The organism is Cognatiyoonia koreensis, assembly GCF_900109295.1.
In the GTDB taxonomy this organism is placed as follows: Bacteria; Pseudomonadota; Alphaproteobacteria; order Rhodobacterales; family Rhodobacteraceae; genus Cognatiyoonia; species Cognatiyoonia koreensis.
In genome coordinates this window covers 1,866,023-1,923,693 of record NZ_FOIZ01000001.1, presented here as the reverse complement: position 1 = coordinate 1,923,693, position 57,671 = coordinate 1,866,023, and the positions used below count along the sequence as shown (strand labels likewise).

Here is a 57,671-nt window from a genome sequence, read left to right as displayed (position 1 = left end):
GTAAAGACACAGCACATGATGCTGCACTGCAAGAACGTCGAAGAACTGCAGCACATTCAGGCCGAGTTCATCCAGAAGGCAATGGACCAGTATCACGATGAGACCGGCAAGCTTGTAGAAATGAGCACGCGCGTCTTTTCGGGTAGCAAAGACAAGCCTGAGAATTAGCCAAACACATAGCTGCCTGGAGCCGGGGCAAGGGGCTTGAATTGGCTGGAGCGGCGATCAATCTGGTCGCCGCTTTTCGCGTGCAACCAGTGCGCCCAGTGGACCCACCAAGACCCGTCTTCGAGCGTATGTCGGGCATACCAGTCTCCGGACGCGATATGGGGCGCACCTTCGCGTTTCTCGCCAGCCCGAAATGGCCGTCCCTCGCGACCCGGTTCAGACAGGATGCCGCCATTGTGCCCCCCGTTGCAAAGCACAAAGCTGACGTCGGTGTCCGTCAAGAGCAGGAGGCGATAAACTGACGTCCAGGGGGACACATGGTCGGTTTCGGTTGCGACGCAATAAATCGGACAGCGGATGTCGGTCAGGGCGATTGTTTCGTCATCAACTGTGAACCGCCCCTTGGCCAGATCGTTGCCAAGAAACATGCGGCGCAAGTATTCGGAATGCATCCGGGCCGGCATCCGCGTGGCATCTGCGTTCCATGCCATCAATGGGTTGTCGGGTGTGCGTTCGCCCAAAAGGTAGTGCCTGACAACACGGCTCCAGATCAGATCGTTGGATCGCAGAAGCTGGAAAGCACCTGCCATCTGGTCCGCCTTGAGATAACCTTGTGTGGCCATCATGTCTTCAAGGAAGGCAACCTGACTTTCATTGATGAACAGCCCGAGTTCGCCCGGTTCTGAAAAATCGACCTGCGCGGCAAGCAACGTGAGCGAGCGCAGGACGTCATGTCCATCTCGCGCCATGGCCGCCGCGGCGATTGCCATCAGCGTTCCCCCCAGACAATAACCAACAGCATGGATCTGCTGTGCTCCGGCCTTCGTCAGATGATCGACCGCTGCCCGCACGCCAAGGTCAAGATAGTCTTGCATGGCGAGATCCGCATCCTCGGCTCTGGGGTTTTTCCACGAGATCACATAGACTTCGAAACCCTGATCGCGCAAAAACGCGACCAGCGACCGCGTTTCTGTCAGATCAAGCACATAGTATTTCATGATCCATGCCGGCACGATCAGGATCGGTTCGGGGTGCACCTTTGAGGTGGTTGGGTGATACCTGATCAATTCGATAAGCCGGTTGCGCAGGATGACGTCACCCGGTGTGATCGCAAGATCTTTTCCGACTTTGAACTGGCTTTCACGTCGCGGATGACCCGCCAACATACGGTTGAAATCATCGATCCAATACCGCGCCCCGCGCACCAGATTCGTTCCGTGTTCTTCGATCGTGCGACTGCGAACAACGGGATTGAGGAAGGCGGAATTGACGGGCGACCACATATCGAGCAATTGGCGTCCGGCGAAATTTACGATGGATGCATGTTTCGGATCGACACCGGGGATTTTGCAGGTCGCCGCATCCCACCAGCGGTGCGCCGAAAGAAAGTTCTGTGCCATGATATTGAATGGAAACTTCTGCCACTCGGGGGCTGCAAATCGCGGGTCCGCGATTTCCTCAGCCATCGGCTCTTCGAACCAGAAGCGTGCAAGTGCCGCCTGACGTTCGGGCGATGCCATCAGATGAAGTGACCAATCCAGATAGGCAGTCGCCAGTGCCGCAGGCGAAAGACCCGCTGTAAACTGTGCAAGCGCGGTATGCCATCTCGCGTCAATCTTGCCTGTCGTGTGCGGTGTTGCCGTCATAGTGCTGACCTTTCGATAAGCTGCGTGCCCTCTGTGATCGCATCGCTGGGATGGGTGACAGCCTTTTCGCCGGGGGAAAGACCACGCAACACTTCGCTCATGCGGCCATTGCGTTGGCCCAATTCCACGGTGCGCAGATGGGCGACACCATTCTCTGCAACAAACACGGCCCAGCCTTCGCCATCTCGAAAGACCGCGCTAAGCGGGATTTGGATGGCATCTTCGGTTTGCCATGCGACGATCCGCAGAAAGACTGAAAACCCGTCACCAAGATTTCGCCGTTCCTCGTAAGGGGTGAGCAAGGTAAAGTAAGCATCAACGCGCTGTTCTTCGATCCCCAACGCAGAAACCTTTGTGTGGGCTTTGGGGTCGATTCGATCCAGTCGCGCCAACAGCGGCATGGAACCACCCCAGCGCTCTACATGGGCATGGGCACCCGGCTCCAGGCCAACTGCATCGCTGGAAAGGATCTCAGCGACCAATTCCAGGTTTTCCGGATCGCCAATGCTCACCAGCAAGGTTCCAATCGCGACGGGCCGTTCGCTCATCGCCGCGACGGACAGGATCACGCCGTCTGCCGGGGCCTTGAGAGTAACGCAGCAGGTCTCCGGTTCGGCCGCCGGATCGCCGGGTTCAACGAGGCTCGCCTGCGCGCGTTCAATCGTACCTTGGGCCATCTCAAGCCGCGCCGTTGCGGCCTCGACAGAGGCATTCGCAATCGCCAGTTGCTGTGCGTTGTCTTCAAGGCGCGTAATAGACGCGACCCCGCTGTTCACGAGCGCGGTTGTTCTTTCGATCTGGCTCTGCGCGAATTTGCGTGTTTCTTCGGCTTGTGCAAGATCGGCTTCGGCGGCATGGCGCGCCGCAAGGGCTTCCTGCAAGGCCGCCTCGGCCTGCAATCGCGTGCGCTGGTCAAGCAATCCAGACGCCGCAGGCTGGACAATTGCGACGATGGTTTCCTGCGCTGTCACCTTGTCGCCGACCGAAACAGGCGAACGCAATGCAATGCCGGCAATAGGTGCGGACACTTCGTACAGGTCCCTGATCTGCGTGCGTCCCTCGGCGTCGATTGTGATTTCCATTGGGCCCTGCGCAACAGTCGCAAGATCGACCGGAACGACATCTTCTTTGAAGCTGACATAAGCAAGGCTCGCGACCACCGCGAGGCCGAGGCCAGAGAGGATCAGATTTCGGGGGGAGATATGCATCACTTCATTCCCTTGTCTTCATGACAGCAACAAGATCGAGATTGTTCAGACGGCGGCGAACAATCATGACCGAAAAGAACGCCGCAATAAGCACTACCAGACTGCCGGTCGTGAACGTGGCCGGATTCAGGACCAGCGGAATGGTGTAAAGATCACTTGAAAATGAGTTCGTCATTGCCTGTGCAATCCATGCGCCGATGAACCAGCCCAACGGCTGCGCCAACACTCCGATCAGCATCATCTCTCCGACCAGAATATAGGATACCTCGCCTCGTCCGAATCCGAGGATGCGCAGACTGGCAAGTTCACGGGCCCTTTCGGACAGTTGGATGCGCGCCGCGTTGTAAGTCACGCCTATCGTGATCAGCACCGCGATCCCGATGTAGATCGTGTTCATGACGACAACGTTCGTTTCGATCGTCTCCTGAAAGGAACGTCTGTTCTCGTCCATTTCCACAATACCTGAAACGCGCGGAAGTTCCTTGATTGCTTCATGGAGCGCATCCTTTGAGTGACTGTCGAGCGTAATATTGGCGACGCTGATCCGGTCGGACTGGCGCAGCAGCCTGTTCAGATACCCCAGATCGACATAGGCCCCGAGACCGAAGTGAACCTCCACCAGCCCCGTGACCACCAGATCATGCGTCTCTCGCTGGCCGCTCAGGAATTCGGCCTCGACGATATCTCCCGATTGCAGGTCAAGTGCGCCCGCCAGCCGCTCTGACAGGTAAATGCCGCCGGGTGGTGGGTTGACCTGTGCGCCAGCCGCATCCAGCACGCGGCTCAAATCCGATCCGGGCTGACGTGCTTCGAGCGCGACACGTTTGGTCAGGTGGCCATGTCGCAAAATGACCGGGCTGAATTGCTGACTTTCCACCTGAAGGACGCCGGGCAGCCGGCTGATTTCAGTGATGACTGTCTCTGGCACCTCTGTATCGAATAGCAGCATCGCGTCCTGTCGATTGGTCTGATAGAATGCCAGATCGACGATTTCATCCAATGCATCGTTCATGAAGAAAGAGGCGATTACAGAGGCGACTGCCAGCGACAGACCAAGCCCGGTCAAAAAGCTGCGAAATGGCCAGCGCAAGAGGCTGCGCAGGATCATGATCGTGGGTTGGGACAGGCGCATTGCCTCCATCGCGCGGTCAGCCAAGGACCGCTTGAAGCGGGGCGGTGCAGGTGGTTGCATCGCGATGGCCGGTGCAAGACGCGCGGCCTTCAACGCCGCCTGTGCTGCGCCCAGACTGGTCGTCATAATGCCCGCCAGTGCCGCGACCGCGTAAACCCAGAAGGGGACGCGAAAGATCACGAAGGGAAAGTTGAAGAATTGGGCGTACTGTCCCGCAAGCGCCCGAGCCAGATAGGTGCCAGCCGCCCAACCCAGCAATACACCCGCAACAGCAATCAGACCGGCCAGCATCAGATAATGCAGACAGACTCCGGTATTGGAATAGCCAATCGCCTTCAGCAGCCCGATTTCGCTGCGTTCCAGGGCCACGATCCGCCCCATCACCATGCTGACGAGAAATCCGGAAATGGCAAAGAAGATCGGCGGAAGGATTGCGGCCATTCCACGAAGCTGCGCGATTTCTGCATCCAGAAATGCGTTTGACGGATGCGTCGACCGATCATTCGCCCCCAGCCCGCCATAGGGTTCCAGAAGATCGTCGATGTCGTCGATTATCGATGCTGTCTGCACACCAGACGCGATTGCGACGGCCAGATCGTTGAACGCGCCATCCATGTCGAAGGCCGCCGCCGCTGCGCGTTCGGACATCCAGATGATCCCAAAAGATTCGTTGTCCGGCATCATGGCTCCAGGCCCGATGGTGTAGATAAATTCGGGCGAAAGTGCGGTGCCGACGATTGTCAGGTCTCGCTTTTGCCCGCGCAGGTTTGCACTGAATCCGTCGCCGGGATGAAAACCATTGGCCTCAGCAAAAGGCGCGTTCACGACGATTTCGTTAGGGCGGGTAGGGTCTGGAAAGCGCCCCGCGATCAACAGTGGTACATTCAGCAGCGGGTCTCCTCCGTCAGGATATGACAGAATCTTCCCGACCGCGGTTTCCGATCGTCCCGGTATGTCGAGTATTGCCTCGCCTGTGACGCGCGCCGATACGCTCAACACCCCGTCGATATCCGCAATTTCCGGCACCAGCGACAAGGGCGCGCGGATCGCACTGGCAAAGACGTGGGCAAAACGATTGCGCTCGTAATACGCGGCGCGGGTTTCGGACAGCGCCGAATACATGCCGATTGACGTCAGCAGGATCGCGACGCCGCAAGCAAGCACAAGTGCAATTGCGATGGCCTGCACCCAGAGACGGCGGAAGTCACGAAGCAGTTTCTGATCAATCGCCTGCATTGTCGTTCACCACACGATCTCGGACGGAGCAAGCTGTTGCGCGTTGATCTTGGTTTCGCTGATCTTGCCGTCCTGAAAAAAGATGACGCGATGCGCCATGCGCTGGATTTCGGCATTGTGTGTAATGACCACGGTCGTGGTGCCGAACCGCTCGTTGATGTCGCGCAGAACTTCGAGCACCTGCACCCCGGTTGTGCTGTCAAGCGCACCCGTCGGCTCATCGCAAAGCAATATCTGGGGACGTTTTGCAATTGCCCGGGCGATGGCGACGCGCTGTTGCTCTCCCCCTGACAGTTCAGACGGGAAGTGATTCATCCGTTTTTCAAGTCCGACAAGGGTCAATGCTTCTTGCGCGGGCATCGGGTCTGGGGCCACGTCGGTGACCAGTTGCACATTTTCCCGCGCCGTCAGGCTCGGCACAAGATTATAGAACTGAAAAACAAATCCGACATGATCCCGCCGGTATTTCGTCAGGCCGCTTTCCGACATATGCGTCAGCTCTGTGTCGCCAAACCAGACGCGCCCATCTGTTGCGTGATCCAACCCGCCCAGGATGTTCAGCAAGGTCGATTTTCCGCTGCCTGAAGGGCCAAGCAGAACGGTCAGCTCGCCTTCGTAAAGCGCAAGATCAACACCGGCGAGCGCGAACACTTTGACCTCTGCCGTCTGGTAGACCTTCGTGATCTGTTCGGTGCGAAAGATGACCTTCGGCGCGTCTTGCGCCCCCACATCGCCTTTGATCAATGCGCTATCCAACGAGAAGCGTCCCGCAGGCAGACAGTATGGTCTGACAGAAAGAGTCGATTTGCCGTGTCTCGCGGTCCGTGCCTTCATCATCGTTTGACAGAGAAGCCGTTGCGGTGAACGGACCGCCAAAATCCGCTTCTGCCGTATCGAAGGCCTTTTGCGCCGGGGAATGATCTGCGCAAGTCAGGAAAAGACCAACTGTCTTGGGCATCGGAATATCCGAGCGCAGCAAACCGCGCAGCGGTGTCGCAGGGTAGGATGTCCAGACGGGGCCGCAAATGATGACGGCGCGATAACGCGCCAGCGTATCAAATGCCTGTTCGGGCAAATCACACGTCTGGCGCAAACTGTGAAAGCCCGCGCGCAAGTATGCAAAAAGGCCCGACTGGTAACGCGGTGCGACCAAATGGATCAGCGTAGCGTTCAATCGCTCCGAAAGAATACGGGCCAGCCGTTCGGAATGACCGCTTCGGGAATAATAGACGATCGCAATGCCACCTTGCGCCATGATTCCTCCGATCAAGAACAGGAGGGATTATCGGCCAAGACGCTGCTGCTATCTTTGATTTTGATCAATCTTCGCCGTATCGGCGTGGCTAGCTTTGCAAACGCAGCCCCGATGTCGCATCGAAAATATGCGCCATCCCCGGTGTGACAGCGAACTGCAGCTCCTGGCCTGCACTTTTCAGCGTATGCACGCCCTGCAAACTGATCGTGAATTCCGCGCCCGTATCGGCCAGCTTTCCGTGGAACAGCGTATTCGCACCAAGCGGTTCCGTCAGTTGGACATGCACCCGAATGGGACCATTTTCCTGATGGATGAGATGCTCCGGGCGGACGCCGAATTTGACAGGTCCATCCGGTGCCGACACGTCAGCAACTTTTTGTTCACCGATCATTAACGCGCCGTTTTGCACCAAAGCATCAAGGATGTTCATCGCTGGGCTTCCGATGAATTGCGCGGCAAACAGTGTCCGCGGCGTCTCGTAAACCTCTAACGGGGTGCCGATCTGCTCGGCGATCCCGCCGTTCATGACGATCATGCGGTCCGCCATTGTCATCGCTTCGACCTGATCGTGTGTCACGTAAAGCGCTGTGATCCCCAGCGTGGACTGCAGTTCCTTGATTTCAAGTCGCATTTGCACCCGCAGCTTTGCATCAAGGTTCGACAGCGGTTCATCGAACAGGAACACTGCAGGTTCGCGCACGATGGCGCGCCCCATGGCGACCCTCTGGCGTTGCCCACCCGAAAGCTGGCGCGGCTTGCGATCAAGAAGTGGCGTCAGTTGAAGCAGCTTGGCGGCATCTTCGACCTTTGCGTTAATCTGATCCTTGGGCAGCCCCGCAATCCGCAGGCCATAGCCCATATTCTGGCGTACCGACATGTGCGGATACAGTGCGTAGTTCTGAAAGACCATCGCGATGTCGCGGTCCATCGGTTCCTTGTCATTGGCGCGTTCGCCGCCGATCAGGACATCTCCCTCGGTCACAGTTTCCAGCCCCGCAACCATGCGCAGCAACGTGGATTTGCCGCAGCCAGAGGGGCCAACGATCACGATGAATTCGCCGTCCGCGATATCGGCGTCTATTCCGTGGATCACATCCGTCGTGCCAAAGCTTTTTTTGACGTCGCGCAGAGTTACCGTTGCCATTTTCTATTTCTCGCTGTCGACAAGGCCACGTACAAATAGCCTTTGCATTGAAACAACGACAATCACCGGCGGGATCATCGCAAGAATGGAAGTCGCCATGATCGTCGGCCAGTGGGCAAAGTCATCGCCTGACGGGAACATCTGCTTGATGCCCATAACGATCGTATTCATCTCCGGATCGGTGGTGATAAGAAGGGGCCAAAGATACTGGTTCCAACCGTAGATAAACAGGATCACGAACAGCGCTGCGATGTTTGTCCGGCTCATCGGCACGACAATATCCCAGAAAAACCGCATTGGTTTCGCACCGTCGACTCGGGCGGCCTCTGCCAACTCGTCGGGAATGGTCATAAAGAACTGACGAAAAAGAAATGTCGCGGTTGCAGAGGCGATAAGCGGGAAAATCAGCCCGGAATAGCTGTTCAGCATCCCGAATCCTGCAACGACCTCGAACGTGGGAACGATCCGCACTTCGACTGGCAGCATGAGCGTGATGAAGATCATCCAGAAAAACGTCGAACGTCCGGGAAAACGGAAATAGACGATGGCAAAGGCCGACAGCAGCGAGATGACGATTTTCCCAACCGCGATCCCGACTGCCATGATCATACTGTTCATCAGCATCGTCCCAACCGGCACGTTGATGCCTGAAAACAACGCGTTCTTGTAGTTGATCAGGAACTGGTCGCCGGGCCAGACTGGCATCGGCGGACGGATAATTTCCGATTGCGTCACTGTGGACGCAACAAATGCCAGCCAGATCGGGAAAAAGATCACCAGCACGCCGAAGATCATGAACAGATGTGTCAGCCATAGCCCCGCACCGCGCTTTTCGACCATACCGCTCAATTGCCGTGCCATCAGTAATGCACCCGCTTTTCGATGTATTTGAACTGGACGACCGTCAGCAATCCGACCACGACAAGCAGGATCACCGACTGCGCCGAAGATGATCCCAGATCCTGTCCGACGAAACCGTCCGAAAATACTTTGTAGACAAGGATGGTCGTTGTCTGCTGCGGCCCGCCACCCGTAATTGTATGGATCACGCCGAACGTTTCGAAGAAGGCGTAGACGATGTTGACGACGAGCAGAAAGAACGTAGTCGGCGACAACAAGGGCAGCACGATGGTCCAGAACCGCCGCCAGAAGCGTGCGCCATCAATCGCGGCAGCTTCGATGACCGAGCGGGGAACAGCCTGAAGCGCTGCAAAGAAAAATAGGAAGTTATAACTGATCCGGCCCCAGGCCGAAGCGACGACAACAAGACCCATCGCCTCGTTTCCGTTCAGCACGTGATTCCAATCATAGCCTAGCTGTCCCAGATACCACGACACCACGCCCACGCGGGTGTTGAACATGAACAGCCAAAGGACGCCTGCGACCGCGGGCGCAACCGCGTAAGGCCAGATCAGCAACGTGCGGTACACGCCCGATCCCTTGATAAGCCGATCCGCCATAACGGCAAGAAATAACGCCGGGATCATCGAACACAGTGTCACAAGAAGCGAAAAGACTGCAGTCGTCACGAATGACGCACGATAGAATTTGTCCGAAAGCAGGAATTCAAAATTGCCGAGGCCGACGTATTGCATCGACAGACCGAAAGGGTCGGGGATGAACAGTGACTGCCAGATCGCTTGTCCTGCTGGATAGAAAAAGAAAACAGCCGAGACGAGCACCTGAGGTGCGATCAGGATAAGTGGCAAAAGCCATCCGCGAAACGTGACGCGCTTTTCCATATCAATTTCCCCCCGACAAAATGAACGGCGAACCCATGGGGCCCGCCGTTCCAATCACATCAGCCGTTTGCAGACTCGAACCGGCGCAGCAACGCGTCGCCACGCTCCTTTGCACTGTCCATGGCTTCCTGTGCTGTTTTGTCACCGGCCCAGATCGCCTCGAGCTCCTCGTCGATGATCCCACGGATCTGGTCGAAGGATCCCAGGCGCAGACCTTTGGAGTTGGCCGTCGGCTCGTTCGTGGTCATCTGGATAACAGCCACGTCAGTGCCGGGGTTTTCATCGTAGAAGCCGGCGGCGCGGGTTGCTTCGCCCGCTTCGGTCGTGATCGGAAGATAGCCGGTATCCTGGTGCCACTGTGCCTGCACGTCAGACGACGACAGGTAGGCAAGGAACTCTCCAACGCCCTTGTACTCTTCTGCCTCGTGACCGGTCATGACCCAAAGCGATGCACCACCGATGATGGTATTCTGCGGCGCATTGCCGACACCATCCCAATAGGGAAGTGGACGCACGTCAAAGTCGAATTCTGCTTCGGCCTTGATGCCCGCATATCCGGCAGAGCTTTCGGTAAATAGCGCGCATTCGCCAGCGCGGAAGTTCGCCCCACCTTCATTGCGCCGTCCGGTATAGATAAATTCCCCGTCCTTGGCCCATTCGCCCATCGCCGTCAGATGCGCGACTTGCGCTTCGCCGTTCAGCATCAGCTCGGTGTCCAGACCGGCAAAGCCGTTGTCTTGCGATGCGAATGGCACGTCGTGATAGGCTGACATGTTCTCAAGGTGGATCCAGCTTTGCCACGCAGTGACCAGCGGGCATTCTTCGCCACCGGCCTTCAGTTGCTCAAGCACGGCATCGACATTCTGCCAGGTAGAAAGGTCGGTGTCAGGATCGACGCCCGCAGCGGACATCGCATCCCGATTTACCCACAGAACCGGGGTGGAAGAGTTGAAGGGCAGTGACAACATATCGCCATCAGTGGTGGTATAGTAACCTTTGACCGCGCCGATATATGCGTCGGGATCAAACGTTGCGCCGCTTTCCGCCATGACCTCAAAGACGGGTTTCACCGCACCTTCGGCGGCCATCATCGTCGCGGTGCCGACCTCGAACACCATCAGGATGTGCGGTTGTTCTTGCGCGCGGAACGCAGCGATGCCGGCGTTAAGCGTCTCAGAGTAGTTGCCTTTGTGGCTCTCGACGACGACATAGTCGCTTTGGCTCGCGTTGAATTCCTCGACCTGCGCTTTCACAAGCTCACCAAGACGTCCGGTGAACGCGTGCCAGAACTGGACTTCAGTCTGCGCGGATGCCGCGATCGGTGTCATGCAGGTTGCAGACAGGATCAAAGCAGAGATGAAAGATTTATTCATGGTTCCCCCCAAGTTTGCGCCGTCGGGCGCGTAATAAATGCCAGAAGTCACGCAACCGATTGTGCGGATTAAATCATGGCGGATTAAAAAACGTTGCATGTAGCTGTTTGAAATTCAAGCAGTTCGACTCTTCTCCGCACGCCCAACAACATTCACGGATATTGAGTTGCAGTTTGATGTGTCAGCTGCATGACAACCATGGCGTCGCAATGCGGGCAGTACAAAGAAAACCCCTTGCACCGGTTCAGCCCGTTTTGACGCGGGACCCGAATCGCCGTTCGTAAAGCGCGCGATATGCTTCGGCCGAAGCTGGCAAATGCGCACGAACCGCGGCGACTAGCGCTTCATGGGACGTTCCCCGCATCGCTTCGATGATTGCAAAGTGTTCCTGCACCACCTTCTGCATGTGTGCGGCGTCGTCGTATTTGACGACACGGATCGGCTGCGCGGCGCGGGCGTGGTTCCCGATGAGTTCGGCCAGCCGTGAATTGCCGCAGCACGAATACTGCACCTCGTGGAATTCCTGGTTCAGCCAAAAGACGGCGCGATAATCCTGATCGGCGACGGCCTTTTCATGGCGGCGTGCGATGTCGTCAAGTTGCGCAGCAATACGTGGATCACTGGGCAAGGGCGTGCGTTCGGCGGCGGCAGTTTCCAGAACGATCCGGACATCATAAAGCGCATCGACCTCGTCCGGCGTGAAGTCGACAACCTCTGCGCCACGGTTCGGCTTGCGGACCAGCAAACCACGCGCTTCGAGTGCCGCGATAGCGTTGCGAACAGCGTGTCTTTTGGCCCCATAGCGTTCCATGACGCGATCTTCGATGATTCGGTTCCCCGGGGCGTAGACGCCGAAGATGACATCGTTCTCCAAGTCCGTAACTAGCGTATCGGGCATTTCCAGCGTTCCATTTTGACCGGTCGCATCAGCGTAGCATGCCATGCGTCGCCGGTCCAAGATAGATTATCAATAATATTATTGACGAAACTGGTCAGCCATGTGTAGCGTGAGGAAGATTTTGGGAGGAACCTATGAAAAATTTATCCAGTACGATCGCAATCGCGGCTTCGCTTTGGGGTGCGCAGGCGCTTGCATGGGAAGCCACGGAAGGGCGGCCATTCGAGGGGCAGACCGTCAATGTGCTCGCCGTGAAATCAAGCCAATTCGAAGCCCACGAAGCGCGGCTTGCAGAATTCGAAGAGGCGACGGGCATCGATGTCGTCTACGACTACGTACCATTCCCGAACATGAAAGAAGCGCTGACCACCGAAATGGTCGCGGGCGGGGATTATGATGTCGTGTCGGTCATGGATCAGTGGGTCGTCTCGCTTCAGAACCTGATGACACCCATCGGCCCCGGCATCGAAGCGCAAGGCACGGACCTGAGCGACTTTCCCGCCGCGCACCTCCGTCATGGGATGCTGGATGGCGAACTGATCGGCCTGCCTGTTCGTGGTCACGTCCAGTTGCTGTTCTATCGTCCCGATCTTCTTGAAGCAGCCGGCGTCAACCCGCCGCAAACCTGGGAAGAAATGGTCACTGTGGCAAAAGCAGTGCAGGACAACACGGACGCTGCCGGCATCGCATTGCCCTATGGCAAGCTGAATGGCCAGAACCTTATGGTCTGGATGAACCTTCTGTGGGGCAACGGCGGTGATCTGTTTGACGCGGATGGCAGCCCTGCATTCAATTCCGACGCAGGCGTTGCAGCAACACAGACCTATGTCGGCTATATCGGCGAAGAAATCGTCCCGGCAGGCTCGGCTGTTTTTGTCGAACAGGACGCGGTCAACAGTTTCAAGCAGGGCAATTCTGCAATGTTGCCAGTGTGGTGGTGGGTGCGCTCTCAATTGACTGATCCGGAACAATCGACCCTCACAGCCGATCAGGTGGCATTCACGTCGCTACCATCTGTCGATGGGGCCGACCGCACGACATACACGAACACCTGGATATTCGGTGTGACCCAGGAATCCGACGCAAAGGATGCGGCAACCGAATTCCTCGGCTGGCTGACAGACCCGGCGCTGGAGCGTGAAGTCCTGCTTGATCCGGACCTCTCCGAAGTCGTCGCGGTGCATATGTCAAACCTCACCGACCCGGAAGTTAACGAACGTTGGGGCGGCATGCATCAAGCGGCTGCGGATGCATTGGCAACTGCCGAGGGCGTCGAATTCGGTGACGACTGGCCGCGCATCGCGCTGATCCTTGAAACGGCGATTTCCAGCCTCGCATCCGGTGAAGAATCCGATGTGCAGGCGGCGCTCGACAAGGCCGCAGAAGAAATCGCTGCAATCCGCTAACCTCCCTCGGGTCGGGCGGCATCTGTCGTCCGGCCCGCCTTTTCCCTGTTTTCCCGCGACCTGATGAAAGGTGACCCCCGTGAAAGACCGGCTGCTTCCCTATTGGTTGCTGATCCCCGCCTTCATTATCGTGTTGGCGACAACCATTTATCCGCTTGCCTATTCGTTCATCACTTCTTTTCGCGAATGGGATCTGACCGAAAGCCGCAGGCCCGGCGGTTTCGTCGGTTTTGACAACTACGTCTACGCCGCTTCTGAAAGTGCGTTTCTGAATTCGCTTTGGGTGACATTCATCTTTGTCATCACGAGCGTGGTGATGACAGTCATCCTCGCCATGGCCCTAGCCCTGCTGCTGCGGCGTAAAGGGCCGATGCACACATTTACCCGGATCATTCTGATCCTGCCTTTCGCGATGAGCCCGGCACTGATCGGTGTCAGCTATCGCTTCATGTTCAATCCCGAATTCGGCGTGCTCGCGCAAGGGCTCGGCGCGGTCTTCCCTGCTTTGCAAGGCGTGCCATGGCTTGCAGATCCCGACCTTGCAATGGCCATCCTTGTGCTGACAGACGTTTGGCACTGGACCCCATACATGACGTTCATGTGTCTCGGTGGTCTTGCCTCGATCCCGCGTGAAACCGAAGAAGCAGCACGGATCGACGGGGCGTCGAATCTGCGGATTGTCTTCGGGATTATCCTGCCCCAGATGCGCGGTGTGATCCTCGTGATGGCCGTACTGAAGACGATCTTTGCATTGAAAATGTTCGATCAGGTCGTGACCCTGACCGGCGGCGGGCCCGGCACATCCACCGAAACACTTGCCTATTTTATCTTCAACGTCGGTTTCCGCTGGTTCGACATGGGCTATGCTTCGGCGCTGGCGTGGATCCTGACGGCGATCATGATGTTCATCTCGATCTGGTATGTTCGCATGCTGCTCAGCGAAAGAAAGATGGCAACCGCATGAGACGCACACTTTCCTACATCGCCGAGCGGGCGCTGCTCTTGCTCATTTCCATCGTGGTTCTTTTCCCGATTGCGTGGATGTTCCTGACAGCCTTTAAACAGCCGCGCGACGCCTATTCACTTTCGCTGAATTTCGAACCGACGCTGCAGAATTTCGTCACCGTCTTTTCGGACCCGTGGAACCTTGGCAGTATGGTGATGAATTCGGTCATCGTCGCAACCGTTACTGTTGCGATCGCCGTGCCTTGTGCCGCGCTTGCCGCCTATTCCTTCTCGCGGTTTCGCGTAAAAGGGCGCAAATTCCTCTTCTTCCTGATCCTGTCGACACAGTTCATACCGGCTGTTGTGATCGTACTCCCGTTCTTCCTGATGTTCCGCCAGCTTGATCTGCTCGACACACGGATTGCACTGATCATCGTAAACCTCGCCATCGTCACACCCTTCGTGATCTGGATGATCAAGGGCTTCATCGACGCAATCCCGACGGACAGCGAAGAGGCGGCAATGATCGACGGCGCCTCGCGCTTGCGGGTCATCAAGGACATCGTGATGCCGATGGCAGCACCGGGAATCCTGACCTCTTCGATCTTCTGTTTCATCCTGACATGGAACGAATTTCTATTTGCGCTGATCCTGTCGCGGCGTGATGCGGTGACGCTGCCCGTGGGTTTGGTCAGCTTCCGCACCGAACGCGGCGATCTGTGGGAACTGATGAGCGCGGCTGGCGTGATGATCACGGTGCCGATCTTCATCATGGCCTTGTTCATCCAGAAACACTTTACGCGCGGCATGACGGCCGGCGCGGTCAAATAAAAGGAACGATCAAATGGCCGACGTCCGTCTTGTCGATATCGAAAAGAAGTATGGCAACTTCCTTGCCGTCCCAAAACAAAGCCTGACAATTCACGACGGTGAATTCCTTGTTCTGCTTGGTCCATCCGGCTGCGGCAAGACGACAACGATGCGCATGATCGCAGGGCTTGAGGACATCACATCCGGCGACATCATGATTAAGGGCGAGCGGATCAATGACAAACCGCCCAAGGATCGTGACATCGCAATGGTGTTCCAGAACTATGGGCTTTATCCGCACATGACCGTGCGCCAGAACATCGAATATCCGCTGAAACTGCGCGGCGTCAGCAAGGCTGAACGCAAGACGCGTGTTCAGGAAACGGCCGACAAGGTCGAGTTGGGTGCATTGCTGGACAGGCGGCCTTCGGAACTTTCAGGTGGTCAGCGCCAGCGTGTCGCCTTGGCCCGCGCGATTGTGCGCACTCCGAAAATTTTCCTGATGGACGAACCCCTGTCTAACTTGGATGCAAAGCTGCGTGTCAGCATGCGTGCGGAACTGAAGCATCTGCACCACGAATTGGGCGTCACCACAGTTTATGTGACGCACGATCAGATGGAGGCGATGACACTTGCAACCCGTGTCGCCGTCATGCGCGAAGGCAGGATCGTGCAACTGGACACGCCCAAGAAAATCTATGCTGAACCTGCCGACCTGTTCGTCGCCGGTTTCATCGGATCCCCTTCGATGAATCTGATCGACGGCGCTGTGAAAGACGGGGTTTTTCACGCTGACGGTGTAACACTTCCCGTGAATATTTCAGATCGTGACGGCGTCGTTCTGGGGATTCGACCGGAAGAGCTTGATATCACGCAGGACACGGATGCCCCTATCGGCGGAAAGCTTTATGCACTTGAACTCACAGGCGAAAGCACGCTGGTCACTCTGCGAAACGGGCCCGTGACTGCTTGCGCCCGTGGCCACGCCGATTTTGAAGCAGAAATCAATTCATCCTGTTACCTTGCGCCGAAACCCGGCAGCCGATTTCATCTGTTTGACCGCGCCACTGGCGAACGGCTTGACGGATAAGAACCGCGAAGGACATGACACAAATGACACCGATGACCCAGGAAATCGCCGAAGCGCGCCACATCAAACGGGACGATTATGTCTCTTGCACTGTCGCTTTTATTGATTGCAAGAAACCGGGATCGGACAGAAAGGAAAACTATTCGATAATCGGACCCGGCGTCACATCATCAGATGATCAGGTCATCAACCTGCCAGAAGCGCACGGCTTCAATATCGGCGCAGCTGCCATGCCGCACGGAATTACAAACAACCTGCACATCCATTTTACGGCAGAGGTGTTTATCGTGCAGCAGGGTGAATGGACATTCCGCTGGGGATCCAATGGCGAAAACGAAGTGACCGGACGCAAAGGTGACATTGTTTCTGTTCCGACATGGATATTCCGGGGCTTTACCAATGCGGGGCCGGATAATGGCTGGCTCTTCACTATCCTTGGTGGCGACAATACGGGCGGCGTCATCTTTCATCCCGATATTATTCGCGAGGCCGCAGACTACGGACTTTTCATCTCGTCTGAAAATCGCCTCATCGACACGTCGCGCGGCGACGTCGTTCCGCCGGAGAGCGAACGCATCCCGCCGATGCCCGACGAAGATGTTGCCGCACTGCGCGACGTGCCACGCGAAGAAATGATGACCCGCGTTGTTGCGGCTGACCAACGTGATTTCCGCCCGGCCTTCATCGATCAAAAGCTGTCAGAAGGCGGTGCTGAAATGGCACCTGTCATTGGCTACGGCATGACGCAAAACCGCGACCATGCCGCACCGATCACCAATCCCCACGGCTTTTCTGCCGAATGGATCAGGATCGCACCGGGACAATCGGTCGGGCCATTCATGCTGGATGAAAAGATAATATTGATTGTGCATGAAGGCCAGCTTCGCATTGATTACGAGGATGGCGGCGGCGCGTCTGTCACCGTAAATGCATGGGATACCTATTCAATCCCCGCTGGTATGTTCCGCACTCTATCGGTCGCTGGCGACAAGCCGGTAGAGGCGCTTGTCGTACTCAGTGGGGATCACCGCAAACGCCCCACTTTCGCGCCAGAAATTCTGAACGCGGCGTACGACGCGGGGCTTGGCCTTGATGCGAGCGGTTTCGTTGCGAAGGCCTCGCTTTTGCCAACATACGGGCGGGCAGGATGATGCGGCCAAACTCAATCCGCACGCGCCTTGCTGCGTCTCAGATCGTTGTGAACGGTTGGCTTTCGATTGCATCCGCCTATTCCGCCGAAGGGGTCGGGCACAGCGGCGTGCACGCCGTCACGATTGATCTTCAACATGGCATGCTGGGCTTTCCAGACGCGTTGGCGATGATCCAGGCGATTTCGGCGACACCTGCGACGCCGATGGTGCGTGTGCCGGACCTCGATCCAGCGCAGATCATGCATATGCTGGATGCCGGGGCCTACGGGATCATTTGCCCGATGATTTCGACGCCCGAACAGACCAAAACGCTTGTGGCGGCCTGTCGCTATCCGCCTGTCGGAAACCGCAGTTTCGGCCCTTCGCGCGGGCTGCTGTTTGGCGGACCGGATTACGTCGCACATGCAAACGAAACAGTCATGGCTATCCCGATGATTGAAACCGCCGAAGCGGTTGAGCGCATCGAAGAAATCCTCGATGTCGAAGGCGTCGACATGATTTATCTCGGGCCGAACGATCTGGCCTTCGCACTTGATGGACACGCTGGGCATCCACGCCCGAAATCCGAAGCCGCTTTGCTTCACGTCCTGAATGCGGCGACCCGGCGCGGCATTCCCGTCGGCATCTTCTGCGGGTCTGGTAAAGAAGCCCGCGCAAGGGTCGAACAGGGCTTCCGCCTTGTGACTCCCGGAAATGATTTTGCTCATCTGACCCGCAGCATGCGCGACAGCGTGCGGGTTGCTCTTGAAGACATAAGCCCCGAAGTTACTGCGCAAAATGGATATTCCTGACATCGCGCAAAGACCTTGGCTGTTGTTGCCAGGCACACTTTGCACAGCTTTTGTCTTTGATGGATTTCTTGATGATTTAGGCGTTCCGACCGCACATCGCATGGCTGTCGCGCTCGACCGGCCTTCAGTCGCCGACTATCAATCCGATTTCAAGGACCTGCCAGCGGACAGCATTGTTTGCGGTTTCTCTCTTGGTGCAATTGTCGCGGCACAATATGCGGACAGGATAAAACCGCACCAGTTGATCCTGTTCGGACTCAACCCGCACGCGGATGATCCGCGCAAGGAACAGTCCCGGCGTGATCTTGAACGGGATGTCATCGAAATGGGCGGTGCTGCGGCCCTGAAGTTGCGCCCGATGCAAATCCACGGTCAGCAACCGGACAAAACGCGGGATGCGATCTACGCCATGGCTGAGGCCTCCAGTCAACTGATCACGGCACAGACCGCACTTGCACTGAACCGCCCAAGCGCCTTGCCGGCTTTGGCCAGATCAACAATGCCTGTGCTGTCACTGACAGGCACGCTGGATCAAAGCGCGCCGCCATCGCAAGGCATCGCCGCCGCAGAGGCCGCACCGCGCGGAACTTTTCGCGAACTTGACGGATTGGGACATTTCGCCTTGATCGAAGACCCGGCTGCATGTGCAATGGCGGTCAAGCAATTGATGGATGCGGCCTGACATGTTGCCACTTATGCGCGCAAGGATACCATCGCGCACTTGCGCAACATTACCAGACGCGACATTTCATTCAGCGAATGGCTTCACGGCGGCCGGGATAAGGGCAAACAAATGAGCGGCACTCTTTTCGGCGTAATTGCTGACGATTTCACCGGTGCAACTGATATTGCGGGGCTGTTATCGCGGGCGGGCGTCAAGGTATCTTTGCGGATCGGTGTGCCAAGCGAACAGCCGTCACAAACCAGTCCGTTCGAGGTGATCGCACTCAAATCGCGCACTGCTCCGGTGGCAGAAGCTGTCGCCGAAACCCGCGCAGCCCTTCGCTGGTTGCAAAGCGCGGGTGCTACACGTTTCTTCTGGAAATATTGTTCAACCTTCGACAGCACCGCCGAAGGCAACATCGGCCCGGTGGCAGAGGCGTTGATGGCTGACCTTAACACGGACCAAACAGTCTACTGCCCGGCATTTCCGGAAAATGGTCGCTCTGTGTTCATGGGAAATCTGTTTGTCGGGCAACAGCTTTTGTCCGAAAGCCCGATGAAGGACCATCCGCTGACCCCGATGCGGGACAGCAACCTGATGCGCCTCCTTGCGCCGCAAGTCACCAAACCTGTTGGATTGACCGACCGTTTGACGGTGGCGCAAGGCGTGAAGGCAGTGCAATCCAGTCTGGCAAGCCACCGCCAAGAAGGCATAGCCCATGTCATCGTTGATGCAGTCGCCAACGCTGACCTCGCCATCATTGCGGAGGCGTGTCGCGATATGCCGCTGATGACAGGCGGCTCTGCCCTCGCAATGCCGTTGCCAGCGATCTATTTGGCCGACGGGCTTCTAGCGGCTGATGCCCCGAAACGACATGATCGCAAGGTCGGCCCGCAGACGATAGTCCTTTCTGGGAGTTGTTCAGCAATGACCAACGCACAAGTCGATGCCTACCGCGAAACTGGTGCGCCGAATTTTCAACTCGATCCATTCGAACTCGCACAGACTGGGCCAGACCCTGTCCTGACATGGCTTGCAGATCAGGATCTTGCGCGCGCCCCGATGATTTATGCGACAGCAAAGCCCGAAAGCGTAAAGGCAGCGCAGCAGAAGTTGGGCGTGACGCAAGCCGGAGAGCTGATTGAAAGCACGCTCGCTGCCTGCGCAGTCGCGGCGCTGGATCAAGGGGCGGCACGGATCATCGTGGCGGGTGGCGAAACCTCTGGGGCAGTGACCAAGGCGCTCCAGGTGACACAACTTGATATCGCGACCGAAATTGCACCCGGCGTCCCGTGGAGTTTTTGCACCTCAGAGGGACGTGACATTGCACTGGCGTTGAAATCGGGCAATTTTGGTGCGGCTTCGTTCTTCAGCGACGCGCAAACCAAACTGGACACACTATGAGCACGGAAGCCACCCTGCGTGAGCACATCTGCCTTCTCGCAAAATCGATGTTCGACCGTGGGCTGACGGGCGGCAGCACAGGTAATATTTCTGCACGCACGCCGGATGGTGGCTTGCTGGTGTCGCCGACCGGGACAAGCTTCGGACGGCTTGATCCCGGGCGGCTAAGTAAGTTCGACGCCACGGGAACACTGATCGACGGCGATCCGCCGACAAAGGAAATGCCGTTGCATAGTGCGTTCTATGACACGCGCGCGACAGCGGGTGCGGTCGTGCATCTGCATTCCTGTCATTCGGTGGCCCTGTCCATGATGCCAGATGCAAACGCGGATGATTTCCTGCCGCGCCTCACACCTTATGCAATCATGAAGCTGGGCAAGGTCAAACTGCTGCCCTTCTTCTTGCCCGGTGACACAGCGATGGGCGAGGCGGTGCGCGGTTTGGCGGGTAAACGCTCTGCGGTCATGCTGGCCAATCACGGTCCGGTCGTGGCTGGCAGGGACGTTGAAGCCGCGTGCAATGCGATCGAAGAACTCGAAGATACGGCCCGGCTTGCAATGATGACGCGCGGCATGGACCCGCGTGGCCTGACGGAACAGGACGTGCAAAGAGTAGTCACAACCTTTGATGTGGAATGGGACTGATGCGATTTTCAGCGAACCTCGGGTTCTTATGGTCAGAGCTTGCATTGCCCGACGCGATCCGGGCCGCCAAGTCTGCAGGGTTCGACGCCGTGGAATGTCATTGGCCCTATGACACACCGTCAGAGAAGGTGGCCGCTGCACTTGCCGACACCGATCTCAAGATGCTTGGCCTGAACACGCGTCGCGGAGATGTTGCGGCGGGCGAAAACGGGCTGTCAGCCCTGACCGGCCGCGTAGAAGAGGCCCGTGCGGCAATCGACGAAGCGATCGCGTATGGTGCCGCGATCGGGGCAGGGGCCGTTCATGTCATGGCAGGCTTTGCTGGCGGTACGGGTGCGCATGACTGCTTCGTGAAAAACCTGAAGTATGCCGCAGATCAGGCAGCGCAGCATGGGATGACCATCCTGATCGAACCGCTGAACAAATATGACGCTCCGGGCTACTTCCTGACGACGACGGATCAGGCCGTTAACCTGATCGAAACGGTTGGAACAAACAATCTCAAGCTAATGTTTGATTGCTATCACGTGCAACTGATGGAAGGCGATCTAACGCACCGGTTGCAGAAGCTGCAGCCCCATATCGGGCACATCCAGTTTGCGTCTGTGCCCGACCGCGGTCCGCTTGATCAGGGAGAGATCAATTACGGCCACGTATTCGACGTCATCGCATCGCTTGATTACGACGCACCTCTCGGCGCGGAATACAAACCGAATGGTCCAACTGAGAAGACGCTTGGCTGGCTGGCAGATATCCGCCGTTAGACTGCCTAATCCGCAGCGCATCACTTTGACTGATAGAGATTTGCTGGTCAGGCGTGCCATAACAAGCCCGCGTACAGGCGCAAAACACGCTCATTTGCAGTTAAGACCACGCGATACTGCTTGATTCGTCCGCGATATCGGCCTGTTCCTTTCGCGCGTATCCAAAAGCCAACTGTCTATTAGACAGAATGTCGCATGTTATTTTTTCGCAACGCTCCTTTGCAGAATATGTATTAACAAAAACTTAACAGAAGAAACCCTTGAACCCGAATCCGTGCTCTGGTCCGTTTGCAAAAAACACATTTCGTGCAGTGGGGATCGCGCAGTCATGTCATTTAAAAAACTGGCCAATGCGGCTCGCGCCCTTTTGGCGTCTACTCCATCAACCAATATCCGGACGCAGCAGAAGTCCCTCATTAAATCTCGTCCCATTCGGCCACAAAGCGACACGTACGAGCGTAGAGTGAAGAAAAGTGCATTTGCGCCAAGCTTGCGATCACTCTGCGTTGGCCTGATCGGTCTGCTCCCGATTGCAGCACACGCGCAGCAATTGACCATTCAGACACCCTCCAGCCTTTCAACGCGCGGTTCTGGCCAAGGCGAACGCGCCATTTTCGCGAATGCTGCCACCGTTGCTGGTGTCGGGACCGTCGATCTTGTGCTCGAAGTCATTCAGGCGACGCGAGATCACCGGATACAGATCATCGGGGGGCGGCCCGCGATCCGGTCAAATGGTCAAGATGATGTGTGGCTGCGCTTGTCGATTTTCGCGGCAGGCACGTATGATTTCGATGACGCAACTGCCGGCGTGCCTGTCGTGGCGGATGCGTTCATTCAGATCAATGATGTTGATGGCCCCAATAACGAGGAGGTGTTCGCCCCGGTATGTGGTGGCGATGTTCAATTCGTGCGGATTGACTTAGATGCCACCACAGGACGTGATTTTGGAACGGTCGCGGGGCGCCCCGAGATTTTCTCGTTGCTGGGCGATAAAAACTACAACAGCCAGCCCGAGTCAGGGCTTGAAATCTCTTATGGTCCTGCATCGCAGTTCGAATTCGGCCGCACGGCCAATAGCGGCTTTTTCATTATCTTCAACAACCCGACTTACACCGCGTTCAATACGTTCGACTATGAATGCGCCGATTTTGTCCCACCTGTCGCTGTCGATGACTCTGAAACCGGGACAACAGACACACCGGTTGTGCTGAGCATTCTCGACAATGATTCAATCGCGACAGCCAACGACAATGGCCCGAACAACAACAGCCAACTGGCTTCCGAATTCGGACGACAGACCATCAGCCTCGTGCCCCCGGCGGGTGTCACTCCCACCTTGGATGCTGACGGCGATGTGATTGGCTTTACTATACCGGGCGAAGGCGAGTGGGCTGTCGATGACAACACTGGCAATGTGACCTTTACGCCTGTTCCCGGCTTCTTTGGCCCGGCGACAGAGATTGACTACACGTTCGAGAATGGCTTGGGCGTTTCGTCGAATGTGGCAACAATTTCAGTTGTTTATCCACCTGCGCCAATCTTGGCCCAAGACGACGTCCTTGCAGACCCGGTTGATGCCGGATCAACGCAAACGGGCGTCCTTGATCTGCTGGTCAGCAACGGCTCTGGCCCTGACACGCTCAACAGCGTGCCGGTCACATCCGCTAATGTCACCACTGTCGTCAATTCGGGTTCAAGCATTCCCCAAGGATTTACGCTGAACTCAGACGGCACTGTCGACGTTGCCGCAGGCACGGCCCCCGGAACATACAACTTCGACTATGACCTTTGCGAAATTGCGGTGCCGACAAATTGTGACACGGCAACTGCCACCATTACGGTTGGCGAACCGGGTATTGGTGTCGTCAAGACATCGGCATTTGCGGATGATGGCGATTCAGACGGATTTGCTGATGCCGGTGAAACGATAAATTACACGTTCACAGTTACGAACACCGGTGACTTCCCGCTAGAAACAGTTTCGGTTTCCGAAGTGAGTTTTTCTGGTGCTGGGACCCTGCCAGCGCCAACGTTCAGCGGAGGAGACACGAACGGGAACAGTCAGCTTGATCTGACCGAAACCTGGACATTTACCGCCGCCTACACATTGGCACCGGCTGATATCACATCCGGAACGATAACCAACCTTGCACGCGCCGATGGCGCGAGTCCCAATGGCACCCCTGCAACCGACCAATCGGACAGCGGTAACGCTGGCGATGGCAACGGAATAGGGACGCCGGGCACGGGCGTCGGCAATGACGACCCGACTACGACGCGAATTGTGTCTCCGGCACTGGAAGTTCTAAAGACCGCAGCCCCTGCGCTCAGCACCCCGCCTGCTGTGGGTGATACGATCACGTACACCATTACGGTTGAAAATACCGGCAATGTCACGCTGGCGGATGTAACCCCAGCGGATACTTTGACGGATGCGAATGGCGGCGCTCTGGCATTGACGACACCGGTTACACTGACGTCCGAGAGCATCACCACGAACGGCCTTCTCGATATCGGTGAGACCATTACCTATACTGCGACCTTCGATCTGACCCAGGATGCGATTGCGGCGGGCGGTGTGTCCAACACGGCCGTTTCTACGGGCAACCCGGTCGAAACCGATGGCACGGACATCCCGGGTGTTCCCGACGTGACCGACACGTCTGACGACCCCACCGATACGACGGATACCGTCCCGGCCGGCGAAGACGGTCCCGGTGATCCAACCGTCACGTTGCTAGACCGTGTTGCCGACCTGCGGCTTGAAAAAACGGCTGTGACAAGCCTCAGCAGCCCACCCGCCGTGGGCGACACGATTGATTACACGATTACAGTTGTAAACACGGGTAATGTAGCGCTGGCCGATGTGACCCCCGTGGATACGCCGATCGAACGCGATGGCGACGTCACTGCCTTGACGACTTCCGTCACCGAAGACAGCGAAAGCGTTACCGACAACGACATTCTCGATATCGGCGAAACGATCACCTATCTTGCCAGTGTCGCGCTGACACAGGACATGATCGATTCCGGCGGTCTGGATAACGTCGCGATCTCGACGGGCAATCCTGTCGACAGTGCGGGCAACGATATTGCTGACCTCGATGACGTGTCTGATACCGCCGACGATCCTGCCGATACGGAAAACGAAGATCCAAACAGCGATGGCAATCCCGGTGATCCAACCTCGACCGATTTCACCCGTACACCAGCGCTCGAAGTGACAAAGGCTGCTGCCGCCGCGTTCAGCACCCCCGCACAGGAAGGTGACCTGATCACCTATACGATCGCGGTCGTGAATACGGGCAACGTCACGCTCGGGAATCTTGATCTGGACGACACATTCACCGACGCGAACGGCGATCCACTCGCGCTGACTTCTGGTCCTACTGAAGTCAGCGAAAGCGAAACGGACAACGACTTGCTCGAAGTCGGTGAAACCATCACCTACACCGCGACATTCGAACTGACCCAAAGCGCCATCGAAGCAGGCGGGGTTGAGAACGCCATTGACGTGACCGGCACGCCCGTGTCCGAAGGTGGCGATCCGATTCCGGGTCTCACACCTGTAACGGATACATCCGATGATCCGGCAGATACGACAGACACTGTGCCGTCCGGGCAGACATCGCCGGGCGATCCGACGATTACGTCGATTGCGATCACGCCCGATCTGCGGCTCGAAAAAACCGCATCCGCTGCGCTTTCCACACCGCCTGCGGTCGGCGATCTGATTACCTACACAATCACAGTCGTAAACACTGGCAACGTCGCACTTGCAGATATCACGCCCGTGGATACGCTGACCGATCTGAATGATGATCCGCTGACACTGACGTCGGGGCCCACTGAAGTCAGCGAAAGCGATACCGATGACGACATCCTGCAGGTCGGTGAATCGATCACCTTTGAGGCAACGTTCGAACTGACGCAGCAGGCGATCACGGCTGGCGGCGTGCTGAACGAAGCGGTTTCGACCGGCAATCCGGTGGACGAAGACGGAAACGACATTCCCGGTCTGGACGATGTGACCGATACAGCGGACGATCCGACAAACCCCGATAACACTGATCCGAACGGCGACGGCAATCCCGGCGACCCGACACAAACGCTGCTGACGCAGGTTCCAGATCTGCGCCTGACGAAAGTCGCAGACACAACTGCACTAAGTGCACCCCCCGTCAGCGGCGACGTGATTACATACACGATCGAGGTGGTGAACACCGGCAACGTCCCGCTTGGGGATGTGACACCAGTCGACACGCTGACAGATGCGAACGGCGATCCGCTGGCGCTGACGTCCGGTCCGACGGAAGTCAGCGAAAGCCTGACTGACGACGATATCCTCGAAGTCGGCGAAACGATCACCTATGAGGCCACGTTCGCACTCGATACGCAGGCTCTTGATGCCGGTGGTGTGGAAAACTCAGCCGTTTCCACGGGTAACCCCGTTGATTCAGACGGCAATGATATTCCGGGTTTGACGGATGTCAGCGATACATCTGACGATCCGGCGGAAACCGCCGATGAAGACCCGAACGGCGACGGCAATCCTGGCGATCCGACAGTAACTCCGCTGGACCAGAACCCTGCATTGCAACTGACAAAGTCGGTTGCAGGCATTCGTGATGTCAACGGCAACGGCTTCACCGACGCAGGCGATATCATCGACTATACCTTCCGTGTGGAAAACACCGGTAACGTAACGCTGACAGACGTGACGGTCGATGATGTGCTTGCAGATGTGTCAGGCACCGCAATCGATCTGGCAGTTGGTGCATTTGACGACACGACCTTCACCGCGACCTACGTCGTCGATGATGATGATATTGCTGCCGGCGGCGTTGAAAACACGGCGACTGCCACAGGCACGCCACCCCCACCGGCAGGCGGCGGGACACCAACACCTGTCAGCGATACATCCGACACCGGCGAAGGTTCTGAAACAACAAACGATCCCGATCTTGGTGAGCCCGGTGACCCGAATGGCACGGATGACGATGATGGCGATCCGACAAATGACCCTACTGTCGCGTTGTTCACACCCGAACCCCGGATTTCCGTGATCAAATCGGTTGCCTCGCTTGTCGACACCAACGCCAACGGACTGATCGATGAAGGCGACCGCGTGCTCTACAGCTTTACCGTGACAAACACCGGGAACGTCGCACTTGCTGGTGTCACGATAGACGACGACATCGTGCCCGTTGACGGGGGTCCGATCGCCCTTGGCATCGGCGCGACAGATACGGCAACGTTCACGGCTGATTACGAAATCACGTCTGATGATGTCGACGCGGGTGCAGTCGAAAACACGGCAACCGCGTCCGGCAATGCTGTCGACAGCGACGGCAATCCGATCAACGACGATGATGATGAACAGCTGCGGGCAGAAGACACCTCCGACGCTGGCACAGCACCTGGTCTGGACGATACGGGCACGCCGGTCGCCATTCCCGACCCCGAAAACACCGAAACACCAGACGCAGGCGGTGCGACCGACGGTGAGGCAGACAACGATTCGACAGTCTTCTTCATCCCGAACCCGCAACTCAGCCTGATCAAATCCGTAGGCACCGTACTTGATAGCAACGGCGACGGTCAGTTCGGCGGTGAAGACGATTTCATCACCTACACTTTCACCGTGCGCAACACCGGCAACACCGATCTCGAAGGCGTGACAATCGACGATCCGCTCTTCTCGGTTGATGGCGGGCCGATTGATTTGGCGATCGGGGCAGGGGACTCGGTCACCTTTACCGGCCAGTATCAGGTCACCGATGACGATATTGACCGCGGCTATGTCGAAAACTCTGCCGAAGCGACAGGCGATGCGACGCTGAATGGTGCACCTGTATACGGGCCGCTCGGTACGCCACAGCAAGCGACGGATACCTCCGACAGCGGAACAGACCCGAATGCAGAGGCCATCGACGATCCGGAGAACACCGAAACCCCCGATGGCCAAGGCAATACCGATGGCATCAACGACAATGATCCGACCGTTACCAACGTCCCTGCAAACCCGATCCCAAGCTTGTCGGTCATCAAATCCATCACGGACGTTGCCGACACAAACGGATCGGGCATCACCGATGCGGGCGATACGCTGACCTACGGCTTTGTGGTGACGAACACCGGTAACGTGGCGCTTGCGGATGTGGCCATCACTGACCCCCGTGTCGGGCCGATCACGGGCACAATCTCTCTTGGTGTCGGTGAAAGCGACGACGCGACGTTCAGCGCGACCGCCATCATCACTGATGCTGAGGCTGCACAGGGTTACATCGAAAACACAGCAAGTGCCGAAGGCGGCGCGGTGAACGGTGCAGGTAATCCGATCAGAAACCCCGATACCAGCGAACAACTGATCGCGACTGCGACATCCGATGCAGGCAGCGAACCGCGTGCCGCACCGAACAGCACACCTGACCCGATTGCCGATCCGGCAGGTACTGAAACCGTCGATGGAATTGGTGAAACGAATGGCAACCTGACAGACGATCCAACCGTCCTGTTCCTGCCAGATCCGGATGTCAGCCTGATCAAATCCGTGGTTGCCGTACTTGATAGCAATGGTGACGGATTGTTCGGCGGTCTGGATGATGAAATCACCTATGGGTTCGTCGTAACCAACACCGGCAACACACCTTTGGAAGGACTAACGATCAACGATCCGACCGCGACGGTGTCCGGCGGGCCGATTGATCTGGCTGTGGGCGGTGTTGATACGACATCCTTCACCGCAACCAAGATCGTGACGGCTGCCGATCTGACGCAGGGCTATGTGGAAAACACAGCAGAGGCCACTGGCACTCCGCTTGATCCGACGGGCACGCCTGTTCTTGATGGCAGCGGTGCGCCTGTGGTGGTCTTAGATACATCTGATACTGGAAGCGACCGTGCGGGCGATCCCGTTTTCAATCCCGAAGCGACGGAAACACCAGATGGCCAAGGCGATACCGATGGCGACACAAGCAACGACCCGACGGTTGTGTCGGTGCCTGCAGCAGCCGATCCCGAAGTCAGCTTGATCAAATCGGTCGCAGATGTGACTGACACGAATGGCGATCAGGTGCGCGGCAACGCGGACGACGTCGTCACCTACAGCTTTGATGTCACGAACACCGGCAACACCGATCTGGTCGATGTAATTGTGAACGACCCGCTTTTGGGAGGCATCGTCGGAACCATTGCAAACCTTCCAATCGGCGCAACGGAAAGTCTGACAGCAACCTACACGCTGACAGACGACGACGTGACGCGCACCTTCGTCGAGAACTCGGCAACTGCAACAGGCGATGCGGTTAACTCGTCGGGGGCACCGCTACTTGATCCGGCAACGGGTGATCAGCTAACTGCAACGGATGCGTCCGATACGGGCACCGATCCGGAAACTGCCAACATCGGCAATCCGGAAGGCACAGAAACCAGCGACGGAGACGGTGGGACGGATGGCAATCCGACCAACGATCCGACAGTCCTGATCGTGCCGTTGGAACCTTCCGGTGCATCGGTCTCAGGGATCGTCTTCCTTGACGTGAACGAAAACGGCGTCTTCGAAAACGGAATTGATACATTGCTCGCGGGCTATGTCGTCGAACTGACCGATGCAGACGGCAACGTAATCGGACGCGCAACAACAGGACCTAACGGATCTTACGAAATCGCAGGCTTTCCTGTGTCCAATGACAATACACTTACTTTTATCGACCCCGAGACGGGTGAGGTCATCGGCACGATTGGCGATCTCGACTTTATCGACACGCCGAACCTGTCAAATCAAAATCAGGCTGTCCTTGCAGAAGAACCGGCAGATCTGGTGTTGCGCAAAACATCGCCCGTTGATGATGTCATCATCGGTCAGGCCGTGCCTTACGAAATCACGCTGACAAATACCGGTACGACAGCAGCAGGCAACGTGACGATCACGGACACATTGCCGCGCGGAATGTTGTTCATCGAAGGGTCGGCAACGGTTGATGGCGGTGACGCAAATCCAACCGTGCAGGGACAGACGCAGACCTTCACCGGTATCAACGTACCTGGCGGTTCCAGCGTAACAATCCAGCTAAGCGCACGTGTGCTAGGATCGGCCCCAGTGGGCGAACTCGTAAACGCGGCAAACGCGCTTGATGGGTCCACCGGCGAACGGCTGACACCAACGGCGACAGCAACAGTTCGCCGCCGTCCAGAAGCGGTGTTTGATTGCACCGACATCATAGGAAAGGTCTTCAACGACCGGAACATGAACGGCTACCAGGATGGTCAGCAGCAAGTGGACCGCAGCCTCATCACCGACCAGGACTACTTCGTGAACGGCAAGATCGAAAAGGCGGCACCCGTGATCTCGACCGAAGAACCCGGTATTCCGGGCGTACGTCTGGTCACGCCGACAGGCACAATCATCACGACAGATGAATACGGCCGCTATTCGGTGCCATGTGCGGAATTGCCATCCAGCATCGGTTCGAACTTTATCCTGAAGCTCGACACACGGTCACTGCCAACAGGCTTTCGCGTGACAACCGAGAACCCGCGCAGCATGCGGGTTACGGCGGGGATCATGGCTGAAATGAACTTCGGCGCATCGATTGGCCGTGTCGTGGATGTGGACCTGACCGCTGCGGCGTTCGTTCCGGGGCAGATTGAACCTGTCGACAGGCTCGAAGCCGGGGTGCGTAACCTGCTGGCACAAGTGGCCGATACACCGTCGATCATCCGCATCTCCTATTACGAGGGCGGGGAAGGCAACGATGCAGCACGTGCGCGCCTTGATGCGGTCGAAGACATGATCGAAGAGCAATGGCGTGAGATCGGCAATTACAGATTGATCATCGAAAAAACCGTGAAGCGGCTGCAGTGAGGATGGGTGCGATGAATAAGACAGTAACACTGACAACATCCACCGCCCTTGCCTTGATCCTTGGCATTCCGGGCATCGCGATTGCGCAGACACTTGCGGGGGATGCGGTGACGATTCCGGTCGGACCAAACACGGAACCCGAAACCGGACCGGTGAACAACTCCGGTTTTTCGCTGGCAATTGATGGGGTCGCCGTGGACAGCGATCCGCAAATCGAAGACCGCATCCGGCGCACCGATATTGCACTGGCGCAGGCCGATGTGCAGGTCACGTTCGACGGGCTTGATCCAACGCCGCGCCTGAACCTCGAAATCGCAGGCGCACAGCGTGCCTATGGACCGGGCGACACGGTGACGTTGCGCAGCGAAACCAACTATCCGGCGTTCATCAGCCGCGGCGAATTCCGCATCATCGACAGGTCCGCAGCAGGCGGTCCGCGTCTTGTCGGCACGGTTCCGGTGAACGCAAATGGCACGGCATCCGTGGCGCTGCCAGCAGGTGGTGACCTTGTGGCAGTGCACCGCGTCTATGACAGCCGTGGCCGTTACGACGAAACAGAAGCCCTGCCACTGACCCGCGCAGATGATCGCGCGCTCAGCGCCAACCCCGACGGGGCCGATTTCACCGCCGTGCGCAACATGCAGATCAACGGCGGAACAATCACGGTGGCCGCAACCAGCATCGCACCGGGTGCCACACTCTCAACGCTTGGCGAAAACGTGCAGGCCGACGGGTCGGGGCGGCTGGTGCTACAGCGAATCCTGCCCGCTGGGGACTATGACGTCGACGTCAGCGTCAGCGGCGGCGGGCAGGCGGCAGCACTGTCACGCCCTGTGACGATTCCAGGCGCGGAATGGTTCTATGTCGCCGTCGCGGATCTGACATACGGGATCTACGAAAACAGCGAAGACAGCGGCACGGAAACACGTTCATCCGGTCGCCTTGCCTTCTATCTGGACGGCGAAACAGACACAGGCGTCCAAATCACGGCGTCGCTCGACACTGGCGAACAGGAACTGGACGAAATTTTCTCGCGGCTTGACGAAAAAGACCCGCGTTCCGTGATCGCGCGGCTTGATCCGCTGGATTCATATCCGACCTTCGGGGACGACAGCCAGATCGTCGATAACACGCCAACGTCCGGACGGTTTTATCTGCGCGTCGAACAGGACGGCAATTTCGCCCTCTGGGGCGACTACAAGGCGACGATCGCAGGATCGTCTTACCTGCGCAACGAACGTTCGCTCTATGGCGCACAACTGTCCTACACGGCCCCGCAAACCACAAGCCGAGGCGATGCTATCGCATCGGTCGATCTTTATGCGGCCCAGCCCGAACAACTCGTTGGACGCGATGTCTTCCAAGGCACCGGCGGGTCAGTCTACTTCCTTCAGCGCCAGGATATCACGATCGGCTCCGAAACGTTGACAGTCGAACTGCGCGACGTCGATACAGGTCGGGTGATAGACCGGCGGACGCTCGTTCCCGGGCGGGACTATGACATCAATTATATTCAGGGTGTCATCACGCTTAATTCGACGCTGACAGACACGCTGAACCCGAACCTGATCCAGACCAATCCGGGCGGCGACGTCGCGGTCAACCTGGTGTCGCAATACGAATTCACACCGACATCGACCGATGTCGACGGCTTCTCGACAGGTGGGCGGGCCGAGGCTTGGGTCACAGACAATTTGCGTGTCGGTATAACGGCACAGCAAGATGACACAGGCACTGCGGACCAAACGGCTGCAGCCGTCGATCTGCGCTATGAACTGGGTGAAAACACGTTCGTTCAGCTTGATTACGCGGAATCCGATGGTCCAGGATTTGGGTCGTCTTTCTCGACCGATGGCGGTGTGCTGATCGACAATACAGCCGCCAACGACGGTAGCGGCACCGCAATCAAGCTTGCAGGGCAGGCCGCGCTGTCAGACCTCGGGGTCAACCGGAACGGTGTGATCGGCGGATACTACGAGGAACGCACTGAAGGCTTTTCGACGCTGGATTATCAGGTGACGGACGCAACGGGCGATGAAACGCTCTATGGCCTTTTCGCACGGGTCGAAGCAGATGAACGGTTGGGCTACGGTCTCTACGCGGACGTCTATGAAAACGATGCTGGAAACGACAAGACCGAAATCGGGGCAGAGGCGACTGGCAACATCAACTCGCAACTGACGTTCACAGTGGCCGCAGAATACCTCGCAGAATCGACAGACACGACGTCTGGAGACAGGCTCGATCTTGCCGGACGGCTCACCTTCGCCGCACGCGAAGGGCTCAGCTACAGCATCTTCGGGCAGACAACGGCCGATGCAAATGGACTCGAAGAATTCGACCGCTACGGCGTCGGCGTGGATGCATCCATTGGTGCCGGCTGGACAATCGCAGCCGAACTATCGGATGGCACAGGCGGGATCGGCGGCCGTATCCTCGCGCGACAGGAACAGGATGAAAACAACGCCACCTATTTCGGCTACGAACTCGATCCGGGCCGTGCGATCGATGCGGGTGTGTCCAGCGGTGACAACGGTGGCAAGTATATACTGGGTGGCCGTCGGCAGATCAGCGACGACGTCGCTTTCGTGGGCGAAAACATCTACGATATCTTCGGCACCTCGCGCAGCCTGACCAGCGCTTACGGTGTGACTTACACGGCAACGGATTTCGTGACCTACGAAGCCGCGCTCGAATTCGGGCAGGTCGAAGACAGTGTGAACGGTGATTTCGACCGCCAGGCGCTGTCGTTCGGGGTGCGCTACGAGGACGAGGCCGTGACAGGGCGTGCCCGGGTCGAATTCCGCCAGGAAGAAGCCAGCAACGGCTCCACCCGTGACGATCTCGACGCGATCTATTTCAGCTCTGATCTGCGCTACAAGATCGACGAGGAACAACGGCTTGTCTTCAGCCTCGATGCGGCTCGCACGGACACGGCTGAAACGTCGTTGTTGAATGGTTCGCTCGCTGACGCCAGCATCGGCTACGCGTATCGTCCGATCATGGACGAACGGCTGAACGTTTTGGCGCGTTATCGCTATCTCTACGATATGTTCGGCCAGCAGATTGAGGGTGTCGCAGGATCGGGTCCGGTACAGGAAAGCCATGTGTTCAGCATTGAAGGCAATTATGATCTCAACACACAATGGACACTGGGTGCCAAAGTTGGTGGCCGCTTCACCGAAAGTGCCGACGAAAAAGGCGACGATTTGGTTGCAAACGACGCATGGCTCGCGGTCGTGAACGCACGCTACAACATGGTGCACAACTGGGACGTACTGGTCGAGGGGCGGTATTTCGAAGCAGTCGATGCCGAATTCACGGAAACCGGCGTGCTGGCTGCTGTTTATCGGCACTTTGGCAACAACGCCAAAGTCGGCGTCGGTTACAACTTCGGCAATATTTCCGACGACCTGACGGATCTGACACAGGACGAACAAGGCATTTTCGTCAACGTCATCGCAAAGTTCTAGAGAGACATCAGAGGATCACACGGCAGACGGCTTTGCTGCTAATCCACCCACGTGGATTATAGACATTGAGGCGCGATCGTTCTCGCCGCCTTGATTTAGTTGCTGCCATTCGCTCATCAAGTGGCGAAAGCAATCGAATAACTCTTTCCACAGTTTGCTGCGCATTGCACTATTTTTTTGGTAACCGGACAGACTGTAATCCCTCACCAATACAGTCAGATTTGAATTGAATTTGGGGCGGCGGAAAACAGAATAGCGATCACAACTTTCGTAAGCGGTCGGTGTGTAGCAAACATTTGACAATGCTAACACGCCCGCGTGGGGTGTGCACTTCGGAACAAGAAACGGGTCGATGAACTTTTCGTTTGGCGTCATGATTAACCGACGTATAAAAGCTGCCACTTCATAGGGTTCGCTGCAACAGTTGCATGAATCCCCTTGGATTTAAGCTAGTTCTTATTGTGATTGTAAGATGAACTGGTCGGTGTAGTTCAGAAACGGATCGCAATCCTCGTTGCAGTTCGCGATTGAAATACTGCCATCCTCGCTAAGTTCAATTATTTGTCGCGACGGCAGGATGGCAATTCCCTCATCTTTTCCCAACTGAAGGTCAGTGCCCATGGTTTGCACGTCTTCATTGATTCCAAAAAGAGAAAGAACCGTCGGATAGATGTCGACGCTCGTTGATACTCTGTTGGACTTCCTGGCCTGAATATTGGCACCGCAAATCATCATTGGAATGCGGAGGTTGTCAACAACGGCGGGAGAGCCAAAGAGCCCACTCTGATGATCGGCGGTCAAAAGGAACACTGCTCGACCGGCGTCATATTCATCACGCTGGACCTCAAACACCTGTCGGATCATATCGTCGACCTCAGCCATTGTTGCGAGGTAGTCGGTCTCTTTCGAAGCGCCTTTAGTAACCCCGAAGCGGGCCGCTGTGTCTTCAGAATACCATTTAAAGGGACCGTGTGATTGGAAATTGAAGAAATAGTAGAATGATCTGTCACCTGTCTCGAACACACCGCTTAGTGCGTCAGTCGCAATTTCGGCTTCTGTTCGGTTATCACCTGGTTCAAGGAATTCGGCGTCTAAAACGGGTAGTAGTTGGCCGTAGGCATGGTTTCGACCGTAAAACCCACTGACATTGTTATGGAGGAAAAGAGTATCGATTCCGTTGCGTTCCAAAACGTGATAAAGTGTGTCGATCGCGGAAAAATCGGCGTACCGAATAGCCGGCGCTTTTGTGGAAGGCAACATTCCGGTTGCCACGGTAAACTCTGCATCGGCTGATCCGCCGGCACTCCTTAACGTAAAGAAATTCGCGAAGTCGATGCAATCCTTCCGTAATTCTGAAACGAATGGCATCACCGAAATACCATTTAGGCTTGAGGTAATGGCCTCTAAATCAAGGGATTCAATCTGTATCAAGGAAACCCGATCAAAGGATGAGGGGTTGAGATTTTCGGTATTGGAGCGCTGTCGATCTGACCCGAGCTGATCAACGACGTTACCTGGAAAGGCCATTGGAGCGCCAATATAATTGCCATCCATAGCAAACCATTCCTGAGCGGAACTGGCTACGAATGGAACCACCCCAAAACGTCGAATGAAGGAGTCGTTGCCAGTGTAGGCCAGTGATGCACTCGAACCGTAACGGTAGAAAGTCGCACTAAACAGAACCACAGGGACCAAGATGGTCAGTAGAATAGTCGCACCGGGTTTTATCCGGATGGCTAGAACTGCAGTCGCCACCCCCAAAACTAGCAAAGTCGGTTCGCGCCAACTAAGGACTTGCGCGAAATAGTGGTCGAGGACCCTCGACATGTCTCCAATGTTACCGAAGCCGAAAGTGTAAACCTCCGGTACGAAGCCGAAATAGCCGAAATAGCCGCATAGGAACATCAAATAAAGGAAGTAAGCTGCAAGTAGTGACAGCCCCAAAATTTGCAAAGTGAGGGATCTACGCCCTATCAAATACACAGGCGCGACCATGACGAGCGCATGTAGCGCGGACACTGACATCTTCGCGACTTGTACACCCCATATGTCGCCAGGAGATACAACCATTAGCCGCGAGGAAAGGACAAAGCCCGACAGGTAGAGAAGCAAAACGATCAAGAATATTGAGAGGGTTGAGTTTGCAGACCCGATCTTCATTCGCGTATCATTATGCAATCTAACAATCTTTTCCCCTTGGTGGAAAAACCCCACGTTACTTGGCAATACCTAAGGCTCTTTGGTTTGACAAGGGCGCTAACATCTCTTCAACGACCTGCAAAACATAGGATTGGGTCCTGATGGTAGGTGAAGCATGCTAGATTCTGCATATCTGAGCTTCTTTCAAACCCTTGGACTAGTTTCAGGGACTATTAAGTGTGTCTCTGCACCTGTTCACCAGGTATCGGGGTACGTCACACCCCGTTCGCGAAGGGCGCAAAAAGATCGGGCGCTCGACAATGCTACTCATAGTTGGCGCTACAAGGCCGCCTGCTAACTGTTGGAAGCTGGCTGTGACGATGACCCAATCGCGACAGTTACGGGGCAGAGTCTGGCGATTGGTCTGCGCTACACCAAGAAGGTCAGTCAGCGCACTCGGGCCATTAGCGCACAGCAAATGAGAACAGAACAAAAACAGAATGTTTAGACATTTGTTTAGACTCTTTGGGCACTAAACATACGCTACCCTGCAAGTCATTGATTTTGTTGGAGGCGAGTACCGGACCCGCTACCATTTCCCTAAGCCATTGGAAGGCTTGATAAATCGAGTGCGAGGTTGAGTTGTGTGTCGCACTTCGTGTCACACTTATGCTTTCAAGAACGCAATTCTGTCAACCGGGGGGCGTTGCACGTCGACCGAATTTTCGGTCTGGTAGGGCTACCCAAAAGTAAAGCGTATTTGTGTCTTTCAAAGTATCTAGGAAAAGTAGAGTGGGAGGCGTACCTTGGTCTTGTCCAGCTGATGGGGTACGGGGGAAGGTGGCGCAGCGAGCGTATTATATAGGGGCACGGAAAATTGTGTCAGATTTTTGCGAATGGCTGATAACTACGGAGTCTTACGGAAATTTCTAAGTGAAGAGCAAATACAGAACTTGCCCAATCAGCTTAAGGGTCAATCTTGGGCATTCGAACCGCATCTTCGGATGATCAATGAAGATGTCCAGAACAACTTAGACAATAAGCTTGATGATCTTTGCGTGGCTTGGATGGCAACTTTTGACAAACGAATGCCAAGCGTAAAGACGCAGCAGCACTTTATCGATGTGGCTAACGTAATAATGGCCAATCTGTTGCGGGCCTATTGCAAACACAAGGATATGCTGGTTGGCATTGGTCGGCGAAAGGGCCGGTTAGACCGTGAACGTCGCTATCGACCTGAATATATGACAACAAATCGGTTCATCACTGTACAAGACTGGTTGATAAAGTTCGGTTTGATGCGGATTGAACAGAAGGGTTACAACTTTGCAGGTGAAGGCCAAACGACAAGAGTTTTGATCACTGATGAAGCTGCACGTGATCTCGAAGTCGACGATTTGACTTTACGTGACTTTCGCATTGGGAAGCCTGATGAGGCAATACTGTTAAAGAATAGTGATGGTCAGTTATCCGCTTACGAAGACACCGATGAAACTAACGCAATGCGACTCAACCTTGACCGGATCAACGAGTTGTTGTGCAAGACTGACATATCAACGTCCCGAGCGCTCACTTTGCATGATAGGAAGCCGGACTTCATTGGTGGCAAGATCAACCTGCACCGCCAATTTCACTATGGAGATTTTCAGACTGGTGGTCGCTTCTACGGTGGATGGTGGCAGTACATTAGGAAGTATGCCCGACGCTTGATAACCTTGGATGGTGTTCCCACGGTTGAAGCGGACTATCGGGGCTTCAATGCTGCTGTGTTGCTGGCAAAAGCAGGACACCCAATCCCTGATGATCCCTATTCGCTTATCGCTGGTGTCTCACAAAGCAGGGAGTTGCGCGGTCATGCCAAGACCACACTTGCAGCTTTGTTAAACTCGAAAAGTGGAAACACAGAAGAACCTAGAAACTTTGATGAAGACAAGCATGGTATGACTGCTGATGCTTTTCGCCAATCTGTGTATGATGCGTTCCCAATGCTGCAAGGTTTGCTTGGCCAAAACACAGGCATGAAACTACAACGGGATGAAAGCGATCTCGCTGAACTGGTAATGCTGCACTTTGTAGATCAAGGATTTCCCATCCTCCCAATCCATGATGCCTTCATGGTGCAAGAACATCTTCAAGATGAGCTGGTTCAAGTGATGAAGGATGTGTTCCTATCAAAGCATGGTCAGACACCACATGTTAAAATCACACTCCCTCTATATGTGGGCAAGTCATAACCCCTTAATAAAACCAATTTCCCCATTACTGGGGCAAATAAGGATTGGGGATGCTTGGCCGCTGGATTTTCTCAAGCCTGTCAGGCACAAAGGTCAAAAATACCAAGCGCGACAGGAACCAATGCCATGCAAAACCTTCTTGATGATCTGACATCGCTTTTGCAGTCGGACCAAGCGTTTATCTCTGACGGCGCTATCCTCAAGAATGCAGTGGTTGAAGCAGCGTTGAATATGGACCCACGCTTGCTGGAACTGTTGATGCAGTCCGAGACGATCAAGTCGCACTTCTTCACACCGGTGTCGGGTGCGCTGGTGTTCGACAAGGTAAAGTTTCAGGACTTCGTGTCCAACAAAGCCTTCCTTCCCGACAGCTATACCGCCTTCAAGAACCGGATTGGCCTGACCGATGGGCGCGGCGATTACCTAAGCCAGTCGCGCGATGTGGTGCTGGCGTGGCCCTACAAGGATTGTGTGCTGGAAGGTGGCATGACGAAAGAGGACAAGGGCAGGCAAGAGGTGTTCTGGAACACGACACTGGCCCCGGACGACATCACGCGGCTGTTTGAACCCAAGGTTCTGACCGGCTGGGAACGCTGGGATGCTGATGCCGTGGCAGAGGGGCACGCCAAGCCCGTGGGCGCGGTGTCCGAGGACGACAACCTGCTGATCAAGGGCAACAACCTGCTGGCGCTGCATTCGCTGAAAGCGCGCTATGCGGGCAAGGTGAAGCTGGTCTATATCGACCCGCCTTACAACACAGGCGGAGATGGTTTTCGCTACAATGACCGGTTCAATCATTCGGGGTGGCTGACGTTTATGCGTAGCCGTCTGGAGGTTGCTAGCGAACTTCTTACCCGTGACGGTGCAATCTTCATTACGCTTGATGAGACCGAAACACACTACTGCAAGGTACTTGGTGATGAGGTTTTCGGGCGAGAGAACTTTGTTGCGCATATTGCTTGGCAAAAGCGTACTTCGCCCGACAACCGCGTTGTTCTTGGAGATGGATTCGACAACATCTTGGTGTTTGCAAAGACTGTGAGCACGACCAAGCGCGAGAATGGCACTTACAAAACGGTTTTTGAGGAAAACGCTAATCGACTGCCGCTGACCGACAAGCAACGTGCCGAATATTCTAATCGCGATAATGACAAAAATGGTGACTGGGTTCACCGAGACTTCTCCGCTCAGAATAAGAAGAAGAATGGCGTATTGGGCAGACAAGACCAGATTTACAAGATCGTCAGTCGATCCGGTGATGAACATTGGCCACCAGAAGGCCGATGCTGGGGCGCAACCGAACCGGAATATTGGAAGCTGTACAACGATGGGCGCATTTGGTTTGGAGAAAAAGGTACCAACGCACCGCGCAAGAAGCTGTATCTGAAAGAGGAGAGGGGTATCCAGTCATGGACATGGTGGCCTCACGCAGAAGCCGGTACCAATGAGAAGGCAAAGAAAGAATTGCAGGTACACATCGGTGCAGATGCTGCGTCCGACTTTACGCCAAAGCCCGAAAAACTGATCGAGCGCATACTCCACATTGGCACTAACGAAGGCGACATCGTTCTGGATTTCTTCGTGGGGTCAGGGACGACTTCAGCTGTCGCACACAAGATGGGGAGACGTTGGCTTGCAATAGAGCAAATGGACTACATCGAGGATGTGACCAAGCGCCGGATGCACAATGTCATCACCGGTGAACAAGGCGGTGTTTCCAAAGATGTGAAATGGCAAGGCGGCGGATCATTTGTCTATGCCGAACTTGCGGCCTCCAACTCTACCTTTGCCAACCGCATCGAAGCGGCCACGGATATGGCCTCGCTGCAAACGATCTATGCCGACATTCAGGCCACGGGCTACTTGCGCTATGACGTGGATCTAAGCGCTTTTGACACCGACGACTTTGCAGCGCTTCCGCTGGACGACGCCAAGCACGTGTTGATGGACTGCCTTGATGCCAACCACCTCTATGTCAATCTTGGCTCACTTGGGGATGAAGCCTACGACATCTCGGAAGAAGACGCCGCCGCGACCCGCTCTTTCTACGGAATAGCGGAATGACCCAAAGCCTAAGCCAAGAGATTGACGCAGTTGCCAAGTTTGGTCTGCTCAAGACTGAAATTCCCGATGACATAACGGACAACCTCGCCAAGCAAATTGAACTTCGGCCATATCAGGTGACTGCACTTGAGCGCTGGCTGTTTTACATCGACAAGTTTCCGAATAGGCCGAGTCGTCCACACTTGCTTTTCCACATGGCCACAGGAAGCGGCAAGACGGTTCTGATGGCCGCATTGATCCTTGATCTTTATCGACGCGGCTATCGCAACTTCTTGTTTTTCGTGAACTCAGGCCAGATCATCGAAAAGACCAAAGAGAACTTTCTCAATCCTGCATCTGCCAAGCACTTGTTCGCACCACAAGTCCGTATTGATGGCAAGTTGGTAGACATTCGTGCAGTAGACACTTTCGACGCTGTGAGTGACGAGGCCATAAACATCCACTTCACGACGATCCAAGGACTGCACACCCGAATGCAGGCCCCTAAGGAAAACGCTGTCACGATTGAAGACTTTCGCGACTATAAAGTGGTGATGATTTCCGACGAAGCGCATCACTTGAATGCTGAGACTAAGAAGTCGCTGACAGAAGGTGAGAAGAAGGACAAAGCAAGCTGGGAAGGGACAGTATCCGAAATTTTCGAACAGCACCCTGAGAATATGTTGTTAGAATTTACTGCGACAGTGGACCTGACCCATGAAGCGATAAGTGCCAAGTATCACGACAAGATTTTGTATGACTATTCTTTGCGACAGTTTCGTGAGGACGGATATTCGAAAGACATAGAACTTAGACAAGCTGACTTGCCCCCCGCAGAGCGAATGCTGCAAGCGGTTGTTCTTAGCCAATATCGTCGCAAGGTAGCAGAGGTACATAGTCTGCATTGCAAGTCCGTGATCCTGATGAAGTCTAAGACCATCAAGGAAAGCGGCGAAAACGAAGCTGAATTTGCAAAGATGGTTGCTGGATTGTCTGCAGATGCCCTGCAGGCCCTCAGGGCGGCCTCTGAAGGCGATCAAACCCTTTCTAGCGCCTTTGCCTTCATCATGGACGAAAGGGGCATGGAACCCGCTGATTTCGCCCTTGAGCTGAAGAGTGATTTTGCGACTGAGAAGGTGGTGAACGTCAACAACCCCAAAGATTTGGAAAAGAGACAGATACAGCTGAACGCGCTTGAAGATCGGAACAATGAGATAAGGGTGATCTTTGCGGTAGATAAGCTAAACGAAGGTTGGGACGTATTGAACCTCTTCGACATTGTACGCCTCTACGATACCCGTGACGGCAAGGCCAACAAGGTTGGGAAAACCACAATGGCTGAGGCTCAGTTGATTGGACGTGGTGCGCGGTACTTTCCGTTTGTTGCCCCTGATCAACCGGATGCTGTTCGCGAAAAGCGCAAGTATGACAGTGCAGTGGACCATCCTTTGCGTATCTTGGAGGAACTACATTACCATTGTTCACACAATCCTCGCTATATCCAAGACATCCGCAACGCGCTTCGTGAGACGGGTATGCTGGACGATAATGCACGAACAGTCACAGTACGTTTGAAAGACAGCTTCAAGCAGTCGTCATTCTACCAGTCAGAACATATCTGGGTGAATGAACGTGTAAAAAACACCCGTGAGGGAGTGGACGGGCTTGAAACATACAGTGTTGAGAAGCACTTCGCCTACCCAAGCTTAATGACAGGTCGTGTAACTGAAAGTTCGGCTTTTGGTGGTGGCCAGTTGACGCTGAAACCATTGGGTAAAGAGCCAATTTCACGGGACTTCAAGCTTGTGGACTTTGCTAAAGCTATTCTGACGTTCGCAATGGATGCTAACCCGTTTTTCCATTTCGCAAACTTGAAGCATTACTTCCCACAACTGGGCGGTGCATCGGACTTCATATTGTCCGAGGCCTACCTTGGCGGTGTTGTTGTGTCTGTGCGTGGTTTGCCTAGTGACTTGGAAGATTTGCCAGCCCGCGAAAAGCTAAACATCACGAAGTTTGTCTTGAACCAGATTGAAGGCGGTGTGAAACGTGAAAGTGTAGAGTTTGTCGGCACTAAGGACTTCAAACCCTACCGGATCAGCGACCGCTTCAAAGACCATACCCTCAAAATACGTCTTGAAGGCGAGACTGGTCGTAGTTGGGTAAATGGCGAAAGCCAAGTGCAGGGCTTGGACCAGATAGACCTGTCTATCAAGGACTGGCACGTTTTTGATGACAGTTACGGTACAGATCAGGAAAAGCACTTCATCAAGTACATGCACGATCAAGAAGCCCAGTTGCGCGGAAACTATGACGACTTCTACTTACTGCGAAACGAAAAGGCAGTGAAGCTGTACGACTTCGGCACCGGCCGCGCATTTGAACCGGACTTCGTTCTATTTCTAAGGAAGAAGGGGCAAGAGGCCAGCACGATCTTGCAGCTGTTCATCGAACCCAAGGGCGACCAGTTGCGCCCACAAGATGACTGGAAACAGGATTTTCTTGAGCAGATAAAAGCAAAGGCGAAACTTGAAACGGTTTTTCAGGGCCGAGACTATACCGTTCTTGGATTGCCCTTCTTCAATGAGACGGGACAAACCAATACCGATTTCAAAGCAGCTTTTGAGGATCAGGTTATAGAGGCGTAAAATCGCCCCCACTGTCTATATGTGAGTAGCTCAATGGTTTGATGCTGCTTCCTCCCCACAACCGGGGTAAATTAGGTTAAGTGATCATTTTATAAGATGCTTGAAGAATGGGCGGGGTGGCAACCAAGCCAAACACCGGAAAATTAGGAAACGACATGGGTGACATTAAGCTATTTAAACAAGAAGACGAGACGCTCATCGAGTTGTCGGGGATAGCCTCCCCATTAGAAAAGTCGCTGCAAACCCTTTTCGAGAAAAACCTCGAAACACTGTTAGGCGTTCGTTTTTTGGCCTCAGAGTTTGTCACTTCTAACGGTGGACGAATGGATACTCTCGGGATGGATGAGAATGGCTTCCCGGTAATCATCGAGTATAAGCGTGACCGCAGTGACAACATAATCAACCAAGGGCTTTTCTACTTGGACTGGTTGATGGACCACCGAAGTGATTTTGAACTCCTTGTACGTGACAAGTTGGACAAAACGACCGCTGATACAATTGAGTGGAGTGCGCCTCGGCTTATCTGTATCGCTGCCGATTTCAACAAGTATGACGAACACGCAGTCAAACAAATGGGCCGAAACATCGAACTGATCCGCTACAGGGGGTTCGGTGAAGACATGATTTTGCTTGACTTGCTTACATCCGTCTCAGCGAAGACGCAGCCAGTCGCTTTCGCGGCAAATGGGAAGCCAACCAAATACAAGACCAACACTCAGAGTTTGGCGGATGCGGGGGAAGACCTGTCAAATCTCTATGCCGATATCGAGTCATTCTTGCTGGGGTTAGGCGACGATGTAATTCAAAAGACGTTAAACAACTACTTTGCATTTAAGCGGATCAAGAATTTCGCCTGTGTCGAAGTCAAGCCGCAGATCAATGTCGTGCGTCTATATTTAAAAGTTGACCCAGAAGTAATTGCGATGATTGACGGCCTCGAAGAAGGGTTCACGCGCGATGTTCGCAACGTAGGGCATTTTGGCACAGGCGATTTGGAAGTTACTGTGAAAGACCACGATGACTTTGAACGGGCAAAAGAATTGATATTGCAGTCTTACAACGCATCATAGCAGTTGCGTGGGAGGTCTCACACCCATCACTTCAGGGGTGAGATTTTAGGTCCAATTTTAGGAAAGACGACATTTCTAGCATCGACTCTTCCGTAAGCCTCTCAGCGGTACAAGCTTGGCAGAAGCAGCCGAGTACCTACCGGGCGCTGACTTTGTTGATTAAACATCAAACTGATCAATGGCCTTTTTGAGTTGTGCCAGCGCGTAACCTTCTCGCAAGTATACTTCTTGGGTCACGCCTGACCGGGCATGTCCGACGATGCATTGGATGATCGGTTCTGGCACACTGGCTTGGCCTAGTCGCGTAACGACTGTGTGCCGTAGACTGTGAAAAACCAGTCCCGGTTGTTTGATGCCCAGCTTGGGCAAAAAGCTCTCATTGCACCAGCGCCCCAAGTTGCGGCCATAGCCGCCATTTGCACTGTAGCTGTATTCTGGAAATAAGCGTTTGGTTGCCTTTCGACTTGCAACAAAGTCGAGAAAGCCAAGTTGGATTAATGCCGAATGCAAAGGTACTTTACGGCGACCAGCCTGTGACTTAACGCTTTTGTTGTCATCGCCTTCGTCAGTTATGTTGAGGAACCAAGTTTCGCCGTCCTGCTGCACATCGGCAATGTCGAGTTGGCAAATCTCGTTCAAACGTGCGCCAGTGAACATACCAAGAAGCATTCCCCACTTGTGGCTGTCTTTGCGCACAAGCCCAGTCGCGTTGTCGGTCAACTCTGCAAAGATCAAATGGGCTTGTTCAGGCGTAAACGGTTTGCGTTCTGTATCGCTATTTTTCGCCTTTGCGACCTTCATCTTGTCAAACAGTGTATGCGGCGCGTAGCCATGCCGCTCTGCCCAGTCAAAAAAGCTCTTAAACATCTGTATGTGACTGTTGATTGTCTTAGGCGCGATCTTGCGGTGTCCCGGCTCCTTGATGACTTCCATCAATGGCATGGCTTTCAGCTTTGGCTTTGTGTTTCGGCTGGCGGGCAACGCTTGCAAGACTTTCTTAACCGCGTTGGCATCCTGTTTAGTGATGGTGCCAAGAAGTCTGTCTGATCCGAAGTATTCTATGAGAATGTTGAGATAAGCTTGGTTCTGGCCAATTGTCTTGACCGCCCATTGCCGAGAGTATTCCGCAATGAAATCATCCACCGCCGCGCCCAAAGGCGAAGACGTTGGAAGGGCGGGTGCAGGCGGGGTGGACGCTGTCGCAGGGGTGTCGGTGTAGGAATAGTGTTCAAGGCGCTCAGCGGCTTCTAGAACGCGCCTGAGCATATCACGGCGACCTTTCCTTAGCTCAATCGTGGCGCGGGGCTGGCTGGCGTTCCAATCGGCATCAGAAATTTCCATTTTACGCTTGAAGCGAGCCACAGGAAGCCATTGTGGATGCGCTGTTTCCATATCGACATAGGTTTCATGGTCCAGCATTTCTTCGCGAACATCGACCAAAGCATTCTTTGACAAGCCCCTCCGGTCCAGCCAATTCATGTACTGGTCCAGTTGTGCCTTGAAGTAGGCTTGTACTTTTTCGCGTATCTCGTCTTGTCGCAGTCCAGCCAAAGTCTTGTTTTCCTGTATCAATCGTCCACAGGATGCAAGATGACGGGCCAAATCGCCAGCCCGATCTGGGCAGCGCGTCCGCAATGAAAATCTAACTGTTCTTCTTGGGTGGCCTTCCAATGCAGGGAGTGGCCAGCGAAAGTAGAAAACCCCGTGTCTTGAAGGGGATAGATAGGATGACAGCATCATTGGGTGTGTGTCCCACTTTGTGTCACACTCGACTATCTAGCTGCTAACCCATTGATTTATAAGTAAATGGAGGCGAGTACCGGAATCGAACCGGTGTACACGGATTTGCAATCCGCTGCGTCACCACTCCGCCAACTCGCCGCCTTGGTGCTAGGCGGGAGATATACGATGCCACACTTGCGTGCAAGATGCCGCGCGGCACTGATCTTTCGTTGCCGCTGCGATCCGAGTGTGGCATCACGATCCCAGGATCCTGAACGAAAGAGTTTCGCACGTGACTGACTACGCCGCCCGCCGCACGATGATGGTTGATACGCAAATCCGGCCTTCGGATGTGACGAAATTCCCGATCATTGACGCCATGCTGAATGTGCCACGCGAGGCATTCGTGCCTGACGCACTACGCGAGGCTGCCTATGTCGGCGAAAATCTAGACCTTGGTGACGGGCGGACGCTGCTTGACCCACGCACGCTGGCCAAGATGATCGACGCACTGGCAATCGAACCACGACATGTCATTCTTGATATCGGATGCGGACTTGGATATTCGACCGCGATCCTCGCTCGGTTGGGCGAGTTCGTGGTGGCCTTGGAAGATGACGCAGGGCGCGCGGCAGACGCGCAGTCAGCACTGTCTGAAAACGGTGTGGACAATGCCGCTGTCATGGAAGGCGTGTTGGCGGAAGGTGCTGCGAAATCAGGTCCTTATGATATCATTATCCTGCAAGGCGCGATCGAGGTGCTGCCTGACGGACTTGCCGATCAACTGCGCGAAGGCGGACGTATCGCGGCCATATTCGCCGAAGACGCGTTGGGCGTTGTGCGGATCGGCCACAAGATTGACGGGGCCATCAGCTGGCGTTTTGCGTTCAATGCAGGCGCGCCGGTGCTTGCAGGGTTTGAAAAAGACACGGCATTTGCACTGTAACTAACTGCGTTTCCAAGCAAGCCATTCGAGAGGACAGGGAATGACAATTCGCAAAAGTATATCTGCGGTCACAGCAGCGATTGCGATGACATTCAGCGCAGCGATCGCGCAGGCCGAAACGCTAGCCGATGCACTGACATATGCATACGAACATTCGGGCTTGCTTGAACAGAACCGCGCTCTGTTGCGGGCAGCGGACGAAGATGTCGCAGTCGCCGTTGCGGCGACGCTACCGGTGATCAATTGGTCAGCGAACGCTCAGGCACAGGAACCGCGCGCGCAGGGTGCGGACCTGATCCAGCTTTCGGCGCAGATTTCTGCCGAACTCGTGCTCTATGATGGCGGCGGCAACAAACTGGCAATCGAGGCGCAAAAAGAAACCGTCCTCGCCACGCGTCAAAGCCTGCGCAACGTCGAACAGCAGGTGCTGCTGCGCGCGGTGCAGGCCTATATGAATGTGCGGCGCGATACAGAATTCGTGGCATTGCGCGAAAACAACGTGCGTCTGATCACGCAGGAATTCCGTGCAGCGCAGGACCGGTTTGATGTCGGTGAAGTAACACGAACAGACGTGGCTCTGGCCGAAGCCCGGCTTGCTGCTGCACGCAGCCTGCTCGCGGCAGCCCAGGGTAATCTGGCGCGTTCAGCCGAGGAATTCCGCGTCGCTGTCGGGCGGGGACCAAGCAACCCGACGCCGGCCAGCCCCGCACCTGTTTCCCGCGGGATCGCGGATGCAAAGGCATTCGCCGTCCGCAACCACCCCAGCATCCTTGAATCACGGCACGCGGTGTCAGCCGCAGAGCTGAACATCCAGCGAGCGGAAGCAGCCTATAATCCGCGCGTGACGCTGAACGGGCAGGTGGGTGTTGATGGTGATCTCAATGACGGGCGCTCTATCGGCATTACGGCGTCCGGCCCGATCTATCAGGGCGGTCGTTTGTCCGCGCAGGTGCGTCAATTCATGGCGCGGCGCGATGCGACACGGGCCGGTCTGCACATCGTCCGGCATAACGTTGAACAGGAGGTCGGCAATGCGTTTTCTTTCCTCGAAGTGGCTCGTGCGTCCCGTCAGGCCTCCGATCAACAAACCCGCGCTGCGACCGTCGCCTTTCGCGGCGTGCGCGAAGAAGCGACGCTAGGTGCGCGGACAACCCTTGATGTGCTGAACGCCGAACAGGAATTGCTTGATGCGCGTGCCAACACGATCGCAGCACAGGCGGATGAGGTGGTTGCATCTTATTCGCTTCTGGCCGCGATGGGGCTTTTGACGGCTGAACACCTGCGTCTTCCGGTGCAGCAATACGATCCCGCAGCTTACTACAATCTGGTCAAGGACGCTCCGGTAGTGGTCTCGGAACAGGGACAAGCACTTGATCGGGTTCTGCGCGCGATTGGCGACAACTAGGTCGCGTTCATTAAGATCATTCGTATCGGTTGTTTGGGCGGTGCCTTCGGGTTACAGTCACGATGAGGATGAAGCAGGATCAACGAATGTCCGACCCGGTTACGAAAGTCGAATTAGAGGATATTTTGTCCTCCGTGAAACGACTTGTTTCGTTAGGAAACAAGGACCGTTCCGCCAATGAAACCGTTGAAAAACCCGAAGACTCTCCAAGCGACAAATTCGTTCTGACACCGGCACTGCGTGTCGGCGGGCCTGATGACACGGCAGAATCGCCTGCGTCCGTCGCGCAAGAAGAGGACGTGTGGACAACACCGGTGACAGACGCCGATCTGGACGATACGACCCTGATCCTAGACATGCCAGCCGAAGACGCCGAATCCGAAGCCACCGATACGATAGCGCAAAAGGCCGAAACGCCCGCTGCCACACTGTCCGACCGGATCAGCCTAGAGGCGACAATCGCGGAACTTGAAGCCGCCGTGATTGCTCAGCCCGACGAATGGGAACCTGATGGCAGCGAGGTCAAGACCGTCCCGACTTGGGCAACGGTAAGCTATGCCGCTCCTGCTATTGATGAGAGCGTGGATGTGAACCCGGTCGAGGCTGACGCGCCAGAGGAAGAACAGGCAACATCGCCCGAACCACTCGCGGCAGTGCAAGCACAGGCAGCGTCGCCCGAACCGCTCATACTAGAGGACGAGCAGTCGGTATCGCCCGAACCGCCCGCGCCAGAGCCGGAAACCAACACCGATGAACCCGCATTCGGTGACACCTTCTCGCGTATTGGTGTCACTTTCATGCATGCACCGCAGTCAGCCTCCGCCTCCGTCGAGGAAGACGACACAGATGTCGATCACGGCGACGAACTTGCCCCTGACCTGCCACAGACCGGTGCGGACGAAGACATCGACGCCTATCTGTTTGGCGACAAAGGTGTCGTAGACGAAGAAGCGCTGCGGCAGATCGTCATGCGGATCGTGCGTGACGAACTGCAGGGAAAAATGGGCGAACGGATCACACGCAATGTGCGCAAAATGGTGCGGCGCGAAATCCACCGCGTGATCACAAGCCAGGACTTCGACTAGACCTCTTCGGCAAGGTCGAAAAGCCGCGCCAGATCCATATGATCCGTAAGATGCGCCGCCAGATCATCCAGCGTCTGTGAAACGGTTGCCCCGTATTGCGACTGGTTAACCGGCTTTCCAAGCTCTTGCAGGAATGCGCACCTGAACGCATCAGCAGCAAACAAACCATGCAGATAGCACCCCCGGATCAACCCATCGGGTGACGTTGCGCCCTCAGATCGACCATCGACGTCAAGCCACGCGCGGGCACGATCCGGACCATCGGTCTGGCCGATGTGAATCTCATACCCAGCGACACTGTCGCCAGTTGCGATATAGGTCGCATCTGTCAGCGCCAATCGCTTCTCCGGCTTCATCTCTGTCACGACATCCAGCAATCCAAGCCCTTGCACAGTCGCGGGTGCCCCTTCGATGCCGTCCGCGTCAATGATCGTCTTGCCCAGCATCTGGTAACCCCCGCAAATACCGAGCACACGGCCACCGCGCCGGACATGAGCCTGCAAGTCGATATCCCACCCCTGGGCACGGAAATGCGCCAGATCTGCAATGGTGGACTTGGACCCGGGGATCAGGATCAGGTCGGCATCTGCGGGCAGGGGGCGGCCTGCCGGAACGACATCCACAGTGACCTCCGGCATCGCCGACAGCGGATCCAGATCATCGAAATTCGCAATCCGATTCAGCCGTGGCACCGCGATCTTGATCCCGCCACCGGGACGCGATGCGATGTCCATCACGTCCTCTGCGGGCAATTTCCACGCATCTGCAAACCAGGGCACGATGCCAAGGGACGCCCAACCGGTGCGGGCCGTTATGATCTCCAGCCCTTCGGAAAACAGGCTGGTATCACCCCTGAACTTGTTGATGCCGAAGGCCTTGATCAATGCGCGATCGTCTTCGGGTAAAACCGCGTGCGTGCCGACGAGTTGCGCGATGACACCGCCACGGTCGATATCGCCTATCAAGGCCACGGGGACGCGGGCGGCGCTGGCAAAGCCCATGTTCGCAATATCGCCCGCCCGCAGATTGACCTCTGCCGGACTACCCGCACCTTCGACGATGATGACATCTGCCGTCTTGGCCAGCCGATAAAAGCTTTCCAGGACTTTCGGCAACAAAGTCGCCTTCATTTTCCCGTACTCGCGCGCTTTGACCGTGGCAAGCCGCTGGCCTTGCACCACGACCTGGGCACCAATCTCGCTTTCAGGCTTCAAAAGGACAGGGTTCATATCGACAATCGGGTCACGTCCGGCGGCCATGGCCTGCAGCGCTTGCGCCCTTCCAATCTCGCCACCATCAATCGTGACAGCCGCATTGTTGGACATGTTCTGCGGTTTGAAGGGTGCAACCCGCAGGCCCTGCTGCGTCCAGGCGCGTGCGATCCCGGCCACCAGCATCGACTTTCCGACATTCGAGCCAGCGCCCTGAATCATAATGGCTTTTGTCATCGGCACCCCCTAGGTTCGTGATAGCGGCAGGGCAGGAGCGAGGAAAGAATGAACACACCGGCGCATCTCATTTTTGGCATCACGGCCTTCGGTCGGGCCGATTCAGGCAAGGTAACGCTGGCCGCGGCGGCTGGGGCGTTGATTCCTGACCTTTCGCTTTATGTTCTGGCCGGCTGGCATTTGATTGTGCTGGGAACTGATCCGGAAATCGTTTTCGGACAAATGTACTACTCAGAGGAATGGCAGCGGATCTTCAGGATCGACAATTCCTTCGTGCTGTGGGGCATCGCGCTTGGCCTTGCGGCGATGCTGCGGTCAAAGGTCTTTATCGCGCTCAGTGCGGCCGCGCTTCTTCACCTGCTGCTTGATTTCCCGCTGCACAACGATGATGCGCGCGCCCATTTCTGGCCTGTAACGAACTGGAAATTCATCAGCCCTGTCAGCTATTGGGACACACGTTATTACGGCCACATCGTGGGGCCGGTCGAAGTGGCAGCAGTATTGGGCTGCTGCTTTGTGCTCTGGCAACGCTACGCACATGTTCCGGCGATGCGGGTCGCGACTGCGGCGGCGGCGCTTTTGCAGATATCACCGGTGATCGTGTGGATGCTCTTCTTCGGCGGGGTCTAGGTCAGGCAACAAAAAACGCGGCCCGAGCAGAGGACCGCGTTTTTTGGTGACCGGATACGGTCAACTGCGTGGCGAACTCAGGCTGCTTTCGCTTCCTGCTCAGCCGCATTGCGGCGTTCGCTTTCTTCACGTGACAGGGCGACGGATGTGCGGACACCTTTGCCCACGAATTCCATCAGGCCTTCCACGACACGTTCGTTAGGGTCAATCCCGGCGCAAGACAGTACTTCACGGCCATCGCGCGACCGTGCCCAGCGGGCGATCTGCTCTGGTCCGTTTCCGTATTTCTTGTCATCTGCGATTGCGTCGTCCAAAGCGGCCAGTACGACAGCGGCGAACAGTTTGCGAGAGCGGTTGCCTTGTTCGTTATTGAAGGCAGTCCCGTCGACGAAATCTCTCATTCTGGATCCTTTGTTCTTTTTGGTCTTGTGGTTCTGGCGTGATGGCCAATATGCATGGAAACAACCGATTCGGGGGCTCTCTTTTGGAATGGCAGGTATGCAATTTATGCATAACTCACGCCATAAAGATACCGGATTTAGTCGTCTTGCCTAGGCCTACCCTCCAAGATATAGGCGGCGACAATCTTTCATCAACCTTTCGCCATAATTTTGACACGAAGTGACCCATGCCAAAGATCAACGGAAATGAAATTCGTCCCGGCAATGTGCTGGAACACGATGGTGGCCTTTGGGCCGCAGTGAAAATTGACCACGTAAAACCCGGAAAAGGCGGTGCTTTTGCGCAGGTTGAACTGAAAAATTTGCGTGACGGCCGCAAGCTGAACGAACGTTTTCGCTCTGCCGACAAGGTCGAACGGATTCGCCTTGATCAGAAAGACCAGCAGTTCCTTTTCGAAGCAGATGACATGCTGACCTTCATGGACAGCGACACATTCGAGCAAATCGCCCTGCCTGCCGATCTTCTTGGCGAACGCCGGCCATTCCTGCAGGACGGCATGGTCGTGCACATCGAATACTACGGCGAGGAAGCGCTGAGCGTGAGCCTGCCTCAGAAAGTGACCTGCAAGGTGGTCGAGACAGAGCCAGTCGTCAAAGGTCAGACCGCCGCGAACAGCTTCAAGCCAGCAATACTCGATAACGGTGTACGCGTGATGATTCCTCCCTTTGTCGGTACAGACGAAGATATCATCGTGAACACCGAGACATTCGAATACGTCGAACGGGCCTGAGTTTAGACAGGTTTCATGCGGGCAGCGCGCTTTCCGCGCGCGCCCGCATGATCTGAACCCCAGGCAGACATCACATTTTGCAACGTCTGGCGCGCGCGTACGGCGCAAACCTTTCAACAATACACACTGTCATTTTGACAGTGACGCAGCGCCGTTTTGGCACCACACCTCATGCTCTAATGCTTTAAGGTTAACGGCAGGTTACCAAACCTGTCCGGCATCGATTCAATCCGAAACAAGTCGGACGGTCGCGGCATCTGCCTGCATATCAGATGTGGCGCGATCAAAGCGCAGATAGGCCAGGGCATTGTCACCAACGCGGGTGTGCAGCGTGCCCACGGGCTTGCCATCGCTGGTGATAGCAGCACCCGGTTCGGCGGTGCCTGTCACGCTGACGCGCGCAAGACCTTTACGCAGTTCCGTCTTATGCTTCATGCGCGCGACGATTTCCTGACCGACAAAGCAACCCTTCTTGAAATCAACGCCGTTCAGCGCCTCGAAATTGGCTTCAAGAATATAGGTCTCCGGCGTCAATTCGTTTCCGGTTTCTGGGACAAGGTGGGCCACGCGCAGCGCGTCCCAATTGGTGTCATCGGACATGTCCGTATCACCATAGAGCCGCCATCCAAGGGCTGGATGGCGCGGATCAGCTAACGCTCCTTCCGGTGGATCGCCAACACCGCGTGACACGACAAGGTCGGTTTCGCTGATCTGCACATCCGCACGCAAACGATACATCGTCAGCCGCTGGAACAGCGGCGCGGCATGGGTTTCCGCCACGTCGATCAACAGGCGGTCGGCCTTTGCAATCACAAAGAAATCCGCGATGAATTTGCCTTGCGGGGTAAGCAGTGCCGCATAGACGATGTCAGCCTTTGTGACATCGTTCGTAACCAGACCCTGCAGAAACTCCACACGATCCGCACCAGTCAGGGCTAGAACCTTACGCATCGGTATCCTCTTGTGAAAATTGCAGACGGTGCAGATCGGCATAGATGCCGCCACGGGCCAGCAGTTCTTCGTGTGTGCCTTGGTCCACGACCCGCCCGTGATCCATCACGACGATACTGTCGGCGTTGCGGATGGTGGACAGACGATGTGCGATGACAAGGGTTGTGCGTCCCTTGGCAAGCCGCTCCAGCGCCGTTTGAACAACAGCTTCGGACTTGGTATCAAGCGCGCTGGTCGCCTCGTCCAGCAACAGGATCGGGGTATTGCGCAGTAGGGCGCGCGCAATGGCGACGCGCTGGCGCTGTCCACCCGAAAGGTTAGACCCGCGTGGACCCGCAGCACTATCCAGCCCCGCTGGCAGCTGGCCCAGAAAGTCGGTGACATGTGCGGCATCCAGAACTGCCTGTAGATCCTCATCGCGCACATCCGTGCGGCCAAGCAGAATATTGTCGCGCAGGCTTTCGTCAAACAGCGCGGCATCTTGCGCCACGACCGAAAACAACGCCCGCAGATCGGGCAGGGACATCGCAGCGACGCGGATGCCATCGATCAGCACCTCACCGCCTGACGGATCGACAAGCCTTGTCAGCACATTGAAGACAGTGCTCTTGCCCGCGCCGGACGCGCCTACCAGCGCCGTCGTTTTCCCCGCCTTGGCGGTAAAATTGGCACCTTTCAGCACCGGCAGATCGCCATATTCCAGCGTAACGTCCTGCAACCTGATGTCCGGCGCTTGAACCGGTGCCGCCGTGCCAGTGGCGGGTGAAAGAACCGTGGGTTCTTCGGCCAGGACCGATTGCAACCGTTCCATCGACGCACCGGCCTGCTGCCACTTGCCACTCAGCATGCCCAGACGACGCAGCGGTTCGAAAGCCAGACTCATCGCGGTAAAGAATGACATGAACTGACCAACGGTCTTTTCGCCGGCGATAATTTCGCCACCACCGAAAATCAGCACACCCAGAAATCCGACGCCAGTCATTACGTCGATGAGGGCAGGCACCGCCGCCTGACCCGACGCGGCCTTCACCTCGGCCCGCACGCGCCCGTAGGTCAGCGCGTCATAGCGTTCGGACTGATAGGTTTCCAAGGCGTTCAGCTTGATCGGATTGATCCCGTGAAACACCTCGTCAAGGCGCGTGGACATGCGCCCCGCCAATTCGCGGGCATCACCCGACCGGCGGCGCACATAGGCCTGCGCCATCAGCGATGGCAGAACAAGAAAGGGGATCCCGACAAGCGCGATCAGCGTCCACTTCCAATCCACGGCAAGGGCGACAGAAAACAGGGCGACGACAGCGATCAGATCACGGGCGATCCCCACAAGAAGCGTGGTCCAGATACTGTTCACGACGCCGACATCACCCTGAATCCGCTCGATCAACTGGCCCGGCGGATTAACCTGATGATAGCCGCTGTCGAGGGTCATCAAATGGCGCAACAAATGGCTGCGCATGCCGGCCGCGGTCAGCTGGCTGACCTTCGTCATCAAGATCTTCTGACCGGCCGAACTGACGGCCCGTACACAGAAAATCGCCAGAATACTAAAGCCGACGATCCACAGCATCCTGCGGTCCGCTTCCAGAAAGACGCTGTCGAACATCGGCTGAATCATGCGGCTGAGAAAGGCCAGCATCGACCCTTCGATCATCATCAAGACAATCGCACCGAGCAGAACGAACTTGTGCGGCCGCAGGTAATCACGCCAAAGCCACATGAACATGGAAGGGCGACGCGTGCTCATACCGGCAGGATTTTCTTCTTGGCGAAGCTCGCCTCAAGAACGGCTGGATCGTACTCGTTTGCGATCCAGTCGCGAATACCAATCTGTCCTTCGGCCTGACGTTGTTCGAAAAGGTCAAGCATATGATCCTGAACGCCGGTCTTGGTAAAACGCAGGTGGAAATAACGCAAAGACAGTTCTTTGCGGGCCTCCGATACAGGGGCACCCTGATCCAGAAGATAAAGTGCCGAAGCAAGGCCCGCCCGGTCCGCACCGGATTTGCAATGCATGACAAACGGGCGCTGGATGGTGTCGAATGCGCTGAACAAATTCAGGATGTGGTCACGCTTTGCGGGCTGGCGGGCGTGCAGCGGAATACTGATCAGATCCAGACCAAGGGCGGCGCAGCTTTCTTCCTCGAACAGATAGGGCGCGCGTTTGCCCTTGCCGCGCAAATTCAGCACGGCCTTGATGCCGTTCTTCTTATAGGTTTCCAGCCGCGTATGTCCGGGGTGGTTGGAGCGATAAACACCTTCGGCGACCTGTCCGAAATTGGTCCAGAAGGTGCGCAGGATACCGTGATCTGAAAACAGCACATACCAGCGGGACCGGCGGCGCTCTGTCGGGTCGGTAATGTCACGCCCATAGCTTGCCTTACGGTCGGCAATATCTGTTTGGGGCTTTGGTGACATCGTTCTAGGGGCGCTCCGGTGTGAACTGGGTTCGGTCTACGGTGAAATGGGGGGTGTCGGCAAGCAGGACAAGGTGTTGACGGTGCTTTGTGTCCCGCTACTGTCCATTTGAAATTCCTTTGAAAGTCAGATGATGTCTCTTGCCAACGGTCGTCCCTACCTTGCAATCCCCGGTCCATCCGTCATGCCCGATAAGGTGCTGCGGGCGATGCACCGCGCGTCTCCCAACATCTATGAAGGCGAATTGCACGATGTAACCTACAGCCTGATACCGGACCTGAAGTCGGTCGCGCGGACACGTCACGATGTCGCGATCTATATCGGCAACGGCCACGCAGCATGGGAAGCGGCGTTGTCCAACACGCTGTCGCGCGGCGACACGGTGCTGGTGCTTGCGACGGGGCGGTTCTGCATCGGCTGGGGCGAAATGGCGGCCAAGATTGGGGCGCAGGTTCAAACCATCGACTACGGGCAGCAAAGCGATGCCGACCTCGATCAATTCGAAGCGACGCTGGCTGCGGATAAGGATCACAGGATCAAGGCCGTGCTTGCTGTGCATGTGGATACCTCGACCAGCGTGAAAAACGACATCGCCGGCATGCGGGCGCGGCTGGACAAGCTGGGACACCCCGCGCTGCTGATGGCTGATTGCATTGCGTCACTTGGCTGCGACAGATTCGAAATGGATGCCTGGGGCGTCGATGTGATGGTCGCAGGCTGTCAGAAGGGGCTGATGACGCCTGCGGGCATGTCCTTTGTGTTCTTCAACGACAAGGCGAACGCAGCGCAAGGCAATTGCGTCACCCACTATTGGGACTGGCGACCGCGCACGGACCCCGAAGGTTACTGGCAGCTGTTTGATGGCACGGCCCCGACGCACCATCTTTTCGGGCTGCGAGCAGCACTGGACATGATCAATGAAGAAGGGTTGGAAAACGTCTGGGCGCGGCATGATCAAATCGCAGCGACGCTTTGGGCCGCTTGCGAGGCATGGCAAAGCGAAGGGCCGCTGTGGCTGAATATTCAGGATCGCGCCAAACGTTCGGTGGCTGTGACATCCATCGGGCTTGGGGCGGACAACGCCGATGCATTGCGGACATGGACGGAAACACACACCGGTCTGACACTGGGGATCGGGCTGGGGCGTGAACCCGCAAGCGGTTATTTCCGGGTCGGCCATATGGGGCATGTGAACGCACACATGATGATGAGCGTGGTCGGAACGATCGAGGCCGGACTGCTGGCGCTTGATCTGCCCCATGGTGCAGGCGCACTTGATGCCGCGGCACGCGTCATTGCGCAAAAGCCCGCAAAAGTAGACGCTTCACCGGTCGCGGCGTCGCACCCAGAACGTCATCCCGCGGTTCAGCGTCAATGCTGTGATTAGCGCCCAGATGATGCCGACGAAGGCTGTCATGACGAAGAACACCATGAACAGCAGCAGACCGAAGCTCCACAGAAAGGCATCGGTATAGTTTTCGGCGGCCTTGGGGTGGTTGTCCTGCATGCGGGCTCCTGAATGGCGATTTACAGGATATCAGATAAGGCGCGTTCGAATGCGTCAAGTTCCTCTGGCGGACCGGCGCTTACGCGGATGCAGCGGTCTTGCGGCGCAACGAATGGCATCCGCACGAAAATGCCTCTTTCGATCAGACCTTGGAGGAGCGCGCGCGCGTGATTTCCATCATGGCCGCAATCGATCGTCACAAAGTTCGTCGCACTTGGCAACGGAGTCAGTTTGTGGCGGATCGCGATCCCGGCAAGGCGGGTGCGCGCAGCGTCGACCTCTTGGCGGACATGGTCCAGCCAGGCTTGATCTTGCAACGCGGCCAGCGCCCCTGCCTGACTGATCCGGCTGATACCGAAATGATTGCGCACCTTGTTGAAAGCATTGATCAGGGGTTTTGGCCCGATGGCATAGCCGACGCGAATT

The 57,671-nt window shown here is 56.0% G+C and carries 42 protein-coding genes and 1 tRNA gene (2 of these 43 running past the window's edge); 23 read left to right on the top strand and 20 right to left on the bottom strand.

Annotation, left to right across the window (positions count from 1 at the left end):
- Positions 1 to 168: the final stretch of a phasin family protein gene (locus BMY44_RS09515; RefSeq protein ID WP_165611811.1), read on the top strand. Its footprint begins 180 nt before the window's first position; the window shows 168 of its 348 coding nt (coding positions 181-348); its start codon lies off the left edge, out of view; its stop codon occupies positions 166 to 168.
- On the opposite strand, the gene BMY44_RS09510 is transcribed toward BMY44_RS09515, so the two are convergent.
- The 10 genes from BMY44_RS09510 to BMY44_RS09465 all read right to left on the bottom strand — a co-directional run bounded on the left by BMY44_RS09510 (position 165) and on the right by BMY44_RS09465 (position 11,847).
- The gene (locus BMY44_RS09510) at positions 165 to 1,814 is read right to left on the bottom strand and encodes a PHA/PHB synthase family protein (RefSeq protein ID WP_089993216.1); all 1,650 of its coding nucleotides are present in this window, start codon (positions 1,812 to 1,814) and stop codon (positions 165 to 167) included. The genes BMY44_RS09515 and BMY44_RS09510 overlap by 4 nt on opposite strands.
- Positions 1,811 to 3,022: an efflux RND transporter periplasmic adaptor subunit gene (locus tag BMY44_RS09505; protein ID WP_089993213.1), complete on the bottom strand. Its 1,212-nt coding sequence runs from the start codon at positions 3,020 to 3,022 to the stop codon at positions 1,811 to 1,813. The genes BMY44_RS09510 and BMY44_RS09505 overlap by 4 nt, the downstream gene beginning before the upstream one ends.
- 4 nt (positions 3,023 to 3,026) lie before the next feature.
- A complete protein-coding gene (locus BMY44_RS09500) occupies positions 3,027 to 5,390 on the bottom strand; it encodes an ABC transporter permease (protein WP_089993211.1) in 2,364 nt (787 codons plus the stop codon).
- A gap of 6 nt (positions 5,391 to 5,396) precedes the next feature.
- Positions 5,397 to 6,146, bottom strand: coding sequence for an ABC transporter ATP-binding protein (locus tag BMY44_RS09495; protein ID WP_242650516.1), 750 nt, complete (start codon positions 6,144 to 6,146; stop codon positions 5,397 to 5,399).
- Positions 6,139 to 6,645: a flavodoxin family protein gene (locus BMY44_RS09490; protein ID WP_089993206.1), complete on the bottom strand. Its 507-nt coding sequence runs from the start codon at positions 6,643 to 6,645 to the stop codon at positions 6,139 to 6,141. The genes BMY44_RS09495 and BMY44_RS09490 overlap by 8 nt, the downstream gene beginning before the upstream one ends.
- Before the next feature lie 88 nt (positions 6,646 to 6,733).
- The gene (gene ugpC, locus BMY44_RS09485) at positions 6,734 to 7,789 is read right to left on the bottom strand and encodes a sn-glycerol-3-phosphate ABC transporter ATP-binding protein UgpC (RefSeq protein ID WP_089993203.1); all 1,056 of its coding nucleotides are present in this window, start codon (positions 7,787 to 7,789) and stop codon (positions 6,734 to 6,736) included.
- Positions 7,790 to 7,792: 3 nt separating this feature from the next.
- A complete protein-coding gene (gene ugpE / locus BMY44_RS09480; protein WP_089994770.1) occupies positions 7,793 to 8,629 on the bottom strand; it encodes a sn-glycerol-3-phosphate ABC transporter permease UgpE in 837 nt (278 codons plus the stop codon).
- 20 nt (positions 8,630 to 8,649) lie between these two features.
- A complete protein-coding gene (gene ugpA / locus BMY44_RS09475) occupies positions 8,650 to 9,531 on the bottom strand; it encodes a sn-glycerol-3-phosphate ABC transporter permease UgpA (RefSeq protein WP_089993200.1) in 882 nt (293 codons plus the stop codon).
- Between the two features lie 59 nt (positions 9,532 to 9,590).
- Positions 9,591 to 10,904, bottom strand: coding sequence for a sn-glycerol-3-phosphate ABC transporter substrate-binding protein UgpB (gene ugpB / locus BMY44_RS09470; protein ID WP_089994768.1), 1,314 nt, complete (start codon positions 10,902 to 10,904; stop codon positions 9,591 to 9,593).
- 244 nt (positions 10,905 to 11,148) lie between these two features.
- Positions 11,149 to 11,847 (bottom strand): GntR family transcriptional regulator, encoded by a 699-nt coding sequence (locus BMY44_RS09465; RefSeq protein WP_089993198.1) that lies wholly within the window; start codon positions 11,845 to 11,847, stop codon positions 11,149 to 11,151.
- Between the two features lie 89 nt (positions 11,848 to 11,936).
- Between BMY44_RS09465 and BMY44_RS09460 the strand changes: the two genes are divergently transcribed.
- The 12 genes from BMY44_RS09460 to BMY44_RS09405 all read left to right on the top strand — a co-directional run bounded on the left by BMY44_RS09460 (position 11,937) and on the right by BMY44_RS09405 (position 33,810).
- Positions 11,937 to 13,208 carry an ABC transporter substrate-binding protein gene (locus BMY44_RS09460; RefSeq protein WP_089993195.1) on the top strand — a complete coding sequence of 424 codons (1,272 nt, stop codon included), beginning with the start codon at positions 11,937 to 11,939 and terminating at the stop codon, positions 13,206 to 13,208.
- 79 nt (positions 13,209 to 13,287) lie between these two features.
- Entirely contained in the window at positions 13,288 to 14,172 is an 885-nt protein-coding gene (locus BMY44_RS09455) for a carbohydrate ABC transporter permease (RefSeq protein ID WP_089993193.1), read from the top strand.
- Positions 14,169 to 14,984: a carbohydrate ABC transporter permease gene (locus BMY44_RS09450; RefSeq protein ID WP_089993190.1), complete on the top strand. Its 816-nt coding sequence runs from the start codon at positions 14,169 to 14,171 to the stop codon at positions 14,982 to 14,984. The genes BMY44_RS09455 and BMY44_RS09450 overlap by 4 nt, the downstream gene beginning before the upstream one ends.
- A gap of 13 nt (positions 14,985 to 14,997) precedes the next feature.
- Positions 14,998 to 16,053: an ABC transporter ATP-binding protein gene (locus BMY44_RS09445; protein WP_089993186.1), complete on the top strand. Its 1,056-nt coding sequence runs from the start codon at positions 14,998 to 15,000 to the stop codon at positions 16,051 to 16,053.
- 23 nt (positions 16,054 to 16,076) lie between these two features.
- Positions 16,077 to 17,204 (top strand): cupin domain-containing protein, encoded by a 1,128-nt coding sequence (locus BMY44_RS09440; protein WP_089994765.1) that lies wholly within the window; start codon positions 16,077 to 16,079, stop codon positions 17,202 to 17,204.
- On the top strand, positions 17,201 to 17,995 hold the full coding sequence (locus tag BMY44_RS09435; protein ID WP_242650515.1) for an HpcH/HpaI aldolase family protein: 795 nt from the start codon (positions 17,201 to 17,203) through the stop codon (positions 17,993 to 17,995). The genes BMY44_RS09440 and BMY44_RS09435 overlap by 4 nt, the downstream gene beginning before the upstream one ends.
- On the top strand, positions 17,982 to 18,677 hold the full coding sequence (locus tag BMY44_RS09430) for an alpha/beta fold hydrolase (protein ID WP_089993183.1): 696 nt from the start codon (positions 17,982 to 17,984) through the stop codon (positions 18,675 to 18,677). The genes BMY44_RS09435 and BMY44_RS09430 overlap by 14 nt, the downstream gene beginning before the upstream one ends.
- A gap of 111 nt (positions 18,678 to 18,788) precedes the next feature.
- Entirely contained in the window at positions 18,789 to 20,063 is a 1,275-nt protein-coding gene (otnK, locus tag BMY44_RS09425; protein ID WP_089993180.1) for a 3-oxo-tetronate kinase, read from the top strand.
- Positions 20,060 to 20,707 carry a 3-oxo-tetronate 4-phosphate decarboxylase gene (gene otnC / locus BMY44_RS09420; protein ID WP_089993178.1) on the top strand — a complete coding sequence of 216 codons (648 nt, stop codon included), beginning with the start codon at positions 20,060 to 20,062 and terminating at the stop codon, positions 20,705 to 20,707. Before otnK ends, otnC begins: the two co-directional genes overlap by 4 nt.
- Positions 20,707 to 21,471, top strand: a complete 765-nt coding sequence (locus BMY44_RS09415) for a hydroxypyruvate isomerase family protein (protein ID WP_089994760.1) — start codon at positions 20,707 to 20,709, stop codon at positions 21,469 to 21,471. The genes otnC and BMY44_RS09415 overlap by 1 nt, the downstream gene beginning before the upstream one ends.
- 490 nt (positions 21,472 to 21,961) lie before the next feature.
- Positions 21,962 to 30,337, top strand: a complete 8,376-nt coding sequence (locus BMY44_RS09410) for a DUF7507 domain-containing protein (protein ID WP_165611810.1) — start codon at positions 21,962 to 21,964, stop codon at positions 30,335 to 30,337.
- Between the two features lie 11 nt (positions 30,338 to 30,348).
- On the top strand, positions 30,349 to 33,810 hold the full coding sequence (locus BMY44_RS09405) for a hypothetical protein (protein ID WP_242650514.1): 3,462 nt from the start codon (positions 30,349 to 30,351) through the stop codon (positions 33,808 to 33,810).
- A gap of 456 nt (positions 33,811 to 34,266) precedes the next feature.
- Here BMY44_RS09405 and BMY44_RS09400 read toward each other — a convergent pair whose 3' ends face one another.
- A complete protein-coding gene (locus BMY44_RS09400; protein WP_089993172.1) occupies positions 34,267 to 35,970 on the bottom strand; it encodes an LTA synthase family protein in 1,704 nt (567 codons plus the stop codon).
- Positions 35,971 to 36,845: 875 nt separating this feature from the next.
- Between BMY44_RS09400 and BMY44_RS09395 the strand changes: the two genes are divergently transcribed.
- From BMY44_RS09395 to BMY44_RS09380, 4 genes are all read left to right on the top strand, one after another.
- The gene (locus tag BMY44_RS09395) at positions 36,846 to 38,183 is read left to right on the top strand and encodes a hypothetical protein (protein ID WP_089993170.1); all 1,338 of its coding nucleotides are present in this window, start codon (positions 36,846 to 36,848) and stop codon (positions 38,181 to 38,183) included.
- A 126-nt stretch (positions 38,184 to 38,309) separates the two neighbouring features.
- A complete protein-coding gene (locus BMY44_RS09390) occupies positions 38,310 to 40,247 on the top strand; it encodes a DNA methyltransferase (RefSeq protein WP_089993167.1) in 1,938 nt (645 codons plus the stop codon).
- Complete coding sequence (locus tag BMY44_RS09385) at positions 40,244 to 42,874, top strand: DEAD/DEAH box helicase family protein (RefSeq protein WP_089993164.1); 2,631 nt, start codon at positions 40,244 to 40,246, stop codon at positions 42,872 to 42,874. Before BMY44_RS09390 ends, BMY44_RS09385 begins: the two co-directional genes overlap by 4 nt.
- 155 nt (positions 42,875 to 43,029) lie before the next feature.
- Complete coding sequence (locus BMY44_RS09380; protein ID WP_089993162.1) at positions 43,030 to 43,944, top strand: DUF5655 domain-containing protein; 915 nt, start codon at positions 43,030 to 43,032, stop codon at positions 43,942 to 43,944.
- Positions 43,945 to 44,103: 159 nt separating this feature from the next.
- Here BMY44_RS09380 and BMY44_RS09375 read toward each other — a convergent pair whose 3' ends face one another.
- Entirely contained in the window at positions 44,104 to 45,516 is a 1,413-nt protein-coding gene (locus BMY44_RS09375) for a site-specific integrase (RefSeq protein ID WP_242650513.1), read from the bottom strand.
- 235 nt (positions 45,517 to 45,751) lie between these two features.
- A tRNA-Cys gene (locus BMY44_RS09370) sits at positions 45,752 to 45,825 on the bottom strand.
- A gap of 133 nt (positions 45,826 to 45,958) precedes the next feature.
- On the opposite strand from BMY44_RS09370, the gene BMY44_RS09365 reads away from it, so the two are divergent.
- The 3 genes from BMY44_RS09365 (at position 45,959) to BMY44_RS09355 (ending at position 49,102) form a co-directional block, all read left to right on the top strand.
- The gene (locus BMY44_RS09365) at positions 45,959 to 46,612 is read left to right on the top strand and encodes a protein-L-isoaspartate O-methyltransferase family protein (RefSeq protein ID WP_089993156.1); all 654 of its coding nucleotides are present in this window, start codon (positions 45,959 to 45,961) and stop codon (positions 46,610 to 46,612) included.
- Positions 46,613 to 46,652: 40 nt separating this feature from the next.
- Positions 46,653 to 48,017, top strand: coding sequence for a TolC family outer membrane protein (locus tag BMY44_RS09360; protein ID WP_089993154.1), 1,365 nt, complete (start codon positions 46,653 to 46,655; stop codon positions 48,015 to 48,017).
- An 86-nt stretch (positions 48,018 to 48,103) separates the two neighbouring features.
- Positions 48,104 to 49,102, top strand: a complete 999-nt coding sequence (locus tag BMY44_RS09355; protein WP_089993151.1) for a hypothetical protein — start codon at positions 48,104 to 48,106, stop codon at positions 49,100 to 49,102.
- Here BMY44_RS09355 and BMY44_RS09350 read toward each other — a convergent pair.
- On the bottom strand, positions 49,099 to 50,550 hold the full coding sequence (locus BMY44_RS09350; protein ID WP_089993148.1) for a cobyric acid synthase: 1,452 nt from the start codon (positions 50,548 to 50,550) through the stop codon (positions 49,099 to 49,101). The genes BMY44_RS09355 and BMY44_RS09350 overlap by 4 nt on opposite strands.
- A 48-nt stretch (positions 50,551 to 50,598) precedes the next feature.
- Between BMY44_RS09350 and BMY44_RS09345 the strand changes: the two genes are divergently transcribed.
- A complete protein-coding gene (locus BMY44_RS09345) occupies positions 50,599 to 51,180 on the top strand; it encodes a cobalamin biosynthesis protein CobQ (protein WP_089993146.1) in 582 nt (193 codons plus the stop codon).
- Between the two features lie 77 nt (positions 51,181 to 51,257).
- Here the strand turns inward: BMY44_RS09345 and BMY44_RS09340 are convergent, their stop codons facing one another.
- Complete coding sequence (locus BMY44_RS09340; protein ID WP_089993143.1) at positions 51,258 to 51,581, bottom strand: DUF6280 family protein; 324 nt, start codon at positions 51,579 to 51,581, stop codon at positions 51,258 to 51,260.
- Between the two features lie 227 nt (positions 51,582 to 51,808).
- Between BMY44_RS09340 and efp the strand changes: the two genes are divergently transcribed.
- Positions 51,809 to 52,372 (top strand): elongation factor P, encoded by a 564-nt coding sequence (gene efp / locus BMY44_RS09335; protein WP_089993141.1) that lies wholly within the window; start codon positions 51,809 to 51,811, stop codon positions 52,370 to 52,372.
- Between the two features lie 225 nt (positions 52,373 to 52,597).
- Here the strand turns inward: efp and ygfZ are convergent, their stop codons facing one another.
- Genes ygfZ through BMY44_RS09320 form a run of 3 tightly spaced genes read right to left on the bottom strand, consistent with a single transcriptional unit; the run spans position 52,598 to position 55,738 of the window.
- Positions 52,598 to 53,323 carry a CAF17-like 4Fe-4S cluster assembly/insertion protein YgfZ gene (gene ygfZ, locus BMY44_RS09330; RefSeq protein ID WP_423219735.1) on the bottom strand — a complete coding sequence of 242 codons (726 nt, stop codon included), beginning with the start codon at positions 53,321 to 53,323 and terminating at the stop codon, positions 52,598 to 52,600.
- Positions 53,316 to 55,067 (bottom strand): ABC transporter ATP-binding protein, encoded by a 1,752-nt coding sequence (locus BMY44_RS09325; RefSeq protein ID WP_242650512.1) that lies wholly within the window; start codon positions 55,065 to 55,067, stop codon positions 53,316 to 53,318. Before BMY44_RS09325 ends, ygfZ begins: the two co-directional genes overlap by 8 nt.
- Positions 55,064 to 55,738, bottom strand: a complete 675-nt coding sequence (locus BMY44_RS09320) for a fused DSP-PTPase phosphatase/NAD kinase-like protein (protein WP_089993138.1) — start codon at positions 55,736 to 55,738, stop codon at positions 55,064 to 55,066. Before BMY44_RS09320 ends, BMY44_RS09325 begins: the two co-directional genes overlap by 4 nt.
- A gap of 133 nt (positions 55,739 to 55,871) precedes the next feature.
- Here BMY44_RS09320 and BMY44_RS09315 point away from each other — a divergent pair, with 133 nt between their 5' ends.
- Complete coding sequence (locus BMY44_RS09315; protein ID WP_242650550.1) at positions 55,872 to 57,125, top strand: pyridoxal-phosphate-dependent aminotransferase family protein; 1,254 nt, start codon at positions 55,872 to 55,874, stop codon at positions 57,123 to 57,125.
- On the opposite strand, the gene BMY44_RS09310 is transcribed toward BMY44_RS09315, so the two are convergent.
- Positions 57,063 to 57,245, bottom strand: a complete 183-nt coding sequence (locus BMY44_RS09310) for a hypothetical protein (RefSeq protein WP_089993135.1) — start codon at positions 57,243 to 57,245, stop codon at positions 57,063 to 57,065. The two genes, BMY44_RS09315 and BMY44_RS09310, sit on opposite strands and share 63 nt — an antisense overlap.
- 20 nt (positions 57,246 to 57,265) lie before the next feature.
- Positions 57,266 to 57,671, bottom strand: the final stretch of a protein-coding gene (locus tag BMY44_RS09305; protein WP_089993132.1) for a pyridoxal phosphate-dependent aminotransferase. The gene runs 689 nt beyond the window's last position; 406 of the gene's 1,095 nt are visible here — the last part of the coding sequence; the start codon falls outside the window, past its right edge; the stop codon is at positions 57,266 to 57,268.

Excerpts from the sequence above, each read along its gene's own strand:
- BMY44_RS09415 (WP_089994760.1), top strand. The coding sequence starts at position 20,707 with ATGCGATTTTCAGCGAACCTCGGGTTCTTATGGTCAGAGCTTGCATTG.
- BMY44_RS09345 (WP_089993146.1), top strand. The coding sequence starts at position 50,599 with ATGAACACACCGGCGCATCTCATTTTTGGCATCACGGCCTTCGGTCGG.
- BMY44_RS09320 (WP_089993138.1), bottom strand. The coding sequence starts at position 55,738 with ATGTCACCAAAGCCCCAAACAGATATTGCCGACCGTAAGGCAAGCTAT.
- BMY44_RS09325 (WP_242650512.1), bottom strand. The coding sequence starts at position 55,067 with ATGAGCACGCGTCGCCCTTCCATGTTCATGTGGCTTTGGCGTGATTAC.
- BMY44_RS09310 (WP_089993135.1), bottom strand. The coding sequence starts at position 57,245 with ATGCAGGACAACCACCCCAAGGCCGCCGAAAACTATACCGATGCCTTT.
- BMY44_RS09450 (WP_089993190.1), top strand. The coding sequence starts at position 14,169 with ATGAGACGCACACTTTCCTACATCGCCGAGCGGGCGCTGCTCTTGCTC.
- BMY44_RS09395 (WP_089993170.1), top strand. The coding sequence starts at position 36,846 with ATGGCTGATAACTACGGAGTCTTACGGAAATTTCTAAGTGAAGAGCAA.
- BMY44_RS09460 (WP_089993195.1), top strand. The coding sequence starts at position 11,937 with ATGAAAAATTTATCCAGTACGATCGCAATCGCGGCTTCGCTTTGGGGT.
- BMY44_RS09340 (WP_089993143.1), bottom strand. The coding sequence starts at position 51,581 with ATGAGAGATTTCGTCGACGGGACTGCCTTCAATAACGAACAAGGCAAC.
- efp (WP_089993141.1), top strand. The coding sequence starts at position 51,809 with ATGCCAAAGATCAACGGAAATGAAATTCGTCCCGGCAATGTGCTGGAA.
- BMY44_RS09390 (WP_089993167.1), top strand. The coding sequence starts at position 38,310 with ATGCAAAACCTTCTTGATGATCTGACATCGCTTTTGCAGTCGGACCAA.
- ugpB (WP_089994768.1), bottom strand. The coding sequence starts at position 10,904 with ATGAATAAATCTTTCATCTCTGCTTTGATCCTGTCTGCAACCTGCATG.
- BMY44_RS09350 (WP_089993148.1), bottom strand. The coding sequence starts at position 50,550 with ATGACAAAAGCCATTATGATTCAGGGCGCTGGCTCGAATGTCGGAAAG.
- otnK (WP_089993180.1), top strand. The coding sequence starts at position 18,789 with ATGAGCGGCACTCTTTTCGGCGTAATTGCTGACGATTTCACCGGTGCA.
- BMY44_RS09435 (WP_242650515.1), top strand. The coding sequence starts at position 17,201 with ATGATGCGGCCAAACTCAATCCGCACGCGCCTTGCTGCGTCTCAGATC.
- BMY44_RS09405 (WP_242650514.1), top strand. The coding sequence starts at position 30,349 with ATGAATAAGACAGTAACACTGACAACATCCACCGCCCTTGCCTTGATC.
- ugpE (WP_089994770.1), bottom strand. The coding sequence starts at position 8,629 with ATGGTCGAAAAGCGCGGTGCGGGGCTATGGCTGACACATCTGTTCATG.
- BMY44_RS09385 (WP_089993164.1), top strand. The coding sequence starts at position 40,244 with ATGACCCAAAGCCTAAGCCAAGAGATTGACGCAGTTGCCAAGTTTGGT.
- BMY44_RS09400 (WP_089993172.1), bottom strand. The coding sequence starts at position 35,970 with ATGAAGATCGGGTCTGCAAACTCAACCCTCTCAATATTCTTGATCGTT.
- BMY44_RS09490 (WP_089993206.1), bottom strand. The coding sequence starts at position 6,645 with ATGGCGCAAGGTGGCATTGCGATCGTCTATTATTCCCGAAGCGGTCAT.
- BMY44_RS09380 (WP_089993162.1), top strand. The coding sequence starts at position 43,030 with ATGGGTGACATTAAGCTATTTAAACAAGAAGACGAGACGCTCATCGAG.
- BMY44_RS09500 (WP_089993211.1), bottom strand. The coding sequence starts at position 5,390 with ATGCAGGCGATTGATCAGAAACTGCTTCGTGACTTCCGCCGTCTCTGG.
- BMY44_RS09505 (WP_089993213.1), bottom strand. The coding sequence starts at position 3,022 with ATGCATATCTCCCCCCGAAATCTGATCCTCTCTGGCCTCGGCCTCGCG.
- BMY44_RS09355 (WP_089993151.1), top strand. The coding sequence starts at position 48,104 with ATGTCCGACCCGGTTACGAAAGTCGAATTAGAGGATATTTTGTCCTCC.
- BMY44_RS09315 (WP_242650550.1), top strand. The coding sequence starts at position 55,872 with ATGTCTCTTGCCAACGGTCGTCCCTACCTTGCAATCCCCGGTCCATCC.
- otnC (WP_089993178.1), top strand. The coding sequence starts at position 20,060 with ATGAGCACGGAAGCCACCCTGCGTGAGCACATCTGCCTTCTCGCAAAA.
- BMY44_RS09360 (WP_089993154.1), top strand. The coding sequence starts at position 46,653 with ATGACAATTCGCAAAAGTATATCTGCGGTCACAGCAGCGATTGCGATG.
- BMY44_RS09510 (WP_089993216.1), bottom strand. The coding sequence starts at position 1,814 with ATGACGGCAACACCGCACACGACAGGCAAGATTGACGCGAGATGGCAT.
- BMY44_RS09430 (WP_089993183.1), top strand. The coding sequence starts at position 17,982 with ATGGATATTCCTGACATCGCGCAAAGACCTTGGCTGTTGTTGCCAGGC.
- BMY44_RS09440 (WP_089994765.1), top strand. The coding sequence starts at position 16,077 with ATGACACCGATGACCCAGGAAATCGCCGAAGCGCGCCACATCAAACGG.
- ugpA (WP_089993200.1), bottom strand. The coding sequence starts at position 9,531 with ATGGAAAAGCGCGTCACGTTTCGCGGATGGCTTTTGCCACTTATCCTG.
- ugpC (WP_089993203.1), bottom strand. The coding sequence starts at position 7,789 with ATGGCAACGGTAACTCTGCGCGACGTCAAAAAAAGCTTTGGCACGACG.
- BMY44_RS09445 (WP_089993186.1), top strand. The coding sequence starts at position 14,998 with ATGGCCGACGTCCGTCTTGTCGATATCGAAAAGAAGTATGGCAACTTC.
- ygfZ (WP_423219735.1), bottom strand. The coding sequence starts at position 53,323 with ATGCGTAAGGTTCTAGCCCTGACTGGTGCGGATCGTGTGGAGTTTCTG.
- BMY44_RS09465 (WP_089993198.1), bottom strand. The coding sequence starts at position 11,847 with ATGGCATGCTACGCTGATGCGACCGGTCAAAATGGAACGCTGGAAATG.